Here is a 56928-nt window from a genome sequence, read left to right as displayed (position 1 = left end):
GTGTCTGATTCTGGGCCAAGCATCGACCGCGCTGTGGAGTGGACATCCCTCGAAACCTTCGGAGAAATAGCCGTGAGCAAGCGTACCTACCAGCCGAACAACCGTCGCCGTCACAAGGTGCACGGCTTCCGTCTGCGCATGCGGACCCGCGCCGGCCGCTCGATCCTGTCCAGCCGCCGCCGCAAGGGCCGCAAGAGCCTGGCGGTCTGACGGTCCGAGTCCACGGCTCCCGCCGTGCTCCCCGCTGTCCATCGCCTCGCCGACAGTGACGACTTCCGTCGCACTGTCCGCGGGGGCCGTCGTGCCGGTTGCGCGACCCTGGTCGTCCACCTCTGGGTGGACGCCGACGCGCCCGCGGCACCGACGCAGGTGGGGTTCACGGTCAGCAAGGCCGTGGGCAACGCCGCCACACGCAACCGCGTGAAGAGACGACTCCGGCACCTGACCCGGGAGCGCCTTCCGGACCTGGAAGGGCTCCCGGGTCGTGCTGCTCTCGTGGTGCGTGCGCTCCCGGCGGCCGCTGAGGCGTCCTACGCGTCGCTCGGTGCCGACCTGGGCCGTACGCTCGACCGGGTGAGCGGCACATGAAGCACCTCCTGATCGGGTTCATCCGCGCGTGGCGGTTCGCGATCAGCCCGCTCTACGGCCAGGTCTGCCGCTACCACCCGAGCTGCTCGGCGTACGCCCTCGAGGCGGTCACCGAGCACGGGGCAGTACGCGGCACCTGGCTCTCCGTACGCCGTATCGGTCGCTGCCACCCGTGGTCCGACGGCGGCTACGACCCGGTTCCGCCCCGTGTCCCCTCCCGCGCCCCTGTCGCGGGCTCCACCACCCCGAGCCAGGGAGCTTGAGTGATCGACTTCTTCGTGTCCATCGGCAGCGCCATCATGACGCCGCTCTACTACGTGATCTCGTTCGTGCTGGTGGGCTTCCACAACGTCTTCGGGGACCTGTTCGGGCCGACGTCCGGCCTGGCGTGGGTGCTGTCGATCATCGGACTGACGCTCGTGGTCCGTGCGGCGCTGATCCCGCTGTTCGTGAAGCAGATCAAGTCCAGCCGCAACATGCAGCTCATCCAGCCCAAGGTGCGTGAGCTGCAGAAGAAGTACGGCCACGACCGGGAGCGTCTCGCGCAGGAGACGATGAAGCTCTACAAGGATTCGGGCACGAACCCGTTCGCGTCCTGCCTGCCGATCCTGTTGCAGATGCCGATCTTCCTGGCGCTCTTCCGCATCCTCGACCAGGCGGCACGCAACCCGGAGACCAAGCGCGGCCTGATGACCCCTGAGCTCAACGAGCAGCTCAGCGCGGCCGTCTTCGCCGGCGGCAAGATCTCGGACACGTTCCTGAACGCCGACGGCGTCGAGGTCCGGGTGCTGGCCGCCGTGCTGGTGCTGGCGATGACGCTCACCACGTTCCTCACGCAGCGCCAGCTGATGAGCAAGAACATGCCGGCCGACGCACTGTCCGGCCCCTACGCCCAGCAGCAGAAGATGCTGCTCTACGTCCTCCCCGTGGTATTCGCGGTCGGCGGTATCGCGTTCCCGGTCGGTGTCCTCTTCTACTGGACCACCTCGAACCTGTGGACGATGGCGCAGCAGTTCTACGTCATCCGCAACAACCCCGCGCCCGGCACCCCGGCCTTCAAGGCCAAGGAGGACCGCGACCGCGCGAAGGCGGCGAAGAAGGGCATCGCCATCGAGCCCGAGGCCACCGAGGCCCCTGTCGTCACCGAGGTGAAGCAGCCGCGCCAGCAGCCGCAGCGGCAGACCAAGGCACAGCGCAACCAGAAGAAGAAGCGCTGACCCACAGTTCTCTGCGAGCCCGATGAGGCGTCGCACCCCGAAGGAAGCAGGAGACACACGTGAGTGAGCAGATGACCGACGCGGACGCCGCAGGAACCGAGGTCCCCGAGGACTCGGGCACCGAGGAGTCCAGGACCGACGAGTCCGGCACCGACGAGTCCGGGACGCCCCGCCTGACCAAGGTCCAGCGCCTCGAGCACGAGGGCGACATCGCCGCCGACTACCTGGAGGAGCTGCTCGACATCGCGGACCTCGACGGCGACCTCGACATGGACGTCGAGGGTGACCGTGCCAGCGTGCAGATCGGCGGAGCGGACCTGAGCCTGCTGGTGGGCCGCAACGGCGAGGTGCTGGAAGCACTCCAGGAGCTGACCCGCCTGGCCGTCTACCGCGAGACCGGCGAGCGCTCGCGCTTGATGCTGGACGTCGGCGGCCACCGTGCCCAGCAGCGGACCCGTCTCGTCGCCCTGGCCGAGAAGTCCATCGCCGAGGTGAAGGAGTCCGGCGAGGCGATGTCGCTGGAGCCGATGAGTGCCTTCGAGCGCAAGGTCGTCCACGACGTGGTGGCTGCGGCCGGCCTGACGTCGGAGTCCGAGGGCGCCGAGCCGAAGCGCCACGTGGTGATCCTTCCCGCGTGAGCGACGACGTTTCACGTGAAACAGCACCCTCTGCGCCCGATGTGGCGCGGAGGGTGTTCGCGTCCGAGCGACTCCCCCTGGCCGAGAGGTACACCGAGCTGCTCGCCACCGAAGGTGTGCTCTGGGGACTGATCGGTCCCCGTGAGGCACCGCGGCTGTGGGATCGGCACGTGCTCAACTCCGCGGTCCTCGCTGAGGCGATCCCCGAGGGATCGACCGTGTGTGACGTCGGGACCGGCGCGGGACTGCCTGGGCTCGTGCTGGCGATCGCGCGCCCAGACCTGGAGGTGATGCTCGTGGAGCCGTTGCTCAGGCGTACGACGTTCCTGGACGAGGTGGTCGAGGAGCTCGGCCTCTCCCACGTCACCGTGCGTCGTGGGCGGGCCGAGGACCTCCATGGCGAGCACGTGTTCGACGTGGTGACCTCACGCGCGGTCGCTCCGCTGGAGAAGCTGCTGGAATGGTCCATGCCGTTGGTCGCGGCGACAGGCGCGACGGTGGCCATGAAGGGACGGACCGTGCAGGATGAGATCGACTCAGCGGCCGCGTTCCTCGTGAAGTGGAAGTGCGGTGCTCCTGAGGTGTCCGAAGTGGGCGTCGGCATCGTTGATCCACCGACGACCGTGGTCCGGGTTCCGTGGGCCGACCCGGCGCAGATAGGTTGGCCCCTTGCCCGCGACGCCAAGCGTCGCCGTACCAAGCGCAGCCCGCGCGCACCGAAGTGAGAGGTGGCCCGAGTGCCGGACCGTCCCAGCGACACCACGAGCGCGGACCCGAGCTCCGAGGCGCGCACAGAGTTTTCCACCGGCCGCGGTGCGCCTGCTGAGCGGGGCTATCCACAGGCCGGACCTACTTCTCCACAGGGAGGTACGGACGCCGGCGTGCCGGACGACGTTTCACGTGAAACCGCAGCGGACGGTGTTTCACGTGAAACACGACCCGCGTGGCACGTCCGTACCGCCGCCGACATCGCCGCCCAGGACAACGACTTCCCCGACCACGGCACCCCCCTCGCCCAGGCGGCCCAGCACTCCGTCCTGGCGCGGTCGGGCGGGTTGCGGCGGCAGGGCGTCCCGCGTCCGGAGGCCACGCGGGTGATGGTCGTCGCCAACCAGAAGGGCGGCGTCGGCAAGACGACCTCGACGGTCAACGTCGCTGCCGGGCTGGCGCAGCTCGGCCAGAAGGTCCTCGTGATCGACCTCGATCCCCAGGGCAACGCGTCCACCGCCCTGGGTGTGGAGCACCACCGGGGCACCCCGTCGACGTACGACATGCTCGTCGAGGGCGAGCCCCTCGCCGACGTGATGACCGAGTGCACCGACCTGCCGGGGCTCTGGGCCGTGCCGGCGACGATCGACCTCGCCGGAGCAGAGATCGAGCTCGTGAGCGTCGTGGCCCGCGAGCAGCGCCTCGTCCGCGCGATCAACGCCCATCCCTTGGTCGGTACCGCCGCCGACGTCGGGGAGGAGCGGTTCGACTACGTCTTCGTCGACTGCCCGCCCTCGCTCGGCCTGCTCACCCTGAACGCGCTCGTGGCCGGGCGGGAGATGTTCATCCCGATCCAGGCGGAGTACTACGCGCTCGAGGGCCTCGGCCAGCTGCTCGAGACGGTCGAGATGGTGCGCCAGCACCTGAACCCCCAGCTCGTCGTGTCCACGATCCTGCTGACGATGTACGACGCCCGCACCCGACTCGCTGCCGGCGTCGCGGAGGAGGTGCGCAGCCACTTCGGCGACCAGGTCCTCAAGACGGCGGTCCCGCGCTCGGTCCGGGTGTCCGAGGCGCCGTCGTACGGGCAGACGGTGATGACCTACGATCCTGCGTCGGCGGGTGCGCTGTCCTACCTGGAGGCTGCCCGCGAGATCGCCAGCAAGGGAGCCCCCGCATGAACACCACCCCCCCGCGGCGCGGCCTCGGCCGTGGCCTGGGCTCGCTGATCCCCACCTCCCCCAGTGCGCCGCCCGCATCTGCCTCCGGGTCAGGGGATGGGGGCGGAGCCGCGAACGGCGCACCTGTGGCCGGTTCCACGTCGAACAACGGCTCGGGCGGGCCGGACCAGGTCAGCGACGGCTCCGTCGCTGGTGCCTACTTCGCCGAGCTGCCGATCACCCAGGTGCGCCCGAACGCGCGCCAGCCCCGTCAGGTCTTCGAGGAGGAGGCGCTGGCCGAGCTGGTGCACTCCATCCGCGAGGTCGGCCTGCTCCAGCCGGTCGTCGTCCGGAAGAGCGGCGAGGACTCCTACGAGCTGATCATGGGAGAGCGTCGCTGGCGAGCCTCCCAGGAGGCCGGTCGCGACACGATCCCCGCGATCGTGCGGGAGACCGACGACAACGACATGCTGCGCGACGCGTTGCTGGAGAACCTGCACCGCTCCCAGCTGAATCCCCTCGAGGAGGCGGCTGCCTACGGCCAGCTGCTCGAGGACTTCGGCTGCACCCATGATGAGCTCGCCCAGCGCATCGGGCGCTCGCGTCCGCAGATCTCCAACACCCTGCGCCTGCTCAAGCTCTCCCCGGCCGTGCAGCGACGCGTGGCAGCCGGAGTGCTGTCCGCGGGCCACGCCCGTGCGTTGCTGAGCGTCGACGACCCGGGCCTGCAGGACCGGCTGGCCGGACGGGTCACCGCAGAGGGGATCTCCGTGCGCGGCCTCGAGGAGATCGTGTCCGTCGGCGTCTCCGAGGACGACTCCCCCCGTGTGGTGCGCCGCAAGCCGACCGCCCCCGGGCTCGCCGACCTCGCGGACCGGCTCTCCGACCGGTTCGAGACCCGGGTGAAGGTCGACCTGGGCAAGGCCAAGGGCAAGATCACCGTCGAGTTCGCCAGCCTCGACGACCTGCGTCGCATCGTCGACGTCATGGACCCGCGCAACCGCGACGACCGCCCGATCTGAGACGAGCAGCGACGACCGAGGAACGAGGTCGGCGCGTGCGCTCGGCCAGATCGAGTAGGCCCCGCGCCTGAGGAACAAGGCGCGTCGAGGCCATATCGAGATCTCACGTGGAACCCGAGTCTCGACACGCCGGCTCGTTCCTCGCCGGCTACTCGACCACCGACAGCGGGGCGATAAGTCGACAAAACCACAAAGCGACAGATAGATCTGTCGACAGGTCTACTTGTTGCCTTGTCGCTTCGTCCGCTTCTCGGCACGCTTGCGGGCGCGCTCCCGCTTCTCCGAGGCGTCGAGGACGGCCGCCTCCTCGAGCGTGGGAGCGCTGCCGCCCTTCGACGCGGGCAGCCACCAGGAGCCGGGAGGCTGCTCGGCCGAGGGGTACTCGGCGATGACCTCGTCGAGGAGCCTCGACATCCGGGCGTGCAGCTCTGCGGTCTCGCCCACGGGGTCGGCGCCGGTCACGTGCATCGGCTCACCGACCTTGATGGCGATCGTCTTGCCACGGGAGAAGTCGCGCGGGTGGTCCTTGGTAATCATCCGCTGGGTGCCCCACATGATGACCGGCACGAGAGGTACGCCGGCCGCCGCCGCGATGCGTACGGCTCCGGTCTTGAACTCCTTGAGCTCCATCGCCCGCGAGATCGTGGCCTCGGGAAAGATCCCGACCGCCTCGCCCCGGCGCAGGTGGTCGACCGCGGTGTGGAAGCTGGCCACGCCCTCGCCGCGATCGACCTCGATGTGGTGCAGCGAGCGCATGAGCGGCCCGACCCAGCGGTGGTCGAAGAGCTCGCGCTTGGCCATGAAGCGCACGAGGCGGCCCGAGGGGTTGGCGGCGAGACCGCCGTAGACGAAGTCGACGTAGCCGATGTGGTTGTAGGCCAGCAGCACCCCGCCGGTGCGCGGGACGTTGTCGGTGCCCGTCATCTGGAAGCGCTGGCCGAGCGCCCGGAAGGCGGTCTTGGCGGTCACGATGATCGGGGGGTAGGTCACGTCGCGCATGGGCCGAAGCCTAGGGTCAGCGCCGCGGCGCGGCGAGCGTTCGTGACAGGCGACTCACGCGTCGTCCCGCGCGCTCAACGGCGGGTCGCGAGGAAGTCCGCGATCCGCCCGATCGCCTCCTCCAGCACGCTCGCCTCCGGCAGCGTCACCAGCCGGAAGTGGTCGGGGGTGGGCCAGTTGAAGCCGGTGCCGTGCGTGACGAGGATCTTCTTGGCCCGAAGCAGGTCGATGACGAACTCCTGGTCGTCCTCGATGGCGTAGACATCGGGGTCGAGCCGGGGGAAGCAGTAGAGCGCGCCACGCGGCTTGACGTTGGAGACGCCGGGGATCTCGTTGAGCAGCCGGTGAGCGAGCATCGACTGCTCGTAGAAGCGTCCTCCCGGCCCGATCAGCTCCTCGATCGACTGGTAGCCCCCCAGCGCGGTCTGGATCGCGTGCTGTGCGGGCACGTTGGCGCACATGCGCATGTTGGCGATCAGCGTGAGGCCCTCGAGGAAGTCGGTCGCGATCTCCTTCGGCCCCGAGATCATGACCCAGCCGGCGCGGTAGCCGCAGACGCGGTAGGCCTTCGAGAGCCCGGAGAACGTCAGGCACAGCACGTCGTTGCCGCCGTACGTCGCCGCGTGGTGGTGCTGGGCGTCCTCGAAGAGGATCTTCTCGTAGATCTCGTCGGCCATGACCACCAGCTGGTGCCGCCGCGCGATGTCGACGAGCCCCTTGACCGTCTCCTCGCTGTAGACGGCCCCGGTGGGGTTGTTCGGGTTGATGATCACCAGCGCGTGCGTGTTCTCGGTGATCTTGGCCTCGATGTCGGCCAGGTCCGGGTTCCAGTCGTCGTCCTCGTCGCAGCGGTAGTGCACGGGAATGCCGCCGGCGAGGGTGACGGCGCCCGTCCACAGCGGGTAGTCCGGGGCCGGCACGAGGATCTCGTTGCCGTCGTCGACGAAGGCCTGGAGCACCATCGAGATCAGCTCGGAGACACCGTTGCCGATGAAGATGTCCTCCACGCCGACGTCGCGCAGTCCGTGGGACTGGTAGTAGTGCATGACGGCGGTGCGCGCCGACCAGATGCCCTGCGAGTCGGCGTACCCCTGGGCGTCGGGCAGGTGGTGGATCATGTCGGCGAGGATCTGCTCGGGGGCCTCGAAGCCGAACGGCGCGGTGTTGCCGATGTTGAGCTTGAGGATGCGGTGGCCCTCGGCCTCGAGGCGCTGGGCCTCGACCAGGATCGGGCCGCGGACGTCGTAGCGGACACCTTGCAGCTTCTTGCTCTGTCGGATCGGGCGCACGACTCATCCTCTCAGGCGCCCCGCGGGGCTAGCATCGGTGTCGTGTCCCGCAAGACCGCACGCCTCACGGTCGACCACCTCGCGGAGCTGGCCGACCCGGTGCGCGCGTGCCTGTTCTGGGAGCTCACGCCGGTGGACCGCTCCCGGCTCGACGAGCACGAGCGGATCGCGGAGAAGGAGAGCTGGGTCTCCGGCGTCTTGCGGGACTGGGGCTCGTGTGGGCGGGTCGTACGCGTCGACGGGCGCACCGTCGGGCTCATCATCTACGCCCCCGCACCCCGGTTCCCGGGCGCTGCGTCGCTGCCCACCGCGCCGTCCTCGCCGGACGCCGTGGTCGCGGCCACGGCGTGGATCGAGCCCGAGCTGAGGGGCGGTGGGCTCGGACGGCTGCTGGTGCAGGCGATGGCGGCCGACCTGGTGGAGCGCGGCCACACGGCCGTGGAGGCGTACGGCGACACACGGGGGCGACCGGACGGCTGCGTGCTGCCCGCGGACTTCCTCGGCAGCGTGGGCTTCAAGACCCAGCGAGCGCACCCGACGACGCCGCGGATGCGGATGGAGCTGCGCACCGCGCTGAGCTGGAAGGACGAGGTGGAGCTGGCGCTCGAGCGCATGTGGGGCGTCGTGCGCCCCACGCACAAGGCGGCCCGCCCGATCGGATCGGTGCGGACCGCCTCCGGCGACTGGGGACGTCTCAGATGATGCCTTCGAGCTCCTTGAGGAGCGCGGCCTTGGGCTTGGCGCCGACGATGGACTTCACGACCTCGCCGCCCTGGTAGACGTTGATGGTCGGGATGCCGGTGACGCGGTAGGACGAGGGGGTCACCGGGTTCTCGTCGACGTTCATCTTGAGGAAGGTGAGCTTCTCACCGTGCTCGGCGTTCAGCTCGTCGAGGATCGGGGCGACCTGGCGGCACGGACCGCACCACTCCGCCCAGAAGTCCACGAGGACGGGCTTGTCGGACTTGAGGACCTGCGCCTCGAACTCGGCGTCGGTCACAGCGGCGATGTTGGCCACGGGTGTGCCCCTTTCATCGGGATAGGTCGGTGGGGTGTCGATCAATCCAACACCACCCCCCGGACAGTTGTTCCCGCCCTCGCCCAGTCCCGGTAGTCCACCGGCTTCTGGCTGCGCAGGGGCCCTCGGGACAGCCACTTCCCGGTGGACTACACGCCACTTCACGGTGGACTACCGCGCACCAGTGGTGCACCACCTACATCATGAAGTAGATTCACTACATGACCACGCCCACCGACGTCCTCGACCGGGTCCTGCACCTGGCCACCCTTGTGCAGGCCGACCTGGCCCGCTTCGAGCGCGAGCAGGGCCTCACGACCTCGCGCGTGCACGTGCTGTGGGTGGTCGGTGCGGGCGGACCGAGCACCCAGCAGGCGCTGGCGCAGGCGCTCGGCGTCACCCCTCGCAACGTCACAGGCCTGGTGGACGGACTCGTCGCCAGCGGGCACGTGACGCGGGAGGACCACCCCACGGACCGTCGGGCGACCCTCGTCACGCTGACGGAGCTGGGCACGCGCACCGTGGACGACCTCGTGGCGTCCCACACCGACCTGGCAGGACGGTTGTTCGGGGACGTCCCGCCGGAGCGCCTCGCGGTCTTCAGCGAGGTGCTCGACGACACGACCGGCCGGTTCGCCCGGCTGATGGAGGAGGCGTGATGGACGCCGTACGCCGCGGCCTGGCCCTGGCCTGGAAGGCGCTGAGGCTGGAGATCACGCTCTACCGGGCGCTGGGGCGCTGGCTCGTACGCCGACCCGACGTGCCGGCCGGCGCGACACCCATCGGCTACTCGCGGCTCGTCGCCCCGATGCTCTGGTTGTGGATCTTCGGCTCCGCCGTCGAGGTCGTGGTGCTCGACGTGGTGCTCAGCCGGTGGTGGACGCCGCTGCGGATCCCGCTGCTGGTGCTCGGCGTCTGGGGCCTGGTGTGGATGCTGGGGATGCTCGCGGCCTACCGCGTGCGCCCGCACCTGCTGGGCGAGGCGATGCTGCAGGTGCGCGACGGCATCCACGCCCGCGTCGACGTACCCCTGGAGCGCATCGCCGGCGTGCGCACCGTCGACCACGAGCTCCCGGGCCTGCTGAGGTCCGTGCACGTCCAGGGCGAGGGCGAGGGCGCGATGCTGCTGATCGGTGTCGGCAGCCGCACGAACCTCGAGCTGGTGCTCACCGGACCGACGACGCTCCGGACGCCGCACGGCTCGTCGACCGTGACCCGGGTGGGTCTGTGGGTCGACGAGCCGCGCGAGGTGGCTGAGGTGCTCAGGCGCCGGCGGTCTGCACCTCTTCGGCGATCGCCTCGACGGTAGCCGCCGCGTCACCCGCGGTGGACGCCTCGTGGTCGAGGGCTGCGATGAAGCGCTCGGCGTCGAGGGCGGCCGCGCAGCCGGTGCCGGCAGCGGTGATCGCCTGGCGGTAGTGGTGGTCGACGAGGTCACCCGCGGCGAAGACGCCCGGCAGGTTGGTCTTGGTCGAGGGGTGCTCGACGAGGACGTAGCCGTCGTCGTCGAGGTCGACCTGGCCGGTCAGCAGTTCCGAGCGGGGGTCGTGCCCGATCGCGATGAAGAGGCCCGTGACGTCGAGCCGGCGCTCCTCGCCCGTCACGGTGTCGCGCAGGTCGATCGACTCGAGCTTGTCGGCGCCGTTGATCGCGGCGACCTCGGAGTTCCACACCATCTCGAGCTTCGGGTCGGCGAAGGCACGCTCCTGCATGATCTTGGAGGCACGCAGCTCGTCGCGGCGGTGGATGAGGTAGACCTTCGAGGCGAAGCGGGTGAGGAAGGTCGCCTCCTCGATGGCCGAGTCGCCGCCACCGACGACGGCGATGGCCTGCTCCCGGAAGAAGAAGCCGTCGCACGTCGCGCACCACGACACACCGCGACCGGACAGCTCGTCCTCGCGAGGCAGGCCGAGCTTGCGGTAGCCCGAGCCCGTGGACAGGATCACCGAGCGCGCGGTGTAGGTGTCGGTGGCGGTCCTGACGACCTTCACGTCACCGGTCAGGTCGACCTCGACCACGTCGTCGGAGACCAGCTCGGCGCCGAAGCGCTCGGCCTGCGCACGCATCTCGTCCATCAGTGCGGGGCCCATGATGCCGTCACGGAAGCCGGGGAAGTTCTCCACCTCGGTGGTGTTCATCAGCGCACCGCCGGCGGTGACCGATCCCTCGAACACCAGCGGCTCCAGCGCTGCACGGGCCGCGTAGACAGCGGCGGTGTAGCCCGAGGGCCCCGAGCCGATGATGATCACGTTGCGCGTGCCGGTGGTCTCGCTCATGGGGCTGTGTCACTCCTGCTGGGTCGGGTGTCTTCCTACGTGCTCAACCGATCGTAGGCCAGCGTTCTTCCCGCGCCGGGGGTGATGCGGACCCCACCCCGGCGACGAGCTCCTCAGGGAGCGGGGAGCGTGAGCGTACGCACGGGCTCGGCCACGCCGCAGACGTAGACCGCGACCTGCTGGGCCGCGCCGTCCGGGCGCTGGAAGACCAGTGCCCCGGCCTGGCCGTCGACCTGCGCTGCGAGGCGACGTACGGAGCCGGTCGCGGGCAGCTCGCACCGCCCGAGCGCGTCGGTCGAGCCGAGCTGGAAGCGCGCGAGGTCCTCACGGAGGTCCTGCACCTGCTGGTCGAGCGACGGGTCGGCCGACGACAGCGTCGGGAGGCCGGCGTCAGGGGCGACCATCGTGCTCTTCAAGGACTCGGGCGCGGTCTCGGCGGACCCGGCGGAGCTGTCGTCCTCGGCGTCCGGCTGGGCCGACTCGGCGAGCGAGCTCTCGCGGTCGGCGGTGGCGGCGTCACCACCGGCGGCGGTGTCGTCACCCGAGCGCGGCAGCGCCTGGCCGAGGGCGACGCCCGCGACCACCACGGCGGCCGCTGCGAGCAGCCCGACGCCCGCCAGGCGTCGGCGGCGGGCACCGAGGTCGGTCACCGGTGCGGGCACGGGCTCCTCGGACGCCAGGGGTGCGGCGCCGCGCTCGGCCACCAGGGACGCGAGCGTGTCGTCGAGGCGGGCGACGACCTCCGGAGGAGTGGGCCCGTCGTGGCGCGACTCGGCCAGGAGGCGGCGTACGGCCTCCTGCTCGGGGCTCGGGCGGGGGGAATCGGTCATCGGGTCACCTCCTCGAGGATCGGCGGTCGGGCGGGTGAGTGGGCTCAGGCGCGTGGTGGCCCGCGGGGCCGCACGGTGGGTTGGACGGGCCCGTCGGGGGGCGGGTTCCCGTGAGGCGGGTCACCGGCCGGGTGGTGCAGGTCGGCCAGGAGGCCGGCCAGGCGCGTACGACCCCGCGAGCAGCGCGACTTCACGGTGCCCTCGGCGCAGTCGAGCATCAGCGCCACCTCCGCGACCGGGTAGCCCTCCATGTCGACCAGCACCAGCGCCGCGCGCTGGTCGGCCGGGAGCGTCGCGAGGGCGGCCAGCACGCGCCGGCGCCGCTCGTTGTCCTCGGCCGCCTCCTCGGGGCGGTCGTCGTGCACCGCGGTCGCGACGAGCGTGCCCCGGTCCTCGACGTCGTCGGGCAGCGCCTCGAGCCGGCGGATCTTCGACGCGCGGATCCGGTCGAGGCAGGCATTGACCACGACGCGGTGCAGCCAGGTGGTCACGGCGGCCTCTCCCCGGAAGGAGCCGGCGCGGCGGAACGCAGCGACCATCGCGTCCTGCAAGCCGTCAGCGGCGTCCTCGGGGTTGCCCATGGTGCGCAGCGCGACCGCCCACAGCCGGTCGCGGTGGCGGGCGAAGAGCTCGCCGAAGGCGTCGGCGTCCCCGTCGACGTGCGCCTGGAGGAGCGCCTGGTCGGACCGGTCGCTCACCGGAGCGGTCATCCGAGCACCTGCACCTCGGAGATCGTGCCGCGGAACCCGCCGTCGACCGCCGGGATCAGGGTCAGCCAGACGGTGACGTAGCGGCCCGAGACCGCCTCGTCGAGCTCGATCGTGACCGGGCCGTCGGCGGAGGCGGTGTCGACCGGGGTGAGGCCCGCGACGCCCGTGGGCGCCTCGGAGGTGACGTACGCCGCCAGGGCGGTCTGGCCGCCCGAGGTGGTCACGACCACCCGGCGCACCGCGCGGGTGGTGCCGAGGTCGATGACGACGCCGACGCCGCTCTTGAGCCCGCCGGGACCGAAGTTCTGCTCGTAGGTCGACGTGGTCCACGCGGTCGCGGGATCGCCGTCGACGACGTTGGGGACCTGCTCGGGGTTCTCCTCGCGCGGCGGCGCGCCCTGCGGGTCGAAGTCGTCGGCGACGAGGTCGGTGAAGGGCGTCGGCTCGGTCGCGGTCGGGCTCGCGCTCGTGGTCGGTTCGTCCGTGGAGTCGCCGGGGATGGGCGGCTTCAGCCCGAGCTGGTAGGCCGCGACGGCCGCGACACCCACCAGCAGGCAGATGCCCACGATCATCGCGAGCCGGATCCAGCTGCGTCCCGGGACCTGCTCGCCGGTGTCGTCGAGCCCGTCGCCGGTGCCCCAGCGGTCGCCCGCCCACGACCCCGACGACCACGAACCCGTGTCACGACCGGGCGGCGGCCGGACGCCGGAGTCCTGGCTGACCGAGGAGTCCTGGGAGACGTCCCAGGGCCAGTAGCCCTGGCCGCCGTTGGCCGCGCGGCTGCCGGGACGCGGACGGCGTACGGGCTCCCCGTCGGGCGGGTCGGGGGCGAAGAGCGGCTTCGGGGTCGGGTCGTCGAGCGGCGGCGGGGGAGCGGGCTTGTCGGCGCGCGCGCGGAGCCAGTCGACCTCGTCGTCGTCGTGGAAGACCGGCATCCCCGCCTGGGTGGGGAGGTCGACGACGGGCGTCGGGGCCGGCTCGGGCTGCGGGTCGGGCTCAGGGTCGGGTGCGGCCTCGGGCTCGGGTGCGGGCTCCGGGTCCGGCTCGATCGCGTCGGCGTCGACGACGTCGCCGTCCGGGACGGTCGGTGTCGGGGTGGGCGTGGTGACCAGCGGGACCCCGGGCGCCACGGGCAGGGGCGTCCCGGCGACGTCGCCGACGTAGTCGTGGAGCAGGTCGCGGAGCCGGCGCGCGGTGTAGTCGGAGCCGGCCTCGCCCGGCGCGTGCTCGGGGTTGAGGACCTGGTCGCACAGCGCGTCGAGCATCCGCGGGATGCCGGCCCGGACGCGACGCGGGCGCAGCACGTCGCCGTGCACCTCGGGAGCCGCGGGGACCCCCGACTCCGACACGCCGGCCCACTTGCCGGTGAGCGCGCAGTAGAGCAGCCCGGCGAGGTCGATCTCGTCGACGCTGATCCGCCCGGCGGGCAGTCCGCGCAGGGCCGCCTCCACCCCGAAGCCGATGATCCGCACCTGCCCGTGCTGGTCGATCAGCACGTTCTCCGGGGTCAGGCAGCCGTGGGCGAGGCCGGCGTCGTGGGCCTCGGCCATGCTGTCGGCCACCTCCCCGACGAGCCAGGCCGCGCGCCGGGGCGCCAGCGGACCTTCGCGGGTGAGCAGGATGTCGAGCGACTCGCCCTGGCCCCACTCGTTGACGACGTAGCACCGGCCGTCGGCGACCTCCGCGTCGAGCACGCGGAGCAGGCGACGGTTGACCACCGGACCGCTGCGCCGGGCGGCCTCGAGCAGCGCCGGCGCGCGCTCGTCGTCGCCGGGCAGCAGGTGCACCGAGACCGCGCGGTGCAGCACCTGGTCGTGGGCGCGCCAGAACCGCCCGCCGGCGCTCTCGGCGAGCAGGTCGTCGAGCCGATAGCGCCCGGCGAGGACGTCACCGGCCTGCATCGACGTCGGCATCGCTCACCTCGCTCCCCACCGGTCCGGCGTCTGTCGTCTTGCTCGGACCCACTCTAGGGAGTCTCACCCGCGCCGCAGGCGCGCCGCGACGGTGTCGACGAGGGTGGTCACCTCGCGGACCCGCATCAGCTTCGCCCCGACGAGCAGCACGACGCCCCCCACGAGGGCGCTGGTCCCGCCGCGCAGCAGCGCCAGGAGCGGGCCGGGGCGCTCGCCGAGGCCGGCCATCGACAGCTGGACCAGCCAAGCGGCAGCGCCCGCGGCGGCCAGGACGACGACCATGCGGACGAGGAAGCGCACGAGCTGCGGTGCCTCGAGCCCGCCCACGGTGCGCTGGAGGACGGCGAAGCTGAGTGCCGCGCCGACGGCGTACGACGACAGGTAGGCGACGACGAGCATCGGCGCCGTCGCCTCCGGGGGAGTGTTCGGCACCAGCACCACGGCGACAGCGATGTTGGTGAGCGAGACGGCGACCTGGATGAGGAAGACCAGGCGGGTCATCTCCATGGCGTAGAAGCCGCGAAGCATGAAGTAGTGGATGGTGAAGAAGACCAGCGCCGGGCCGAAGAGCGCCAGCGTCGGGGTGAACCTCTCGGCCGTCTCGGGACCTGCCCACCCGAAGGCCACCGACGCCACGTCGCCGGCGACGACGGGCAGCACGACGGCGAAGGGGAGCACGAGCGCCAGCGCGGTGCGCAGCGTCGAGCCAACGGTGCTGCCGAGCTCGGCGAGCCGGTCCTCGTGGGCGTACGCGGACAGCCGCGGCAGGATCGCGGTCGTCAGCGACACCGTGACGATCGAGTGCGGCACCATCATGATCAGCAGGCTGCTGCTGTAGACGGTGATCCCCGTGCCCTCACCGGCGCCGGCGGTGCCGCTCGAGGCGAGCCGGACGACCACGAGGTACGCCGCCTGGGTGACGATCACGAAGAGCACGGTCCAGATGCCCAGGGACAGCGTGTGGCGCAGCTCGGGGTCGCGGAAGTCGAAGCGCGGGCGGTAGGTGAAGCCCGACGCCCGCAGGTAGGGCACGAGCACCAGGCACTGGGCAACGATGCCAAGGGTCGACCCGACTCCGAGCACGACCTCCTGGGCGGTGCTGAGCGCCTCGTACTTCTCGGGCCCCTCGGCGATCGAGCCCCACACCACGAGGTAGCCGACGAGCATCACCACGGCGATGAGGTTGTTGGCGATCGGCGCCCACATCATCGGGCCGAACCGGCCGCGCGCGTTGAGCACCTGACCCACCAGGACGTACATGCCGTAGAAGAAGACCTGCGGCAGGCACCACCGCGTGAGGTCGACGATCGTCTCGAGCTGTGCGACACGGTCGGGCTCGAGCATGCGGTCGTCGAGGTAGGCCCGCAGCAGCAGCGGAGCGAGCACGACCAGCAGCGCCGTGACGACCCCGAGGAAGAGCGCCGACAGGGTGATGACGCGGCTCGCGTAGGCGTCGCCGCCGTCGGGGTCGGCCTTGATCCGTCGCACCAGCTGCGGCACGAGCACGGCGTTGAAGATGCCGCCCGCCAGCAGGATGTAGACCATGTTGGGCAACGTGTTGGCGATGGTGAACAGGTCGGCGCGCAGCGCCGCGCCGAGCGCCGCGACGAGCAGCGCGCTGCGGATGAACCCGGAGGCCCGCGAGAAGACGGTGCCCGCGGCCATCACGGCCGAGGAGGCCAGGATCCGCTGCTCGGTCATGCGTGCTCCGGGGCCGGGTCGGCCCCAGCGGTGGTGGGTTGCCCGTCGGCGGGCTGCTCGGCAGCGGCCTCGGCGGCCGCGAGCTCGGCCCGCCGCTGGCGGATCTGGCCCGGCAGGCGGTAGCCGATCATGCCGAACAGGACCAGGGCCCCGACGGCCATCACGATCCAGATCAGCGCGCTGACCCGTGCGGCGCGGACCGGCAGCAGGTCGCTGGACCCGAGGGGCTCCCCGTCGACGCTGGTGACCACGAGCCGGACGCTGTGCACGCCCGCCCGGGCGGCCGTGGCCTCGTAGCGGATCACGCTCCGCGCCTGGGGGCCCAGATCGCGCACGCCGTCGCCGGTGACCGTGAGCTCGCCGTCCGTCGTCGCCCGGACCTGCACCGTGACCGGCTGGTCCAGCCCGTTGACCACGGTGGTGGGGAAGGGGCCGGCGTCGCTGGACAGCGTGACCGCGGTCGGGGCCTCGACGGTGATCCTGGCAAGGTCGTCCTCGAGAGCCTCCTCGACCCGGCCGGCTGCGCGCAGCGCGAGCCGGGGTCGCGGGCGATGCTGCTCCGACAGTGTCACCAACACCTCGTCGCGGACCTGCTGCTCGATCGTGGTCTGCAGGGTGAGCACCCGCTCGAGCAGGGTGGCGGCGTCGGTCACGCGCTCGGCCGCGGCGAAGGCCACCGTGTCCAGCTCGGCCTCCCGGTCGACCTCGGTGTAGGAGAGGCTGGAAGCCTTCACCCCGACCGCTCCGCGCTCCGCGACCTCGGCGACCGGCACGAGGTCCAGCCAGGGGCGGTCGAGCCCGGCGAAGAACGACTCGGCGTCCTCCCCGCGCCACACCGTCGGCAGGGTCACCACCAGGGGAGCGGTGTCGTCGGCGACCAGGCGCAGCGCGGCCTCGCTCAGCAGCCGCTGGCGCAGCGCGAGCGGATCGGTGGCGGCGGTCGGCGCGGGGCCGCCGCTCTCGGCGCCGGTGCTGGTGACCACCACCTTGTGGCCCAGGAGCCGGACGACCGAGTTCGGTGTGGTCGGAGGGAGGAGGAAGGCGTTGTCGCCGAGCAGCACGACCGTGTCGGTGGAGGTCCGTGCGATCGCCTCGGGGCTCAACCGGTCGGCTGCCGGCGCCACGGCGGGCTGCGTGGGCAGGCCGAGTGCGGTCATCACCTCGGCACTGCGCGCGACCGCCTGGTCGTACCTCGTGGCGTCGTTGCGCACCGCTGCCGAGACGTCCAGGTCCCCGAAGGGCAGGGTGAGCACCGGCTGCGCGCCCACCAGGTCGCGGAAGCGGTCGAGCCACGCGGTGGCGGCGGCGGCGAGGAGCGCCTCGTCCTCGGTGGGTTCGGGACCCTCTCCGGTCGAGGGCGGGGTCAGGGTCTCCTCGGACTCGGGCGTGGACTCCGGAGTCTCGCTCCCGTCCTCCTCGGCCGGCGTCTCGGTGGGCGTCGGCTCCTGCCCGGGCACGTTCTCGTCCGGCGCGATGCTGCGCGTCGGGTTGCCGAAGGAGAGCCGGCGCAGGGCCACGAGCACGGCGGGGTCCACGAGCCAGCTGTACGGCGCGTCCCCGGCCGAGTCGGCCATGTCGAGGGCCGCGTCGAGGCTGCCGCCCTCCTCCAGCCGCCGAGCCCAGCGCTCGACCCCGCTGATCCTGCCGTCCTCGTCGTACCAGACCCGTCCGCGCACCGACAGGATCACCGACGCCTCCTTGGAGGCCCCGCCGGAGGGCTTGCGCGGGATGAAGGTCCGCGCGCGGCCGTCGGCCACGGTGTCACGAGGGACCGAGCTGTCGCCGAGGGCGTGGATGCCGATCCAGTAGACGCCTTCCTCGTCGGGCACCTCGAGCAGCTCGACGGGGACGGTGTCGGTGAAGGAGGCGGTGTCGCCGGGCGCGAGCTCGTCGACGGTGTCGAAGGTGCCCGGCACGGTCACACGCTGGCCGACGTACTCCGCCGGGTCGATGGTGACCGACTCCGCGAGCGCCGTGGTGGTGGGGATCGGCGCCTGCGAGGCGAAGGCGTGCAGGTTGATCCGGGTGAAGGTCTCGTCGCTGACGTTGGTGACGGTGCCGGTGATCTCCACGTCACCGGTGCGCGGCAGCTCGGGGCTGATCGTGTCGATGTGCACCACGAGCGGGTCGGACTCCTCGGCCGGGGCGGCGTACGCCGGTGCCAACGCGCCGCTCGTGGCCGCGCCGAGGGTCAGCAGCCCCGCCAGGGCAGCGCGGAACGATGACGGGCGGGGCACGCACCGATGTTAGATGTTAGGTGGTTCCTGACCGGCACGTAGAGTGCCCTGTCGTGTCCGACGCCGTCCTTGAGCCCCTCACCATCGTCGAGATCCAGCGCCGCGTCGGCGCGGAGCTCGAGCGCATCGGCTCCGTCATCGACGAGCTCGGCGCGCTGTTCGACGGCGCCGGCGAGGAGCTCGCGCTGGTCGGCGGCCCGGTGCGCGACGCGATGATCGGTCGCCTCCAGAACGACCTCGACTTCACCACCTCCGCCCGCCCCGAGGTCACCGAGCGGCTCGTGGCCGGGTGGGCAGACGCGGTGTGGGACATGGGGCGCGAGTTCGGCACGATCGGGTGCCGCAAGGGCGAGTGGCAGGTGGAGATCACCACCTACCGCTCGGAGACCTACGACCCGGCCTCGCGCAACCCCGACGTCTCGTTCGGCGACTCCCTGGCCGGGGACCTCGGCCGGCGCGACTTCTCGGTCAACTCGATGGCGGTGCGGGTGCCGAGCCGCGAGTTCGTCGACCCGCACGGCGGCATCGTCGACCTCGCCGAGCGGGTGCTGCGCACGCCCGGCACGCCGGAGCAGTCCTTCTCCGACGACCCGCTGCGGATGATGCGTGCCGCGCGCTTCGCCGCCCAGCTCGGCTTCACCGTCGCCCCCGAGGTGGTCGAGGCGATGACCGCGATGGCCGCGCGGATCGAGATCATCTCCGCCGAGCGCGTGCGCGACGAGCTGGTCAAGCTGGTCTGCGCCCCGCACCCGCGGCTCGGCCTCACGCTGCTCGTCGAGACCGGCCTGGCCGAGCACGTGCTGCCCGAGCTGCCCGCGCTGGCGCTCGAGCGCGACGAGCACCACCGCCACAAGGACGTCTACGAGCACACGCTCACCGTCCTCGAGCAGTCGATCGACCTCGAGCACCGCCTCGGCGGCGGCCCCGACTTCGTCGCCCGCTTCGCCGCGCTCATGCACGACGTCGGCAAGCCGCGGACCCGTCGCTTCGAGGCCGGCGGCATCGTCACCTTCCACCACCATGACGTGGTGGGCGCCAAGCTCACCCGCAGGCGGATGAAGGCGCTGCGCTTCTCCAACTCCGACATCGACGCGGTGTCGACGCTGGTCGAGCTGCACCTGCGCTTCCACGGCTACGGCTCGGGGGAGTGGACCGACAGCGCCGTACGCCGCTACGTCCGCGACGCCGGCGACCAGCTCGAGCGGCTGCACATCCTCACCCGCGCCGACTGCACCACCCGCAACCAGCGCAAGGCCGACCGGCTGCGCCGCACCTACGACTCGCTGGAGGAGCGCATCGCGCGGCTCGGTGAGGAGGAGGAGCTGGCCTCCGTCCGGCCCGACCTCGACGGCAACCAGATCATGGGGATCCTGGGCATCGGCCCCGGCCGCGAGGTCGGCCAGGCCTACGCCTTCCTCCTCGAGCTCCGCATGGAGGAGGGCCCGAAGTCGCCTGAGGAGGCCGAGGCCGCGCTCCGCGCGTGGTGGGCCGAGCGCGGCTGAAGCTGCCGCCACCCGATCTGTGAGTCGTCAACGGGGACGATCGTCGTGACATGTCGGGCACGAAGTTCCCCGCTGTCGCACCCGGTGCCTCGGGGTGTGGCGGGCGCGAGCGTCAGGCGTCGCGGGCGAGGACCGCGGTGTCGAGCCAGTCCGGGAACTCCAGCAGGTCGTCGAGGACCACGTCGGTGCCCGCCGCCACGAGCTCCTCGCGGGTGCAGCCACCGGTCAGCACCGACACGCTGAGCACGTCGGCGGCCCGGGCCCCCTCGACGTCGTGGACGTGGTCGCCGACGTAGGCGAGCGCACCTTCGCGGCGCAGCACGTCGGCCTTGCCCACGCCCCACACCCATCCCTCGAGGTGGTCGGAGGAGAGGCCCAGGTGGTCGAGGTGGAGCTGGGCGTTGGGGGTGTACTTGCCGGTGACCACGAGCACCCGCCCGCCGTGGGCGCGCACCGCCTCGAACGCCTCGTGCGCACCGGGAAGCGCGGGGACCGTGGTGATCGCGTGGTCGGGGTAGAGCGCCCGGAACCGGTCCCCGGCCGGTGCGACCTGCTCGGGCAGGAGGTAGGGCGCGAGCAGGTGGTCGAGCGGCGGGCCCAGCCGGGCGGTCATCTCCTCCAGCGGGAACTCCACGCCCAGCTCGGCACCCAGCACCTCCAGGACCTGCCGGAACCCGGCCGCGGTGTCGATCAGGGTGAGGTCGAGGTCGAATCCGACGACGAGCGGGGCGCGAGCGGTCACGCCGGCGAGCGTACGGGCCGACGGTCGTCGGGGAGCACGAAGGCCCCGCCCCCCGCGAGGGGGACGGGGCCTGCGTCAGTGCTGGCGTCGGGTGACGCGTCGGGTCACTCGCCGGCGATGAACTTCTCGAGCTCGGCGCGGCCGACCTCGTCGGCCATCTGCACGGGCGGGGACTTCATCAGGTAGGCCGAGGCCGGCAGGATCGGGCCGCCGATGCCGCGGTCCTTGGCGATCTTGGCGGCGCGGACGGCGTCGATGATGATGCCGGCCGAGTTCGGGGAGTCCCAGACCTCGAGCTTGTACTCGAGGTTGAGCGGGACGTCACCGAAGGCGCGACCCTCGAGGCGGACGTAGGCCCACTTGCGGTCGTCGAGCCACGCGACGTAGTCGGACGGGCCGATGTGCACGTTGCGGCTGTCGATCTTGTCGGCCAGCTCGCCGGTCAGGTTCGACGTCACGGCCTGGGTCTTGGAGACCTTCTTGGACTCCAGGCGCTCACGCTCGAGCATGTTCTTGAAGTCCATGTTGCCGCCGACGTTGAGCTGGTAGGTGCGGTCCAGCGCGACGCCGCGGTCCTCGAACAGCTTCGCCATCACGCGGTGGGTGATGGTGGCACCGACCTGGCTCTTGATGTCGTCGCCGACGATCGGGACGCCGGCGTCCTCGAACTTCTTGGCCCAGACCGGGTCGGAGGCGATGAAGACGGGCAGCGCGTTGACGAAGCCGACGCCGGCGTCGATGGCGCACTGGGCGTAGAACTTGTCGGCCTCCTCCGAGCCCACCGGGAGGTAGGACACGAGGACGTCGACCTCGGCGTCCTTGAGCGCCTGGACGACGTCGACCGGCTCGGCCGCGGACTCCTCGATGGTCTGGCGGTAGTACTTGCCGAGGCCGTCGAGGGTCGGGCCGCGCTTGACCTCGACGCCCAGCGTCGGGACGTCGGCGATCTTGATGGTGTTGTTCTCCGAGGCGTTGATGGCCTCCGACAGGTCCTTGCCGACCTTCTTGTCGTCGACGTCGAAGGCGACGACGAACTCGACGTCCTTGACGTGGTAGTCGCCGAAGACGACGTGCATGAGCCCCGGAACGGTCCCGGCCGGGTCCGCGTCCTTGTAGTACTCAACGCCCTGGATGAGGGAGGTCGCGCAGTTGCCGACTCCCACGATCCCTACTCGTACCGAACCCATGGGGCTCTCCTTCTCTCTGCGTGTCTCGCTGGCTGGTGATCAGTCGTTGCTGGACGGGACGCCGCCGGCGGCCCGTGGGGTGGTGGATGGTGCAGGTGGCGGCAGGCTCGGCGGGGTCGCTGCCCCGTCGCCGCGCTCGGCACGGATCAGGTCCGAGAGCCACCGGACCTCGCGCTCGACCGACTCCACGCCGTGGCGCTGGAGCTCGGCGGCGTAGCGGTCGACCTCCGCCTGGGTGCGCTCGAGCTCGCCCTGCACGCGGGCGAGCCGCTCCTGCAGGCGCGAGCGCCGACCCTCCAGGACGCGGAGACGGATCTCCATGTCGGTGGAGGAGAAGAACGCGAACCGGATGTCGAAGTTGTCGTCCTCCCACGCGGTCGGACCGACCTCCGTCATGAGCCGCTGGAAGTGCTCGTTGCCGGCCGCGGTGACCTCGTAGGTGATCCGCGGACGGCGGCTGGTCGGCGTGGTGGTGGCGGCGACCTCGGTGATGAGGTTCGCGCGCAGCATCTTCTTGAGTGCGGGGTAGAGGGAGCCGTAGGACAGCACCCGACCCCATCCGAGCATCAGGTTGAGCCGCTTGCGCAGCTCGTAGCCGTGCATGGGTCCCTCGTGCAGCAGTCCGAGGACTGCGAGCTCGATGGTGTCCCCGCGGCGTGCCATGCGACCTATCGTAGCGATATATCCGTCGGTGACGAATCAAGGATGGTCCACCGGTCCCCGTACGCTTGTGCGGTGACTCAGAAGAAGCGGAGAGCCACCGGACCGGCACAGACCCGACGGCCCCAGGCACGGCGTACGCCGAAGCAGCGCGCGGCCAAGGTCGCCAAGGTCCTCGCGGTCCTCGGCGTGGTCGGGGCGCTCGTCCTGGGCGGCGTGGTCGTGGTGCTCTACCAGGCCATCAGCATCCCCACGCCCAACTCGGCGTTCCAGGCGCAGACGACCTTCGTCTACTACACCGACGGCAAGCAGCAGCTCGGCACCTACTACGAGGACCAGAACCGCGAGTCGATCCCGCTCGCCGAGATGCCGCAGACGATGCAGGACGCCGTGGTCGCCGCCGAGAACCGCACCTTCTGGACCGACAAGGGCATCGACCCCAAGGGCATCCTCCGCGCCTTCTTCTCCAATGCCAGCGGCAACGACCGCCAGGGCGCGTCGACGATCACCCAGCAGTACGTGAAGATCCTCTACCTGACCAGCGAGCAGAGCTACAAGCGCAAGATCCGTGAAGCGGTCGTCTCGCTCAAGATCCAGCAGCAGCTCAGCAAGTCCGAGGTCCTCGAGGGCTACCTCAACACCATCTACTTCGGCCGCGGTGCCTACGGCATCCAGGCGGCCTCGAAGGCGTTCTTCGACCACCCGGCCAGCGAGCTCACCCTCCGCGAGGCCGCGGTCCTGGCCACGGTGCTCAACAACCCGACGAGGTACGACCCGGCCAACGGCAAGGAGGCCAAGGACGACCTCAAGGTCCGCTACGAGTACGTCCTCGACAGCATGGCCGAGATGGGCTCCATCACCACCGAGGAGCGCGACAAGGCGCTCAAGCGGCTGCCGAAGTTCCCCAAGGTCGCGGCGCAGAGCCAGTTCGGCGGCCAGAAGGGCCACGTGCTGGCGCTGGTGAAGAAGGAGATCCTCGCCCGCGGCATCGCCTCGGAGGAGGAGATCGACGGTGGCGGCCTGCGCATCACCACCACCTTCGACCCGCAGGTGATGGCCGACGTCGAGGAGGCCGTCACCGAGCAGCGTCCCGACGCCGGGATGCCCGGCCCGGCCGGCGACAAGGACCTCCACGTCGGCGCTGCGACCGTCGACACCAGCACCGGTGAGCTGCTCGGCTTCTACGGCGGCCAGGACTACCTCGAGTCCCAGATCAACTGGGCCGAGGCCGGCGGCATGTCCGGGTCGACGTTGAAGGCCGCGACCAACGTGGCCGCGATCCGCGACGGCTTCTCGCTCAACGACACCTTCGAGGGCAACAGCCCCATCGACATCGCCGGCACGGAGTTCGGCAACCAGGGCGACACCGACTACGGCTCGGCCGTGTCGATGCTCGACGCCACCGAGAACTCGATCAACACCGCCTACGTCGACATGGTCGACGCGATGGACGACGGACCGCAGAAGGTCATCCAGGCCGCCGAGGACCTCGGTATCCCGGGCAACGAGACCCAGAAGTGGGGCATCCCGCGCCGCTCCATCGACTTCCAGGAGAACGTCGGCGTCACCCTCGGCACCGCCCAGGTCAGCCCGATCAACATGGCCAACGCCTACGCCACGCTCGCCAACGGGGGCGTGCGCAACGAGGTCCACGTCGTGAAGAAGGTCGTCGACAAGAACGGCGAGGTCCTCTACGAGGCGAAGAAGCGCAGCAAGGAGACCGTCGACCCCGACATCGCGGCCGACGTGACCTACTCCCTCCAGCAGGTGGTGCAGTCCGGCTCGGGCACCGAGGCCCTCGCCCTCGGACGTCCGGCCGCCGGCAAGACCGGCACCGCGACCAACGGCGACGACGACGTGTCCTCGTCGTGGTTCGTCGGCATGACGCCCCAGATGTCCACCGCGGTGATGTACGTCCGGGGCAAGGGCCGCGCCGCACTCGACGTGCCCCGCCCCGACGGCGCCGACCTGTGGCTGCCGACCAGCTCGGACGGCAAGTCGGGCTACTTCGGCGGCAACTACCCCGCCAAGACCTGGACCGCGATCATGCAGCGCGTGATGGAGGGCATGGAGGTCGAGGACTTCCCGGAGCCGGTGTACGTCGACGGTGACGCGCCGTCCGAGGGCCACGAGTACACCCCGCCGCCGCCGCCCCCGTCGACGCCGCAGCCCACCAAGTCGCCGACCAAGACGCCCACGGTCGAGATCCCGACCGAGGAGCCGACCGAGGAGCCGACCGAGACGCCCACCGAGACGCCGGTCCCCACCGAGACGCCGGTCCCCACCGAGACGCCGGTCCCGACGGAGACGCCGGTCCCGACGCCGGTGCCGCCCACGACCCCGGCGCCCCAGCCGACGGAGACGCCGACGCCGGTCGGACGTGTCCAGCAGCGCTCGGCCCTGATCGACACCAGGCCCTGAGGCCGGCGGTGCACGCCGGGGACCGCGACCGCTTCCGGGACCGCGACGCGCCCAGTCGCACCGACCCGGTCGTCGCGACCATGTCGGAGGCGGTCGGCGGGCCCGTCGGTGACCACGCCGCCGGTCACCGGTGGTGGGACGCCCCGCGGGTCCTGCTCGGCGCCACCGGCTTCGTCCTGGCGGCCGGCATGCTCAGCAAGGCCGCGTGCGTGCCGTCGGGATGGAGCAAGGCCGACCAGCCCTTCGCCCAGCTCTGCTGGAGCGACCTGGCCGGCGCACCGGTCGACGCCTCCACCCCGCCGCGGGTCGCCACGTGGCTCGAGCGCCTGGCTGCCCTCGGTCCCGGCGCCGGGACCGTCGCGACCACCGCCGCGCTCGCCGTGCTGCTGGCGGCGCTGGCCCTCCTGACGACCGCGCTCCTGACCCGGGTCGACCCCCGTCGTCCGTGGGCCGCGGCCGGCTGGGCCCTGGGCCCGGTCCTCCTCGTGCAGTGGCTCTCGTGGGAGCTCGTCGCGGCCGTCGCCGTCGCCGTGCTCCTGTGGGGCTGGACCACCGGCCGCGCCTGGGTGGCCGGGGTCGGCGCCGGTATCGGTGCGGCGTTCGCGCTCCCGGTCGCCGTGGCCTTCGTCGGCGTGGTCGCCGTCGGGAGGCGGTGGCGCGACCGGGTCGACGCCCTCGTCGCGGCAGCGGCGGCGTACGTCGTGGTCACGCTGCCGGGTCGCGGCACCACCGAGGACCCGGACCTCGGCTCGATCTGGCTCCTGCTGGAGCAGTCGGGCGTCGGGGAGTCCCGCGCCACACGTGCGGTCGTGCAGCTGCTGGTGCTCGCGCTCGCTGCAGGGGCGGTCTGGCGCCTCGTGCGCCGTGCCGGTCCGGGCCCGGTCACCGCCGCCCGCGCCGGTCTGGTGCTGCTCGCCGCGGCGCTCGTCGTGGCGCCGTCGGCTCCTCCGGAGTCAGCGCTGCTGGTGCTGCCGCTGGCCGCGATCGCCGTACGCCGCTGGCGCGACCTGCTGGTGTGGCAGGCCCTGCACCTGCTCAGCTGGGTCATCACCGGGTGGTACGTCGGGCAGGCGCTCGTGCCGACGATCGCCGACGACGCGCGGGCCTACTGGCTGGCGGTCGTGCTGCGCGTGGCCGGACTGGTGTGGCTGGTGGTCGCCGTGCTGCGCGACGCCTCAGCTGATGACGACGCGGTCGAAGTCGGTCGCGGTGAAGCGGACCCGCACCTCGATGTCCTCGCCGATGCGCGGCACCCGCGCCCCTGAGGGCACGAAGAGCATCGAGGCCTGCATGTGCGGCGGCTCGGCGAAGAGCCGCTGCTTGCCGTCGATGGAGAACGGCGAGCGCACGAAGCCGACCGCGTCGAGGCCGCCGCGGGCCAGGGTCGCCGCCCGCGCCTTGAGCGACTGGTCGCCGGTCGGCGCCTCGAGGCCGATGCCGTGCGCGGTGCCGCCGCTGACCACCACGATGTGGCCGTGCTTGGGCGCGCTGCGGCCGCGGTAGCCGAAGGTGTCGCCACGCTCGACCTCGTGCACGTCGAGCACGGTGGCCCCTACCTTCAGCGCACCGCGGTCGCCGAGCCAGAGGTCGGTGCCGATGCGGGGCCGGACGGTGAAGTCGGGATAGGTGGCGGCCAGCTGGGCGTGCTCGGCGTGGGTGAGGTGGGAGACGAAGACCGTGCGCGTGGGCAGGCCCGAGGCGACGATGTCGTTGATCAGCCGGCTCACCTCACCGAGGTGGGAGGTCGTGTTGAGGGGCAGGTGCATGGCCACGCCCCGCAGCCCGCTCGAGTGCCCGTGGTCGCCGACGGCCTCGGCGGCGGCCGCGAGCTCGCGGCGCGTCATGCCGTGGCGTCGCATCGAGGTGAGCTGCTCGAGCAGGAAGCGCGCGCGGGGGTGGTGCGCGCGGAGGGCGGCCAGGTCCTCGGGCCGGCTCACGGTGTGCACGACCCGCGAGGCGATCCGGGGGTCGAGGGCGAGCGCGGCGCCGAAGGGACGCCAGGGGGTCAGCACCAGGATGTCACCGTCGTAGCGGCTGGTGGCCTGCTCGACCTCGTCGTAGGTGCCGACCGCGAGCAGGTCGAGGGGGGCGCCGGTCTGCTCGGCGTGGTCGGCGAGCCACTGGGCGCGGCGCGCCAGACGGCCCAGCGTCATGCCGTAGCCGTTGCCCTTGGCCACCGGGACGATGCCGGGGTTCTTGGTCGCGGTCGCGAGGAGGTGGGCGCGCCACCGCTCCCCGTCGACGGTCAGGGTGAGGCTCATCGGCTCCTCACCCTCTCCGGGCGAGGTAGAGCTGGAAGGCCTTGTAGATCGCCCGGTTGATCGGCAGGTCCCACTCGCCGGCGTACTCCACGGCCTCGCCGCCCGTGCCGACCTTGAACTGGATCAGTCCGACGTGCGGGTCGTCGGCGTCGAGGGTCTCGGTGATGCCGCGCAGGTCGTAGACGTGGGCGCCGGCGGCCAGCGCGTGGCGGATCATCGCCCACTGCACGCCGTTAGAGCCGCGGACGTCGCGCTTCTCGGTCGACGAGGCGCCGTAGGAGTACCAGGCGTGGGTGCCGACGCGGATCGCGATCGTCGCCGCGACCAGGTCGCCCTCGTGGCGGGCCAGCCAGAGCTGGATCCGGTCGGGGTCCTCGGCGGCCAGGGCGTCGTACATCGTCTCGAAGTAGGACAGCGGGCGCGGGGTGAAGTGGTCGCGCTCCGCGGTGTGGGCGTAGAGGTCGTGGAAGGCCTTGAGGTCGGCGCGCTCGCCCAGGGCGACCTCGACGCCGGCCTTGTCGGCCTTCTTGATGTTGCGGCGCCACAGCTGGTTCATGCCCGAGAGGACGTCGGCCTCGGTCCGCGGCGCGCCCTCGGCGTCGACCAGCGGGATCTGGAAGTTGAACTGCGGCTGCCCGGCGGAGAAGCCGCCCTCGGTGCCCTGCTGCTGCCAGCCGAGCTCGTGGAGCTGGGCGATCACGCACGCGCCGTCCTGGGACCGCTCGAGGGGAGGCGCGTCACCGAGGCGGCGTACGGACTCGTCGGCGATGCCGGCCTTGACCTGCTCGGCCGACCAGCGGCGCGTCACCACCGGCGGACCCATCCGGACCGCGAAGGCACCCTGCGCCTTGAGGTGCGCGACGAGCGGGGTGAGCCAGGACTCGAGGTCGTCGCCCGACCAGTCGATCACCGGCCCCTCGGGCAGGTAGGCGAGGTAGCGCCTGACCTTGGGCAGCTGGCGGTAGAGGACGAGGCCGACGCCGACCAGCTCGCCGCCGCGCGACCAGCCCACCGACTCCGAGCGCCACTCGGACTTCACGCTCGCCCAGGCGGGCGTCTGGAGGAAGCTGGCGGACGACCGGCCAGCGATGAACTCGCGGTGCTCGTGCGCGGAGATCGGGCGCAGCGTCAGGGGGGTCGTCACCCCGAGAAGGCTACAAGGGGCCAGGCACGACCCCCGTACGTGTCTGGCCCCTTCGTGACTACAGACGCGCGAGGGACGCATTCGGTTGCACGTCGGGCGGAAATTCTGTCAAGAAGTTCTTGCGCGCCCTTGGTGCGGTCCTCAGAGGTGCTCGCGCAGCCAGGCGAAGTCGGCGACGTGCTCGGCCGCGCCGCCCGGCGTCTCGCAGATCACCGGAGCGCCGGCCTCGCGGACCACGCCGGCGAACTCGTCGGCGGGCAGGCGGCCCTGGCCGAAGTTGGCATGGCGGTCGGCACCGGAGTCGAAGTCGTCGCGGGAGTCGTTGGCGTGCACCAGGTCGATGCGCCCGGTGATCGCACGGATCCGCTCGACCGCGTCGCCGAGAGCGATGCCTCCGGCCCAGGCGTGGCAGGTGTCGAGGCAGAACCCGACCTGCTCGGACCCCTCGGCCGAGGAGATCGCGTCCCAGACCCCGGCGATGCGGTCGAGGTGGCGGGCCATCGCGTTGTCGCCACCGGCGGTGTTCTCGATGAGGAGGGGGACCTTGAGGTCGGTGGCCTCGATCGCCTTGCGCCAGTTGTCGAAGCCGACGGCCGGGTCGTCAGACTTGTTGACGTGGCCGCCGTGGACGATGAGCCCCTTCGCGCCGATCGCGGCTGCGGCGTCCATGTGCTGCTGGAGCAGCTTGCGGCTCGGGATCCGGATCCGGTTGTTGGTCGTGGCGACGTTGACGATGTAGGGGGCGTGGACGTAGAGGTCGACGCCCGCCTCCTCCGCCGCCGCGCGCAGCCCCTCGGGACCACCCTCGAATCGCACCTCGGGACCCTTGTAGCCCTGCGGGTCGCCGAGGAAGAACTGCACCAGCGACGTCCCCCGGGCGACCGCCTCGGCGACCGGGTCGGTCTGGTCGACGTGGGCCCCGACGGGGAGTGCGGACTGCTGGGTGCTCATGGTGTCCAGCCTAGGAGGACGCACAGACAGCCGACGACCACACCGACCAGGCCGGCAACTGCGGCCCAGCCCGCCCAGTCGACGTCCGCGCGGGCCGACGGCGTACGCCGCCGACGCGGGGCCGGCCCGAGCCGGTCGGGGACCGGCGGCGGGTCCGCGTCCGGCACCGGCAGCCGGCGCAGCAGCCGCAGCGCCGCCTCCGCGCTGGCCAGGCGCTGCTCGGGGTCGGGCACCAGCAGCCGCTCGACGAGCGGGCGGAGCGGGTGGGACGGGACGTCGCCCTGGTGGGCCGGCGGCAGGCCGGTGATCAGCTCGAGGGCCACCCGGCCCACGGCGTAGAGGTCCTGCGTGGGCTCGGGCGGCGCGCCGCGCGCCTGCTCGGGGGCCATGTAGCCGTCGGTGCCGATCGCCCCGGGGACCGTGGTGAAGCGGCGGTCGGCGATCGGGGCCGCCACGCCGAAGTCGCCGAGCCGCAGGTGCAGCTCGTCGTCACCGGTCGCCTCGAGGAGCAGGTTGGCGGGCTTGACGTCGCGGTGCACCAGTCCGGCGGCGTGCACGGCGGCCAGGCCGGTGAGCAGCTGCTCGAGCAGGAGCGCGACCGTGCCGGTGTCGAGCGGACCGTGCTCGCGCAGCAGGTCGGCGACGGAGCCTCCCGCCACCAGGTCCATGGCCAGCACCACCAGGTCGTCCTCGGCCGCCCAGCCCTGGGGCGCGACCACGTGCGGATGGCGTACGCGCACCGCCTGCTCGCGCACGAAGCGCGCCAGGAGCGCCGAGCTGTGCCGGCCGAGCACCTTCACCGCGACGTGGCAGTGCGTGCGCTCGTCGTACGCCCTCCAGACCGAGCCCATCCCGCCGGTGCCGACCTGGTCGAGCAGGACGTAGCGCCCCGCCACGACGGCGGAGGCGCGGGACGGTGCTGGTGCTGGCACCGTTCGACGCTAGCGCCTCGCCGGCCCGCTCCGCCGGGCTCGTCCACAGGCCTTGCGGGCGGTCTCCCCAGCGATTCCGACGGGTGGCCCGCCCGCTGGTATCTTTCTCCGGTTGCCTCCGGGCGACACAGCACCACCAGCACCGACCCGCAACAAACGTGGCGCCACGACCCAACGTCGTACCTGCGCCGCGAACGCACAGTCCCTCCTGCCACGGAAAGCCCGTGGCCGCTCTAGCCCAGAGGAGGTGGAGACCGCTATGCGTGCCTATGAAGTGATGGTCATCCTCGACCCGAGTCTCGACGAGCGCACCATCGAGCCGTCGCTCGACAAGTACCTCAACGTGATCCGCAAGGACGGCGGCTCGGTCGAGTCCGTCGACGTGTGGGGTCGTCGCCGGATGGCGTACGAGATCAAGAAGAACGCCGAGGGCATCTACGCCGTCGTCCAGCTGACGGCCGAGCCCGCGACGGTCAAGGAGTTCGACCGCCAGCTCACGCTGAACGAGTCGATCCTGCGCACGAAGGTCATGCGTCCCGACGCCCACTGATCGCCTCACGGCATCTGTGGAAAGACACTTCCCGCTGTCGGTCGCTGCCTGTTTGATGGGCAGCGCACCGGGAGCACCCCCGGACCCACCGGCACAGCAGGACATTCTGAGGAGACCTGACATGGCAGGCGAGACCACGATCACCGTCGTCGGCAACCTGGTCGACGACCCGGAGCTGCGGTTCACCCCCTCGGGGGCACCCGTCGCCAACTTCCGGATCGCGTCGACCCCGCGCACCTTCGACCGCCAGAGCAACGAGTGGAAGGACGGCGACACGCTGTTCCTCTCCTGCGCTGTGTGGCGGCAGGCCGCGGAGAACGTCGCCGAGTCCCTCCAGAGGGGCATGCGCGTGATCGTCCAGGGTCGCCTGAAGTCGCGTCAGTACGAGACCCGCGAGGGTGAGAAGCGCACCGTCTTCGAGATCGACGTCGAGGAGGTCGGCCCGTCGCTGCGCTCCGCATCGGCCAAGGTCACCAAGACGACCCGGTCCGGCGGCGGTGGCGGCGGCTACTCGGGTGGCGGCGGCGGTGGCGGTCAGTCCGCGCCGGCCGGCAACGACCCGTGGGCCAGCCCTGCGCCCTCGCAGTCCGGTGGCGGCGGCGGCAACTGGGGCGGCCAGCCCCAGGGCGGCCAGCCCCAGGGTGGCGGCCAGTCCGCCCCGCCGAACGACCCGTGGGCCACGCCCGGGGTCTCCGGCGGGAACGACGAGCCTCCGTTCTGATGAGCGACCCACTGCCGAGCGAAGCGAGGCAGTGACAAGTCGCCAGGTCGAGTAGCCCGCACGGCTGAGCTTGCGAAGCCGTGAATGGGCGTATCGAGACCCCTCAGCCCAGGTTCCCCGGGGGGACCGAGCAAGACATCCATCACCATTCCGTCCCTGACTTGCCTCAGGGCCGGGCTCACTGAAAGGGAGCACCACAATGGCCAAGGCAATTCTGCGCAAGCCCAAGAAGAAGGTTTGCCAGTTCTGCAAGGAGAAGGCGACCGGTGTCGACTACAAGGACACCACCCTGCTCCGCAAGTTCATCTCCGACCGCGGCAAGATCCGCGCCCGTCGCGTGACCGGCAACTGCGTCCAGCACCAGCGCGACGTGGCCATCGCCGTCAAGAACGCGCGCGAGCTCGCCCTGCTGCCCTACACGTCCACCGGTCGCTGAGAGGAGCACGAGACATGAAGCTCATCCTGACGCAGGAAGTCGACGGCCTCGGCGCCCCCGGCGACGTGGTCGAGGTCAAGGACGGCTACGGCCGCAACTACCTCGTTCCCCGTGGCCTGGGCATCCGCTGGAGCCGCGGCGGCGAGAAGACCATCGAGTCGATCAAGGCTGCCCGCACCGCCCGTGCGGTCCGCGACGCGGACCACGCCAAGGAGGTCAAGACCAAGCTCGAGGCCAACGCGGTCAACGTGAAGGTCCGTGCCGGCGAGGGCGGTCGCCTGTTCGGCGCCGTCACCACCTCGGAGATCGCCGACGCGATCACCGAGGTCTCCGGCGAGAAGGTCGACCGCCGCACGATCGTCGTGACGAACCCGATCAAGACGCTCGGCGCCCACGAGGTGTCGGTCAAGCTGCACGACGAGGTGTCCGCCACGGTGGCCCTCAACGTCGTCCCGGCCTGACCTCCGACTGACGCACGCACGCCGGCCCGCCACCTCCTCGGAGGTGGCGGGCCGTCGTGCGTCTGCTACTCGGTGGGCTCGTCGCAGAGCGTGGGCGGCTGGCTCCCGCCCGAGTGGTACTCGTAGGCCTGCCCGGCCACGCGGAGCGTGATCCGGAGGCCGTCGACGAGGGCCTGGGTGTACATCTCGTCCGGCTTCGCGCAGCCGCGGCTGCCGTCGCGCCAGGTGACCTCCTCGGTGGTGACCACCTCCACCTCCTCGGGGGCCACGCCGAGGGTGGTGGACAGGTCCTCGACTGCGCGCACGACATCGGGCGGCGCGCTCGACGGCGGGGACGACGACGGGCTGGTGTCCACGGCTGTCTCCTCGCCGTTCGGGGGTGGGGTGGTGCCGCCACAGGCGGCCACCAGCACGGGGACGACCAGGAGCAGGCCGAGTCGGCGCAGGTGCATCACCCCAGTCTGACGCGCCCCCTCCCGCAGGCGTTCCGCGGACGACGAAGGGGCCGGCGGTAGGTGCTACTGCGCGGCGGGGAACCTGTTCGGCCGCGCCACCACCGCGTCGACCACGACCGGCTTGTTGCTCAGCGACTCGATGACGACCTTGCCCTTGCGCACGCCGGAGTAGCGGTCGAGGACGGTGATCTCCTTCATCGCGGCGGGCTTGCCGGCGAGGTTGACCACGTGCCAGTCGCGCTTCCCGACGCGGAGCCGCACCTTGCCGAAGCCGCGACCGGTCGAGGCGAGCAGCCGCAGCTCGCCGACCGTGGCCCGGGGGAGCACCAGGCGCGCCCCGCGGCGGGTGGCCCGCAGCGCGTCGCCGCGGACGTAGTCGTCGCCGCGGACCGTCCGCCATCCGCGCTGCCGGCGGAGCTCGGTCGGGACGTAGAACTCGACCGGCTCCGACCATGCGCTGGCGTTGCCGGCGCGGTCCACCGAGCGCGCGCTGAAGCGGTGCCGCCCCGCAGCTGGCGTCGCCAGCTCGAAGCGGCCGCCGGTGCACGGGACCGCCCGGTCGTTGTCGCGGCACTCGAAGGACGAGCCGCGCTCGCTGCTGTTGATCCGGATCGGCACCGTGCTGGAGGTGACCACCGGCTGGGTCGGTGTCTGCTCGTCGTACGCCGTGCTCGTGACGAAGACGAAGGGCGTCGACGTGTCCTGGGTCCAGGCGAGCGTCGCGGGCGTCGGGTCCAGGTCGGGGGTGTCGGCCACGGTGCCCAGTGCCAGCGGGCTGTCGGGGTCGCGGGCGGCGTCGCCGAGGTCGACGGCGCGGGCCTGGAAGGCGTACGAGCCGTCCGGCAGGCCGGCGTACGTCACGGGGCTGGTGCACGCGCGCCAGTCGTGGGCCTGCGCCGGGCCGGCCAGGGTGCACTCGAGACCGAAGGGACCGGTGTCGCCGTCGGAGACCTGCGCGCCGACCGTGAAGGTCATCGTGGACGCGGCCAGGAAGCCGGCGGCGTTGGGCGTGGTCGAGGCGGCGAGCGTCGTCCCGGGTGGGGTGGAGTCGTCGCAGCCGTCGGAGAGCGGCAGCCCCGGGATCGGTCCCGGCGGCGGTGTCTCGTCGAGGCAGCCCGGGGTCGCGGCGGCCGGGGCGGCGGCCAGCGGCACGAGTGCTCCCGTCAGCAGCGTGAGCAGGGCCAGTCGGACGGCGGTGCGGTGTCGGTGCATGGGTCCCCCCCAGGTCATCGGTCCTCGGTCTAACGAGGCACGGGCGTCCCGGTCACGAGCCAGTGGTCCCCGCGGGCGCGCCACGACAGCAGCACCCCGCGGGCGCCCATGAAGACGACGGTCATCGCGACCCACACGGCGACCAGGCCGTGCGGGAGCGTGGCCGCCCAGAGCGCGGCAGGGGCGTACGCCGCCAGGACGACGAGGCCGGCCCATGCGAGGAAGGCACCGTCGCCGGCGCCGATGAGCACCCCGTCGAGGACGAAGACGACCCCGGCCAGGGGCTGGCCGAGGGCGGCGACGAGCAGCACCGGGACGAGCAGCGCGCGCACCTCGGGGTCGCTGGTGAAGAGCGCGCCGACGAAGGGTGACACCGCGGCCAGCAGCAGGCCCGCGACGATGCCGCTGCCCCACCCCCATCGGATCATCCGGCGGGTCAGCTGCCGCGTGCCGTCGACGTCGCCGCTGCCAAGCGCGCGCCCGGTGAGCGCCTGTGCGGCGATCGCGATGGCGTCGAGGGCGAAGGCGAGGAAGGTCCACAGCGTGATGGCGATCTGGTGGGTCGCGATGCTGACGTCAGCACCCTGGGTGCCGACCCGGGTGACGGCGTACGTCCCGACGAGCAGGCAGGCGCGCAGCGCGAGGGTGCGCACCACCAGTGCGATCGCGGCGTGCGCGGAGGCGAGGATCCCCGCGCGGTCCGGGCTGAGCGGGGCGTCGTGCTCGCGGGCGGCGCGCACCACCACGGCCACCAGCCAGGCGGCGGAGAGGACCTGGGCGATCACCGAACCGATCGCCGAGCCGGCGATGCCGAGGTCGAGGCCGTAGACGAGGAACACGTTGAGGACGATGTTGAGCGCGTTGCCGGCGACGGCCACCTTCAGCGGCGTACGCGTGTCCTGCAGCCCGCGCAGCACGCCGGTCGTGGCCAGCATGACCAGCAGCGGGGTGGTGCCGAGGAACGCGATGGCCAGGTAGGTCTCGGCGTGGCCGGCCACCTCTCCGCCGGTGTCGAAGGCGCCGACGAGCGCCGGGGTGAGGAGCACGCCGCCGACCGTGGCGACGGTCCCGATGAGGACGGCCAGCCAGACCCCGTCGACGCCCTGGGCGAGGGCGGCGCGCAGGTCGCCGGCGCCGAGGTGGCGCGCGACGCTCGCAGTGGTGCCGTAGGCGAGGAAGACGCAGAGGCCGACCACGGTCTGGAGGATCACCGCCGCGACCCCGAGGCCGGCGAGCTCGGGGGTGCCGAGGTGGCCGACGACAGCTGCGTCGGAGAGCAGGAAGAGCGGCTCGGCGACGAGGGCGAGGAACGCCGGAACGGCCAGGCGCAGGATCTCCCGGTCGACGGCCTTCACGCAGCACAGGGTAGGTGCGCACCGGAGCGGGCGCCCGAACGGTCCGCACCCTCCCGGGGGTGGAAATACCCATCCGGATGGGGAGTGACCCCGAACACACCTCACCCCGGCCCCGTCTGGAGCCTGGGCTGCCCGGGTGGAGCACCTTCCGAAGGCCCCGGGTCGACATCAAGGAGTTATCGCTCATGACACGACCCACCAAGCGGCACGGGGCTGTGGCCCTGGCGTGCGCCGGAGGCCTGCTGACCACGGTCGGCCTCGCCGGCGTAGGCCCGCTGGGCGCCAGCGCGTCCAGCCACCGCGAGGCGCCGCTCATCTCGGGCACCCCGCAGTACGACGGCACGGACCTGTACGCCTTCCGCAGCCCGGAGAAGCAGAACAGCGTCACGCTGGTCGCCAACTGGCTGCCCTTCGAGGAGCCGGCCGGCGGTCCGAACTTCTACAGCTTCGCGACCGACGCGCAGTACGACATCCACGTCGACAACAACGCCGATGCCAAGCCTGACGTGACCTTCCGGTGGACGTTCAAGGACCACTACGTCACCAAGGACACGTTCCTCGCCGCCACCGGCCCGGTCACGTCCCTGGCCGACAAGGACCTGAACTACTACCAGACCTACCGCCTGGTCCGGATCAACAAGTCCGGCAAGACGAAGGTCATCGTCAAGAAGAAGCGGGTCGCCCCGTCGAACATCGGCAAGGCGTCCATGCCCGACTACGAGGCGCTGCGCGAGCAGGCCACCACGAGCCCGGTGAAGAACGTCAAGTCCTTCGCCGGCCAGGCCGAGGACCCGTTCTTCCTCGACCTGCGGGTCTTCGACCTGCTCTACGGCGGTGACCTCTCCGAGTCCGGTGACGACACGCTCGCCGGCTTCAACGTCCAGTCGGTCGCGCTCCAGGTGCCCCAGAGGTGGATCGCGAAGAACCAGGACGCGAAGAAGAACCCGGTCATCGGCACCTGGACCACGACGCAGAAGAAGGGCGCCAACGGCAGGTTCCAGCAGGTCTCGCGCCTGGGCAACCCGCTGGTCAACGAGGTCGTCATCCCACTGAAGCTCAAGGACGCGTTCAACGCCTCCAAGCCCACGCAGGACGGCGCCGCGCTGAAGTACGTCACCAACCCCGAGCTGCCCAAGCTCGTCGAGGCCGTCTACGGCATCGACGCGCCGGCGACCCCGCGCAACGACCTCGTGTCGGTGTTCCTCACGGGCGTCAAGGGCCTCAACAAGGCCAAGGGCAAGGTCACGCCCAGTGAGCAGCTGCGCCTGAACATGTCGACCCCGGTCACCGCGGAGCCCAACCGGCTCGGCGTGATCGGTGGCGACACGCAGGGCTTCCCCAACGGCCGCCGGCTCGGTGACGACGTCATCGACATCGCGCTCCAGGTCGTCGAGGGCGAGCTCGTGGGCTCGGCGAACGACCTCGGTGACGGCGTCGACGCCAACGACGCCGCGTTCAGCGGGACGTTCCCCTACCTGGCCCTCCCGGCCAGCGGCAGCAACGCCGACCCGCACCCGTCCGCGGGCGGCTCGGCGAACAAGCAGTCCTCGACCGAGGGCCTGCTGCAGAGCGTCGTCCCGGGTCGCAAGAGCTCCGTCGCGTTCATCGGTGTGGGCCTCCTGGCCCTCATCGGTGGCATCGGCGGCGCTGCGCGACGCACCCGCAAGGACTGACCGCACCACCGGCTCGGCCGCGCGGCGACTCGTCGCGCGGCCGGGCCGCACCACCGCTCCCACCGAAAGGACGTCCCCGTGCGCAGGAGCCTGATCGTCATCGGCGTCGGACTCGTCCTGGGTGTCTCGGGCGGCATCGGCGTGGCCACCACGTCGTCGCCGTCGACCGCCCCGCCGGCAGCGGCCGTCCCGCGCGTGGTCCCCGACTCCGGCCAGGACCTCGAGGCCAGCATCGCCGCGCTGCAGGACACCCTGCGCCGGGTGCCGGCCGACCACGTCTCGTGGGCCAACCTCGCCGTGGCGTACGTCGAGCAGGCCCGCGTGTCCGGCAACGCCACCTTCTACGACAAGGCCGACGAGGCCGTCGCACGCTCCTTCGAGCTCGAGCCGGACGAGAACTTCACCGCCCTGGCTGCCAGCGCCGCGATCTCCGCTGCCCGCCACGACTTCACCGACGCGCTGGCCAGCGCCGACGAGGCGCTCGCGGTCAACCCGCGCGACCTCGGCGCCCTCGCCGTGCGCGTCGACGCCCTCAACGAGCTCGGCAGGTACGACGAGCAGATGCAGGCGCTGCGCACCGCCGACCGGCTCCAGCCCAGCACGGCCGTCTCGGCCCGCTACTCCTACGCCTTCGAGCTGCGCGGCGACCTCGACCGGGCCGGCGCGCTGCTGCGGCGTACGGCCCAGGTCGGCTCGCGTGCCGACCAGGCCTACACGCTCACCCTCTACGCCGACATCCTGCGCAAGCAGGGCCGCCTCGCCGAGGCCTCTCGTCGTCTCGCCGTCGCGCAGGAGGCCGTGCCGGACCACCTGCCCGCCCTCGTCTCGACCGCCCGCCTCCAGGTCGCGCAGGGAGACCTGGAGGCTGCCGTCGCGACCTGGCAGGAGGTGGCCGCGCGCCAGCCGCTGCCGGAGTACCTCACCGAGCTCGGCGAGCTCCTGCTCCACCTGGGCCGCACCGACGAGGCCGACGCGCAGTTCGCGGTCGTCCGCACCACCATCGACCTGCTCTCCGCGAGCGGCGTGGGCACCGACCTGGAGACCGCGCTCTTCGAGGCCGACCACGGGTCCGCCGAGCGGGCGCTGACCCAGGCGCAGGCGGAGTGGGACCAGCGCCGAAGCGTCCACGTCGCCGACGCCCTGGCCTGGGCGCTGCACCGCAGCGGCCGCGACCGCGAGGCACTCCCGATCGCCCGGCAGGCCACCCGGCTCGGCTCGCCCGAGGCGCGGTTCTGGATCCACCGCGGCACGATCGAGGCCGGCCTCGGGATGACTGCCGACGCCCGCACCCATCTGCGCCGCGGGCTGGACCTCGACCCGGGCCTGTCCCCGTGGCAGCGCGCGGAGGCCGAGTCGGTGCTGGCCGGTCTGGACCCGGGACCGGAGCCGCGCCGATGAGGACGCTCGTACGTGTGCTGCTGGCCCTGGGCGCGCTCCTCGCGTGCCTGGTCGTCACCGCGGCGCCGGCCTCGGCCCACCCGCTGGGCAACTTCACCGTCAACCGCTACACCGGCATCCTCGTCTCACCCGACGGCGTCGAGGTGGATCACGTGGTCGACCTCGCCGAGATCCCGACGGCCCAGCTCGGCGACGCGATCGACGACCTGCCGGCGCTGGCCGCACGCGAGTGCGCCACGACCACCGACGGGCTGGCCGTCACGGCCGGCGGCGACGGCGTACGCCTCGAGGTGGAGGACGTGACCGCGTCGGTCTCCGACGGCGAGGGCGGGCTGCCGGTCACCCGCATCACCTGCCGCTACTCCGGCGCCGCCGACATCGGCGCCGGCGAGGTCACCTTCGAGGACTCGACCGCCCCGGGCTCCGTGGGCTGGCGCGAGGTCACCGCGGTCGGTGACCGGATGACGCTCACGAGCGCGGACGTCCCGTCGGTCAGCGCCAGCGAACGCCTCACGTCCTACCCCGAGGACCTGCTCGAGTCCCCGCTGGACGTCACCTCCGCGACGCTCGTCGTCGCCACCGGCGGTCCCGCGGGCGAGCTGCCCGGCACCGGGGACGACGGGCCGGGTGCCTCCGACGGCTCCTGGCTGTCGTCGCGGGCCACCGGCCTGCTCGGTGACAACGGATGGTTGGCCGCGGGCCTGGCCGTCCTCGCGGCGCTCGCCCTGGGTGCGACGCACGCGCTCTCGCCCGGGCACGGGAAGACCGTCATGGCGTTCTACCTCACCCAGCGCGGGGACTCCTCGGTCCGCTCGGCGCTCGCGGTGGGCAGCGCGGTGACGGTGGCGCACACCGGCTCGGTGCTGCTGCTGGGCCTGCTGGTCTCGCTCAGCAGTGCGTTCGTGCCGGCGCGGATCTATCCCTGGCTCACCCTCGCCACCGGCCTGCTGATCGTGGGCCTCGGGCTCTACCTGCTGGCCCAGCTGCGCTCGGGCGGGGGCCACGGCCACGGGCACGGGCACGGGCACGGGCACGGGCACGGGCACGGACACGGCCACGGGCACGGCCACGGGCACGGGCACGACGAGCACGCGCCGGCCGCTCCCGCCGGGACGACGACCGCCACCGCGACGGTCGTCGAGGCCCCGGCCGCGGTGGAGCCCGAGGCCACGCCCGGCCGCGGGGGCGTGTGGGTGATGGGCCTGGTCGGCGGTCTCGTCCCGAGCCCCTCGGCCCTGCTGCTGCTCCTGGCCGCCGTCGCCCTGGGGCGTCCGTGGTTCGGGTTCGTGCTGGTGCTGGCCTTCGGGGTCGGCATGGCCGTCGCGCTCGCCGCGGTCGGTCTGCTCGCCCGCGACCTGGTGCTGCGGCTCGAGGGCCTGGCCCTGCGCCGCGGCTTCCTCGGCGGCCAGGTGCGCACCTACCTGAGGTACGGCGCCGCGCTGGGTATCTGCGCGGTCGGCCTCGGCGTCGTGGTCCGCACGCTGCTGCAGCTCTGAGGCCCATACGATCGAGTGCCACCGCGTGTACATAGCTCGTTCGGGCTACCTGTGAATGGCGGTGTGGATGAGGGCGTCGTGGTTCTGCGTCACGGCGCCGTGTCGACAAAGCAACAGGCGTCTCCCAGATGGCGGACAGGTGAACACACAGGTCGGGCAGATTGTTTTCCTGCACAGCGTGTGCACGACGTCTTCGCAGGTCAGAGCGCTGGTGAGGATCGGCGGGCCGACTTTCTCCACAGGCCTGTCCACGGTCTGTGCACCGCGGTCGGCGTGTCCTCCACGTCTGTGCCCATGTTCTCCACAGAGCCTGTGGACAACGGGCCTCCGTCGGCTTCCCCCGGACGCCCGGCACGACGTACGGTCTCGCGCGACCAGTGATTCGAGCTGGGGTCCCGCACGTGCGTCGTCGACCGTGGATGTCGGTGGTCGCGCCTAGCGTCGTGGGCAGTCACAGCTGAGGGGAGCACCGGTGAGCATCACCTTCGAGGGCGACACCGACGAGGCCTGGGGCGACGGCCCGGCGGCCTACGAGCCCGGCGACGCGCCGCGCTCCGCCGGCGACCGCACGCCCCCGCAGGACAACGCCGCCGAGCAGAGCGTGCTCGGCTCGATGCTGCTCTCCAAGGACGCGATCGCCGACGTCGTCGACGTCATCAAGGGCGTGGACTACTACCGCCCCGCCCACGAGATCATCCACGACGCGATCATCGACCTCTACGGCCGCGGTGAGCCGGCCGACCCGATCACCGTGGCTGCGGAGCTGACCAAGCGCGGCGAGCTCCAGCGCATCGGTGGCGCCCCCTACCTCCACACGCTGTCGGCCAACGTGCCGATCGCGGCCAACGCCGGCTACTACGCCGAGATCGTGCGCGACAAGGCGATCCTGCGCCGCCTCGTCGAGGCCGGCACCCGCATCGCCGCCCTCGGCTACGCCGGCGAGGGCCAGATCGACGACGTGGTCGACCACGCCCAGGCCGAGGTCTACAAGGTCACCGACCGGCGTGCAGCCGTCGACTACGCGCCGCTGAGCGACATCATGAGCGGCGTCCTCGACGAGATCGAGGCGATCGGCAACCGCGAGGCCGGCCTCTACGGCGTGCCCACCGGCTTCGCCGACCTCGACGACCTGACCAACGGCCTGCACTCGGGGCAGATGATCATCGTCGCGGCGCGTCCTGCCATGGGGAAGGCGCTGGCGCTCGACACGCCCCTCCCGACGCCGACCGGCTGGACCACCATGGGCGAGGTCCGGGTCGGCGACCAGCTCTACGACGCAGACGGTCGTCCCACCCGGGTCGTGGCCGCGACCGACGTCATGCTCGATCGACCGTGCTACGAGGTCACCTTCTCCGACGGCTCGGTGATCGTCGCCGACGGCGAGCACCAGTGGCTGACCGAGACGCGCGCGGCCAGGAAGTCACGCTGGGCGGCGGACCACCACTACAACCGGTCGAAGAATCAGCGCATCCACGCCTCCGTGGTGACCACGGAGGAGATCGCCCGCACGGTGCGAGTCGGGGCGGAGCAGCGCGCCAACCACGCCGTGCTCAACGCGGGTGCCCTGACGGGCCACGACGGCCGTCTCCCGATCGACCCCTACGTCCTCGGGGCATGGCTGGGTGATGGTCACAGCGCCGGCGGCCGCATCACCTGCGAGACCCCCGAGATCCCGATGCGGATCGAGGGCCGCGGCTACGTCGTCACGTCGCAGGGCAACATGCTCTACAGCATCCGGACGTCTCGGTCCGCAGCTCCGGAGCCAGGCGTGTGCCCCGACTGCAGCGGTGTCATGCACGGGACCTATCTCTGCAGCCCGTGCCAGCAGGACCACGGGTCCTTCACTGCTCTCCTGCGCACGGTCGGCGTGCTGAACGACAAGCACGTTCCAAGCGTCTACCTGCGCGCCTCCGAGGAGGCCCGCCGGGACCTGCTCGCCGGGCTGCTCGACACCGACGGCACCGTGGTCAAGGGGGTGGGTTCCGTGCAGTTCGCGGTGACCAGCGAGCGGCTGGCCGACACCGTCCACGAGCTCGTCGTGAGCCTGGGCTACCGGTGCGGACGTACGACGAAGCGGGTGAAGGGGCGCTCGGAAGAGTCCTCCACGTGTCACATCCTCAACTTCTCGACGGTCGATGACGTGTTCAAGCTGGAGCGCAAGGCCCTGCTCCACAAGGAGGAGCGTCCGACGTCCACCGTCCGCATCGGCAAGCGCTACATCACATCCGTGCAGCGCATCGAGTCCGTGCCCGTCCGGTGCGTGCAGGTCGACAACGAGGATCACCTCTACCTCGCCGGGCGATCGATGATCCCCACGCACAACTCGACCCTGGCTCTGGACTTCTGCCGCGCGGCGTCGATCCACAACAACCTCACCAGCTGCTTCTTCAGCCTCGAGATGACGCGCTCGGAGATCATGATGCGCCTGCTCTCGGCCGAGGCGAAGGTGCCGCTCAACCACATCCGCAACGGCACGATGCGCGACGACGACTGGGAGAAGCTGGCCCGCAAGATGGGCCAGGTGTCGGGGGCGCCGATGTTCATCGACGACAGCCCCAACATGACGATGATGGAGATCCGGGCCAAGGCGCGCCGGCTCAAGCAGCGCCACGACCTCAAGCTCATCGTCATCGACTACATGCAGCTGATGAGCTCGGGCAAGAAGGTCGAGTCCCGCCAGCTCGAGGTCTCGGAGTTCTCCCGCAACATCAAGCTCCTCGCCAAGGAGCTCGAGCTGCCGATCATCGCGCTCTCCCAGCTCAACCGTGGTCCCGAGCAGCGCGGCGACAAGCGCCCGATGATGAGCGACCTGCGTGAGTCCGGGTCGCTGGAGCAGGACGCCGACATGGTGATCCTGCTGCACCGCGACGACGTCTACGAGAAGGAGTCGACCCGCCCGGGCGAGGCCGACCTGATCGTGGCCAAGCACCGCAACGGCCCGACCCGCGACCTCACCGTCGCCTTCCAGGGCCACTACTCGCGCTTCGTGGACATGGCTCAGGGCTGACTGCGACACACGTTCCACAACGTTGCACTCTCATCATGCATCGAACCGGTGCGCGACCTGGGTCTTCGACACCCATCCGCTTCCTCACTTCTGCATTGACCGCACTCCCAGCAGAACTCGTGCTCCGGCACGATGACCCGGTGGAGACCTTCAAACGGACGCCCATGCAACTGTTCAACCTTCCGCAGCACTTCGTCATCTCCCTGTTCCAGCGCCCATGCGTGTGGATGGAAGACGAGCAGTGGGACTTTGCGGAAGGACATCCGCCGGGTCGATGACCTCCGGATCGGAGAGCCCCACCTGTACCCCCAACACTTCCTGGGGCCGATGGTTCTCCAAGCACACGACGCGGGCAGCAACCGTGTCACCACAGGGCGAGAGTCGGCTAGAGGTGTGACACCTCAACAACGACCATGAGGCGTTCGACGAAGTTATGGGCGCTGAGTCCCCGGTTGACTGCTCGACTCTCGAGCACCACGAGTCCCGGGTCGTGGAGCCGTCGTCCGTCGTCTTCCACCACGCTCGCGCTCGAAGTTTCGTAGTCTGCAGGCCGGACACGCTTGATGGAGGAAACATGACAAGGCAGAGCCGCTGGTCGGCTGCTATCACGTTGTTCATGATGGCGGCATTCGGGGTCGGCGGCTCCGTTCCCGCTCAGGCCGCAACCCCCGGCAGCATTTCTGGAGTGCTGACGGCGGTGGACGGATCCCCTGCGGCGGGGGTGACGGTGGAGGCTCTGCGTTTCGTTCCCATGACAAGTTCGTGGAACCGGGTTCAGACCGTTCTGTCCGATGCGCAAGGCAACTACACGGTGCCTGGCCTGGAAGCGGACTCCTACCGCCTCCACTTCCAGGAGAAGTGCCCGACTGTGCGCGGCGAGTACTTCGGTGGTGGAACCTACGAATCGTCGCCGGTCGTCGCAGTGGCTGATGGAGAAGCCGTGAGCGGCAAGGACGTGCGCTTCAAAGGGTGCAGCTTCACCAACTTGACGCCGCCGACCATCAGCGGCACGGCTGTCGTAGGGGGCGTGCTCATGGCACATCCCGGCACCTGGGAACCGAGCACCACGTACAACGTGTCCTACGACTGGCTGGTCGATGGTGTGGCCGTCCGCCTGGGCTCGAACAGTGCTTTCGAACCTGCCAAGGAGCACGTTGGCAAGAACATTTCCGTCCGCGTGCGTGTCTTCACCTCGGCTCCGGGCTGGAGCAATGGCGAAGCAACCTCAGCGGCTGTTGGGCCGGTCCTGGCGGCCGCCGTTGGGCCGACGTCGCCGGTCAACTCGACCCGTCCCAAGATCCGCGGAAAGGCTCAGGTCGGTCGCACGTTGAAAGTCTCGAAAGGCACTTGGTCACCCGCATCGGGCGTGACCTTGAAGTACCAGTGGCTTGCCAACGGCAAGAAGATCAGGAGGGCCACGAAGCCCACGTTCACAGTCTCCCGAGTGGTGAAGGGCAAGCGACTCCAAGTACGCGTGACCGCGACGGTGCCCGGTGCTCCGCCGCGGACCGTCATGACCCGTGCCACGCCCAAGGTAGTTGCCTGACGAAAGCGGTTGCGAAGCACAGCGCCTGAGCGACGGCTGGATTGCACGTTGGCTCATCGTCTGCAGACGTCTGTGTGCGGGAGATCCTCGCTGCCCGCATGGTCGAACAGGTGTTCTATTCTTGACCGGTGCCCCGACAGCCCCCGTTCCACGTGTGGGTGGACCTGACCGGTCGGTGGTCTGTGCCAGCGCCTGGCGTACTGCTTGCCTGGAGGCACTCTGATCGCCGAGGTTGGGAGGCGTGGGTGGTGCGCGTCGAGTCGTACTCGACCGGCACGGGGTCCGAGGTGCTCCTGTCGCAGTCGTGGGTGTCGGCCGCCCTGGTGCGCCCCGCGGACTGCCACCGTGCGGGATGAACGCGATCGACACCCGCGGTTCCGTCGTGCTCGGCCTACCTCTCGGTCGTGTCAGCTCAGTCGAACCTGACGAAGGCCCGCAGCGACCCGTGGTCGAGGTCGCGGACCTCCGCGAAGCCGAGCGACTCGTAGAACGCGCGCTGACCAGGCTCGTCGTCGGTCAGCAGCACCTTCTGGCGCACCTGCTCGAAGGGCGCCATCACCTCGGTCACCAGGCGCTTGCCCAGGCCACCGCCCTGCTCCTCGGGGTGGACCAGCACGTCCTGGAGGTAGGCGATCGTCGCCCCGTCGCTGACCACGCGGGCGAGCCCGACGAGCCGGCCCTCGCGTCGGGCGGTGACCACGTGTGCGGAGCCTCGCACCGCCCGCTCGAGGGTGTCGAGGTCGCGGGTGTAGGCCGCCCACCCGACGGCGTCGTACAGGCCGGCGAGCTCGTCGCGGCCGGGGATCTGCGCTGTGGAGGTCTCGATCGTCACGGCCGGATCCTCGACGGCGTGGGCCTGCCTCCGGAACCAGGTTGTCCCGGGTGTCGCGCTCCGAGCTCGAGGACGGTCGTGATGTTCGCTCCGTGGGGCCCGGGCTCCTGCCGCTCGACCTCGGTGAAGCCGAGCTTCGAGAGCACGCGGCGCGATGCGGCGTTCCAGTCCCACACGTCGGCCCACAGTCGGGGGTAGCCGTTCTCGCGGGCCCAGTCGACGACGGCTTGGGCCGCCTCGGTGGCGTAGCCCCGCCCGTGAGCGGCGGCGAGGAGCTCGTAGGCGAGCTCGGGCTCGTCCGGGGGTCGGCCGTGGACGGCGAAGAGCCCGCAGTAGCCGACGACCTCTCCGGTCCCGCGGACCTCGACGGCGAGGACGGTGAGGCCGGCTGCAAGGGCCTCGTCGCGCAGCTGTGCGGCGATGTCCTCGACGGTCGGGCGGTCGTCGGCGTCGACGCGCCGGCGGGCCGGGACGCGTGGGTCGCGCTCGACCCACAGCTGGCGATAGACCGACGCCTCGCCCTCCAACCGGGGCCGGAGGACGAGGCGTGCGGTCTCGAGGTGGCGGAGCACCGGAAGTCCGGTCATGCCCGCCAGTGTGTCAGCGGTTCGGCGAGGCCGGGGGAGGCATGTGCTGCGTGGCCTCGGGGTCGTACGACGAACCGGTGGTGTTGGCCGTGGACGTCGACGTCCAGTCAGTGCCGGTGCTGCTGCCGGTGCTGCTGGTGCTGTAGCCGTTGCCCGTGCCGGAGCCGGTGTGCTGGCCGACCTCGTCGCGGGCACGGTCGGCGCCCACACGAGCGTCCTGCTTGGCCTGGCTCGCGGCGTTCGAACCCTTGTCGCGGGCCTGGCGCAGCAGGTCGGCGGCGATGTCGCGACCACCGAGGCCGAAGGCCAGGGCGAGGCCCAGGGCCAGGGCGAACATGATGGCGGTGAAGGCGATCCGCACGATCTCGGGAGCGATCTGGAGCTGCTCGAGGATCATGAAGAACGCGATCGTCATGATGACCGCCGGAGCGACGGCGCCGACCACCTTGCCGGTGGGGGTGTCACCCATGAAGCGGGCGACGGCGCCGGCGATCGCGCCGGAGAGCAGCGCGGCGACGATGAAGATCACGATGGCCACGATGACGTTGGGCAGGTAGGCCAGGACGTCGTTCATGAAGCCGGTGGCGGCCGGGATGCCGAGCGCCCCGATCGCGGTCGTGATGAAGAAGATGAAGATGAGCCAGAAGACGACGCGGGCGATGCCGTTGGCCGCGGAGGCGCCCGGCAGGACCGCGTCGACGTAGCGGTTGGCGGAGCTCTCGTGGAGTCGCCGGTCGATGCCGACCTTCTCCAGGAGCTTGCCGACCACGCCGGCGACGACCTTCGCCACGATGTAGCCGACCAGCAGGATGACGACGAATCCCAGCAGGTTGGGCAGGAAGTCGAAGAACCCGTCGGTCGCGTTCTGGAAGCTGTCACCGATGTCCATGGGGGGTGTCCTTTCGTTCGGTACCTCCGACTTTGGTCGCAGGCCAGCCCTCCCAACACCTCCCGACGGACGACATATCTGGCGCACTTCGGGGTAGGACCACCCTCAGGGAGGACGTCGAGGACGAGCTCGCACCCGCCACGACCACCGGTGCAGGCGTCCTACGCCGGCACCGCCACCTCGCCGTAGAGCGTCGTGCGCTGGCGCAGCGGACGCCCGGCCTCGCGGGCGATCGCGGCCAGGTCGTCGGGCGTCAGCCCCTGGCCGTGGCTCGCGCCCGCGGCGCGGCTGATGTTCTCGTCCATGAGCGTCCCCCCGAGGTCGTCCACGCCCGCGGTCAGCAGCTGCCCGGCGCCGACCGGACCGAGCTTGACCCACGACGCCTGCACGTGGTCGATGTCGTCGGCGTACGCGATGCGGGCCACCGCGTGCACGAGGACGGTCTCGCGCCACGTCGGACCGCGACGAGCACCGCGCTTGAGGTAGATCGGGGCCGCCATGTGCACGAAGGGCAGCCCGACGAACTCGGTGAAGCCGCCGGTCTCGCGCTGGAGCGCCCGGGTGCGGAGCAGGTGGCGCACCCAGTGGCGCGGGTGCTCGACCGAGCCGAACATCATCGTCACGTTGCTGCGCAGCCCCACGGAGTGGGCGACGCGGTGCACGTCGAGCCACTCCTCGGTGGTGACCTTGTCGGGGCACAGCACCGCACGGATCTCGTCGTCGAGGATCTCTGCGGCGGTGCCCGGCAGTGACCGCAGGCCCGCGTCCTTGAGCCGGAGCAGGTAGCTCTCGAGCGGCTCCTCGAGGCGCCGCGAGCCCTCGAGGACCTCCAGCGCGGTGAAGCCGTGGATGTGGATGTCGGGGACCCGCTCGTGCACGGCGCGGGTGACGTCGACGTAGAAGTTGCCGTCGAAGCTCGGGTGGATGCCGCCCTGGAGGCACACCTCCGTCGCGCCGAGCGCCGCCGCCTCCTCGCTGCGGTCGGCGACGTCGTCGAGGGTGAGGAGGTAGGGCTTGCCGCGCAGGTTCAGCGACAGCGGTCCCTTGGAGAAGCCGCAGAACGTGCACTTGTAGGTGCAGACGTTGGTGTAGTTGATGTTGCGGTTGACGACGTAGGTCACCTCGTCGCCGACCACGCGCCGGCGGACCTCGTCGGCGAGCTCCGCGACGGCGCCGACCTCGCGCCCGCGCGCGGCGAAGAGCACCTCGAGCTCCTCGGCACCCGGGTCCTGCCCGAGGCGTACGCCGTCCAGCACCTCGCGCACCCGGCCGGTCACCGCGCTACCACGCGCGGGCACGAGCGTGGCGGGGTCGACGCCGGCGCCGGAGAACCACGTCGTGGAGCGCCGGCCGACCTGCACGACCTCGGCTCCGGTGCCGACGTTGGCGGCGTCGCGGTGGCGCTCGGGCCACAGCGCGCCGGGGTCGTCGCGCGCCAGCAGCTCGGCGTCGGCGCGGTCGAGCACCGGGAAGCGCACGGCCTGGTCGAGCCAGCGCTCGGGCTCCGCGGCGTGCTCGGGGTAGATCGTGAGCCGCGGTGCGAGCTCGTGGCCCGCCGCCTCGGTGGCCGCCCCCAGCGTCTCGAGCGAAGGCCAGGGGCGCTCGGGGTTGACGTGGTCGGCCGTCACCGGCGAGACCCCGCCCCAGTCGTCGATGCCGGCGGCGAGCAGTCCCGCGAGCTCCTCGGGCGCGGAGAGGTTGGGCGGCGCCTGGAGGTGCACGTCGTCGGGCAGCACCAGGCGGGCCAGCGCGATCGCGCGGATGTGGTCCTCGTGCGGGCACGGGGCGGCGTCGCGCATCGCCGTGCCCGGCTTGGGCAGGAAGTTCTGCACGATCACCTCCTGCACGTGCCCGTGCTCCAGGTGCGCGGCGGCAATGGCCTCCAGCGCCTCGACGCGGTCGGCCTCGGTCTCGCCGATCCCGACCAGGATGCCGGTGGTGAAGGGGATCGCCAGGCGTCCGGCGAGGTCGAGGGTGGCGAGGCGGCGGGCCGGCTCCTTGTCGGGCGCGCCGCGGTGGGCGGCCAGGTCGGGCCGCAGGCTCTCAACCATCATCCCCTGCGACGCGCACGACGTACGCAGTGCGGCGAGGTCGTCGCGACCGATCGCCCCGGCGTTGGCGTGCGGCAGGAGGCCGGTCTCGGCGAGCACCAGGGCGCTCGCCTCGGCGAGGTAGGACACCGTGGACGCGTGGCCGTGGGCGGCGAGCCACTCGGCAGCCGCGGGGTAGCGCAGCTCGGGCGCCTCGCCGAGGGTGAAGAGCGCCTCGTGGCAGCCCGCGGCGGCGCCCTGGCGGGCGATCGCCAGCACCTCGTCGAGCGAGAGGTAGGGCGCGGTGGCGGTGCGGGGGGACTCGGCGAAGGTGCAGTAGCCGCAGCGGTCGCGGCACAGCTTCGTCAGCGGGATGAAGACCTTCGGCGAGTAGGTGACGCGGGTGCCGAAGAGCGCGTCGCGGCGCTGCGAGGCACGGTCGAGGAGCTCGGCGGTCGAGAGCTCGGTCAGCGCGGTCATGCGGTCTCCCCGGGGTGCATGCACCCAGTGTGGGGGTGGGCCCTCACTGAGCGGCCAACGGATTCTCAACAGGGCCACAACGAGTCGTCACGGACCCGTGACCTGCGCAGGCCCGTGTGGTGTCCTTCACACATGAGCCAGCCCGCTGCCGAGCGCGTCGTCGACGCGAAGGCGCCGGTCGTGCTCGTGGTCGACGACGACGAGGCGATCCGCACCGTGGTGCGCTGGCAGCTCGACGACGCCGGCTTCCAGGTGGTGGAGGCCGACGACGGCCCGACGGCGCTGCGTCGCATCCGCGACGACCACCCGACCCTCGTCGTGCTCGACCTCTCGCTGCCCGGCCTCGGCGGCCTCGACGTGCTGCGCTCGGTGCGTGGTGGGAAGACCGGCCGCTCGGACACCCCGATCATCGTGCTGTCGGGCCGCAACGGCGAGACCGACCGCATCGTCGGCCTCGACCTCGGTGCCGACGACTACCTCGTCAAGCCGTTCTCGCCCGGCGAGCTCGCGGCCCGGGTGCGGTCGGTGCTGCGTCGCGCCTCGCCGGAGCTCGCCGACGAGGCGATCACCGTCGGCGAGCTGCGCATCGAGCCCGCGAGCCGTCGCGTCGTGCTCGGGGACACCGACGTCGACCTCACGCCCAAGGAGTTCGACCTGCTCGCCTTCCTGGCCACCCACCCGCGCCACGTGTTCACCCGCGGCCAGCTCCTCGACCGGGTCTGGAACTCCTCCTCGGAGTGGCTCGGTGAGGCGACGGTGACCGAGCACGTCCACCGGCTCAGGCTCAAGCTCGAGGCCGACCCGTCACACCCCCGGCTCCTGCGCACGGTGCGCGGGGTGGGCTACCAGCTCGTGGACGAGCCGTGATCGCGCTCGAGCCGGGACCGCCGTACGCCGAGCTAAGGCCCGAGGACGTGCGCGAGCTGATGGACCGCCAGACCGCGGTGCTCGAGCTCATCGCCCGCGCGGCCCCCCTGGCCGAGGTGCTCACCGGCATCCTGACCTCGCTGGAGGACCTGATGCCGGGCGCCCGCTGCTCGGTGCTCCTGCTCGACCACGAGCACGGCACCCTGCACCACGGAGCCGCGCCGAGCCTCCCGCCCGCCTACGTCGCTGCGATCGACGGGATCGCCATCGGCGAGGGAGCCGGATCCTGCGGGACCGCCGCGGCCCTCAACGCGCCGGTCGTGGCCACCGACGTGCTCACCGACGTGCGGTGGGTCCGCTATCGCGACATCGCCGTCGCCGCGGGCCTGCGCAGCTGCTGGTCCACGCCCATCGACGGCGGCGACGGGCGACCGGTCGGCACGTTCGCGGTCTACCACAGCCGCCCACACGGTCCCTCGAGCCGGGAGCAGCTCCTCGTGGACCGCTTCACCCATCTCGCCTCGATCGCGATCGGCCACGCCCACCTGCTCGAGGACGGCCGCGCACGGCTGGAGGCCGAGACGGCCCGCCGCACGGCCGAGGAGCTCTCGCACGCGAAGTCCGAGCTGCTCGCTGCCGTCGGCCACGAGGCGCGTACGCCGATCCAGGCCATCGTCGGCTTCGCCGAGCTGCTCGGCACGATGGACCTCGACGAGGCCCGCCGTCGTGAGGCGTTGGCCCACATCGGCGCCGCAGCCGGGCACGTCATGGACCTGTTGTCCGACGTCCTCGACATGAGTCGTCTCGAGGCCAACGCGCTGCCGCTGGGCCGTGAGCCGGTGCTGGTCCGCGACGTCGTCGTCGAGGTCCTCGGCCTGCTGTCCACCAAGGCCGCGCAACGCCGGGTCACCCTCGAGCACCACCTCGGCGACGAGGTTGTGCTGGCCGACCGTCGGCGTCTGCGCCAGGTCGTGCTCAACCTCGTCGCCAACGCGATCCGCCACGGCCACACCGGTGGTCGCGTCGAGGTGCGGGTCGGCCCGTCCGACGCCGACGCCGTCGTGGTCCTCGTCGACGACGACGGCCCGGGCATCCCGTCCGACCTCCTCGGCTGGATCTTCACGCCGTTCGCCCGCGGCGCCGCGCCACGGTGTACGCCGACCGCTGCCGCGGACGAGGGCGCCCAGGAGGAGAGCATCGGGCTCGGCCTGGGGCTGGCCCACGGGCTGGCGCGGGCGATGGGCGGCGACCTGGATGTGGCTCGGTCGGGGCCGTCGGGCACCTCGATGCGGCTGCTCCTGCCGCGGGCCGACGCGGTGGGGGCCTGAGGGTGCCGGGGACGGGACGGGGCCCGCTGCCGGTGGCGGCCGTCGTGCCGGTGAAGCCGCTGGCCCTCGCGAAGTCCCGGCTCGCCCTGCCGGCCGGGCACCGCCGTGCGCTGGCGCTGGCCTTCGCGCTCGACACGGTCGCCGCGCTCGCCGGCACCCCGGCTGTCGCCGGGGTGCTCGTGGTCACCTCCGACGCCGAGGTGGCGCGCCGCGTACGCCGTCTCGGTGCACGGGTCGCCGCGGACCGGGGTGCCGGACTCGACGCCGCCGTCCGTGACGGGGCCCGCGTCGCGTCGTCGTGGCTCCCGGGCACCGGTGTGGCGGTCGTGCCGGGAGACCTGCCGTGCCTGACCGTGGACGACGTCGGCGGGGTCCTCCGCGCGGTGGCCGCCGGGTCCGACCGGGGAGCCTTCGTGCCCGACCGTGCCGGCACGGGCACCACCTTCGTCGTGCACGCCCCGGGGACGGAGGTCCGCACCAGGTACGGCGCGGCGTCGGCGGCCCGGCACCGCGCCCTCGGGTTGCGAGCGCTCGACGACGCGCCGTGGGGTGCGCGCCACGACATCGACACCGTCGACGACCTCTCCGCCGGCTGCGACCACGGCGTCGGACCGAGGACCCGCGCCGCTGTCACGGCGGCCGGTGGTGTCCTCGGACCCCGCACCCGCGTCGGCGCGGGCTGAGCTCAGTCGTCGCTGGCGGCCCAGCCCGTCACCCGGACGATGCGGCACACCAGCACCCGGTGGAACGGCTTGTCGGCGTACTGCGGAACCGTCGTCGCGAGCCGGTCGGCGAGCGCCTCGACCAGCGCCTCGTCGGGGTCGGGGACGTGCTCGGCGTCGGTGCGCACCCACCACAGCCGCGACCACTCCTCGGCGTCCCAGTGCTCGACGAGCAGCGAGCCGCGCGGGTCCGCGTCGAGGTTGTCCTCGCGCTGCAGGCGCGAGGAGGCCTTGGGCTTCACCCGGTCGATCGGTACGCCGACGTGGCCGTCGTGAACGGCGTAGACCACCGGCTGCGGGTCGGGCCCGCGCTCGGGGTGGAGCGTGGCGAACACCCCGTGGACGTGCTCCTCGAGACGGGCTCGGGCGGCTTCCTCGGACAACCTCATCGCTGGCTCCACCTCTCGGGTGTCGGGTGCGGGACCCAGCCAGCCTCGCCGATGCGGCCCCGGCGGACCATCACGCCATTCTCAACGTTGCCGCCCGAGCCTTGACCCCCCGCCGGGTTCCCGGCGAGGTTGTCGGCATGAACCTGGCCTCCTGGGTGGAGCGCAACGGACGGCGGCTCCGTGAGCGGCCGGCGCTGGCCGCGGGCGACGAGGTACGAGCCACGTGGGGTCAGCTGGCCGCGCGGGTGGCGGGCGGTGCCGCCGGACTGCGCGGGCTCGGCCTCGAGCCCGGCGACCGCGTGGCGATCGTGATGGCCAACGCGCCGGAGTACCTCGAGGCGCAGCTCGCCGCCTGGCACGCGGGCCTGGTCGCGGTCCCGGTCAACGCGCGCCTGCACCGCGAGGAGATCGCCTTCATCCTCGACAGCTCCACGACCGGGGTCGTGCTCACCGACGACGCGCACGCCGAGGACGTCGAGTCGCTGCTCGACACCGTGGCCTGCCTGCGCCGGGTCGTGCGAGTGCCGGGCCCGGAGTGGGACGCGCTGCGGACCAGCGACCCGTTGCCGCTCACCGACCGTCACCGCGACGACCCGGCCTGGCTCTTCTACACCAGCGGCACGACCGGGCGACCCAAGGGCGCCACCCTCACCCACGGCAACCTGCTGATGGCCTCGCTCAGCTACTTCGCCGACATCGACCCGGTGGCGGCGACCGACAGCGTGCTGCACGCCGCGCCGCTGTCCCACGGCTCGGGGCTCTACGGCCTGCCGCACCTGGCACGCGGGGCGGTGAGCGTCTTCCCCTCCGGGCCCACCCTCGGTGGCGAGGAGCTGCTCGCGCTGCTCGCGCGCTGGCCCGGGATGTCGTTCTTCGCCGCGCCGATCATGATCAGGCGGCTGGCCTCCGACCCGGTCCTCGTCGCAGCGGGTCCCGGGGAGCTGGCGGGTCTCAAGACGATCATCTACGGCGGAGCGCCGATGTACCTCGCCGACCTCGAGGACGCGCTCGCGACCTTCGGTCCCCGCCTGGCCCAGATCTACGGCCAGGGCGAGACCCCGATGACCATCACCGGGCTGTCGAAGGCCGACCACGCCGACCGCGACCACCCGCGGTGGCGCGAGCGGATGCAGGGCGTCGGCTTCCCCCGCACCGACGTCGAGGTGCGCGTCGTCGACGAGGACGACCGCCCGCTCCCGGCCGGGGAGGCCGGCGAGATCGTCGTACGCGGTTCGGTGGTGATGGCCGGCTACTGGGAGCAGCCGGAGGCGACCGCGGAGACCCTGCGCGGCGGCTGGTTGCACACCGGCGATGTCGGCAGCTTCGACGACGACGGCTTCCTGACCCTGCGGGACCGGTCCAAGGACCTCATCATCAGCGGCGGGATGAACATCTATCCGCGCGAGGTCGAGGAGGCCCTCCTGGTCCACCCCCACGTCGAGGCGGCGGCCGTCGTCGGGCGACCGGACCCGGAGTGGGGGGAGTCGGTGGTGGCTTTCGTGGTCACCGACGGCACGCAGGTGCCGATCGAGGATCTCGACCGCACGTGCCTGGACCGGATCGCGCGGTTCAAGCGGCCCAAGGATTACGTCTTCCTCGACGCTTTGCCGACCAACAACTACGGCAAGGTGCTGAAGCGGGAGCTGCGCGAGCGGCTCTGACGCTCCCGCCCGCGCGCGTTGAGGAAACCATGAGCACCCGCTCCCTTGCGGAGCATCGGCGCCCGATTGTGAGATACGACACAAGGGCCCGTCCGGGACGTGACCAGCGCCGGCCGTGGGCCGAGACCGCTCCCGAGGAGATTCCCGATGAAGCTCGCCCTCTACCTGCCCACGTTCCGCAACCACGTCACGGTCCAGGAGCTCGCGGACCTGACCGACCTGGCGGAGGAGCTCGACTTCGACTCCGTCTGGACCCTCGACCGCATCATCGTCCCGGAGGCCTCGGACCGCGCCGAGATGCAGTACCCGTTCGGGATGATGGACCAGTTCCCCCTGCAGATGCCGGTGGAGTCGAAGGGCAAGTGGTTCCAGGGCTGGCCGATCCTGCCCTGGCTCGCCGCCCGCACCGAGAAGGTGCGTATCGGCATGAGCATCACCGACACCCCCTACCGCTCCCCGGGCGTCTTCGCCGCCGAGTGCGCCACCATCGACCACCTCTCCAACGGCCGCCTCAACGTCGGCGTCGGCGCCGGCTGGATGCCCGAGGAGTTCGCCGCCGCGAGCGCCACCCACCTCTTCCCGCGTCGCCACGCCCACGTCCGCGAGACCATCGAGATCTGCCTGGGCATCTGGCAGAACGAGATCTTCGAGTACCACGGCGAGTTCGCCGACTTCGAGCCCGCGGGCTTCGGCCACCAGCCGGTGCAGAAGCCGCACCCGCCGATCTACTTCAGTGGCCTCAAGGACCCCAAGCGCTCGGCCAACCGGGTCGCGAAGTACGGCCTGTCGGGCTGGATCGGCATCCAGGACTCCCCGGCCGAGCTCACCGAGTGGCGTACGGCGATCGCGCGCGAGCTCGAGGAGAAGGGCAAGTCGATCGACGACCTCGACATGTGCTCGATGATCTGGTTCACCATCACCGACACCGAGACCGACCAGACCGACAACCGCAAGGTGTCCAACCTGCTGGTGGGCACCGAGCAGCAGATCGTCGACCGGCTCAAGCAGTACCAGGAGGCCGGGCTCACGATGCCGCTGCTGTGGCCGCCCTTCTCCGACGTCCCGGTGTCGAAGACGCTCGACGACCTCAAGCGCCTGAAGTACGACATCATGCCGAAGGTGGAGGCCTCCTGAGGTGGGGCGGCGGCTGAGGCGGGGCCAGCGCGTCCAGCACACGCTCGGCCTCCGCCGTCGCTCCATCGGCGTCCACGTCCGGCGAGCCGACGCGCGGGGAGAAGTTGAGGTCCACGAGGACCTCGGTGGCCCCGTGGCTCGCCAGGTCGGCCAGGTCGCCGAGGACCTGCTGCCGCGTCCCGTGCCCCCGACGGCGACCGTGGCCGGGATCCTCGGCGACCAGGTCGACCACCGTCCGCACCAGGATGCGTACGGCGTCGGGGTCGCGGCCGGCCTCCTCGGCACCGGCCCGCACGAGTGCGACGGAGCGGGCGAGGGACTCCAGGTCGGTGCGGGTGCTGCCGATCCAGCCCTCGGCCAGGCGCCCGGCCCGGCGCAGCGCCGGCTCCGCGGCTCCACCGACGAGGACCGGCGGGTGAGGTCGCTGGACCGGGCGCGGGCCGACGTGGGAGCGCGGCACGGTGTAGAACTCGCCGTCGAACTGGACCGGGTCCTGCGTCCACACGGCCTTCAGGCAGCGGACGTACTCCTCCATGCGGGCACCACGCCGCTGGAACGGCACGCCGGCGGCGACGTACTCCTGCGGCAGCCAGCCCATCCCGATCCCGGTGGTCACGCGGCCGCCGCTGAGGTGGTCCAGGGTGGACATCGCCTTGGCCAGCACCACCGGCGGCGTGAACGGTGCACACACCGTGGCGGTGCCGAGGCCGATCGTGCTGGTGTGGGCGGCGACGAAGGCCAGTGGCAGCACGGCGTCGTGCACCGAGGCGTACGCCGGGTCGCCGACCGGTCTCGTGCCCGGGTTGTGCGCGGCGTCGGGCTCGCCGTCGAGCGGCTGGAGCAGACGCTGGAAGGTCCACAGCGACGCCCAGCCCAGCTCCTCGGCCCTGCGGGCGAGGTGGATCATCGTGGTGGGGGTCGCCCAGCTGCCCGACACCGGCAGACCGAACCCCAGCAGGGGAAGATCGCTCACACCTCGCACGATGCCACTCCCGGCGGCTCCCGCGCCGTCGCCGCCACCCGACGCAAGGACAACATCTCCTCATGACGACCTCGCCGCTCACCATCGGTTACAAGGCCTCGGCCGAGCAGTTCGGCCCCCGCGAGCTCGTCGGGCTCGGCACCCGCGCCGAGGAGGTCGGCCTCGACAGCGTGTGGCTCAGCGACCACCTCCAGCCCTGGCGCCACGAGGGCGGCCACGCCCCCAACGCGCTCGCGGTGCTCGCGGCCCTCGGTGAGCGCACGGACCGCGTGGTGCTCGGCACCAGCGTGCTCACCCCGACCTTCCGCTACAACCCGGCCGTCCTGGCTCAGCAGTTCGCCACCCTCGCGCTGCTCGACCCCGGCCGGGTGGTGCTCGGTGTCGGCACGGGCGAGGCGCTCAACGAGGTCTCCGTCGGGCTCGGGGAGTGGCCGGACTTCAAGGAGCGCTGGGCGCGCCTGCGCGAGTCGGTGCGGCTGATGCGCGAGCTCTGGGCCGGTGAGCGGGTCACCTTCGACGGCGACTACTACCGCACCGTCGACGCCACGATCTACGACCGCCCCCACGGCGGCGTGCCGATCTACGTCGCGGCCGGCGGCCCGCAGATGGCG

Annotated in this window: 53 protein-coding genes and 1 pseudogene (1 of these 54 cut by a window edge); 29 read left to right on the top strand and 25 right to left on the bottom strand. The window is 71.6% G+C overall.

The window, feature by feature from the left end; all coding sequences use genetic code 11:
* The first annotated feature begins 72 nt into the window (after nt 1-72).
* The 8 genes and pseudogenes from rpmH (at nt 73) to CFI00_RS23370 (ending at nt 5333) form a co-directional block, all read left to right on the top strand.
* Nucleotides 73-210, top strand: a complete 138-nt coding sequence (gene rpmH, locus CFI00_RS23405; protein ID WP_056156542.1) for a 50S ribosomal protein L34 — start codon at nt 73-75, stop codon at nt 208-210.
* A gap of 24 nt (nt 211-234) precedes the next feature.
* A complete protein-coding gene (gene rnpA / locus CFI00_RS23400; protein ID WP_207083320.1) occupies nt 235-588 on the top strand; it encodes a ribonuclease P protein component in 354 nt (117 codons plus the stop codon).
* Nucleotides 585-791 (top strand): annotated as a pseudogene (gene yidD, locus CFI00_RS23395) (membrane protein insertion efficiency factor YidD); the annotation flags it as partial. The gene rnpA and the pseudogene yidD, both read left to right, overlap by 4 nt.
* 60 nt (nt 792-851) lie before the next feature.
* Entirely contained in the window at nt 852-1805 is a 954-nt protein-coding gene (gene yidC / locus CFI00_RS23390; RefSeq protein WP_207083318.1) for a membrane protein insertase YidC, read from the top strand.
* Between the two features lie 59 nt (nt 1806-1864).
* Complete coding sequence (locus CFI00_RS23385; protein WP_242532603.1) at nt 1865-2443, top strand: R3H domain-containing nucleic acid-binding protein; 579 nt, start codon at nt 1865-1867, stop codon at nt 2441-2443.
* Nucleotides 2444-2496: 53 nt separating this feature from the next.
* Nucleotides 2497-3168, top strand: coding sequence for a 16S rRNA (guanine(527)-N(7))-methyltransferase RsmG (gene rsmG, locus CFI00_RS23380; RefSeq protein WP_242532602.1), 672 nt, complete (start codon nt 2497-2499; stop codon nt 3166-3168).
* Between the two features lie 156 nt (nt 3169-3324).
* Nucleotides 3325-4332 (top strand): ParA family protein, encoded by a 1008-nt coding sequence (locus CFI00_RS23375; RefSeq protein WP_277988336.1) that lies wholly within the window; start codon nt 3325-3327, stop codon nt 4330-4332.
* Nucleotides 4329-5333, top strand: coding sequence for a ParB/RepB/Spo0J family partition protein (locus CFI00_RS23370; protein ID WP_207083316.1), 1005 nt, complete (start codon nt 4329-4331; stop codon nt 5331-5333). Before CFI00_RS23375 ends, CFI00_RS23370 begins: the two co-directional genes overlap by 4 nt.
* A gap of 219 nt (nt 5334-5552) precedes the next feature.
* On the opposite strand, the gene CFI00_RS23365 is transcribed toward CFI00_RS23370, so the two are convergent.
* Nucleotides 5553-6332: a lysophospholipid acyltransferase family protein gene (locus CFI00_RS23365; protein WP_207083315.1), complete on the bottom strand. Its 780-nt coding sequence runs from the start codon at nt 6330-6332 to the stop codon at nt 5553-5555.
* Nucleotides 6333-6406: 74 nt separating this feature from the next.
* Nucleotides 6407-7621 (bottom strand): pyridoxal phosphate-dependent aminotransferase, encoded by a 1215-nt coding sequence (locus CFI00_RS23360; protein ID WP_207083314.1) that lies wholly within the window; start codon nt 7619-7621, stop codon nt 6407-6409.
* A 42-nt stretch (nt 7622-7663) separates the two neighbouring features.
* Between CFI00_RS23360 and CFI00_RS23355 the strand changes: the two genes are divergently transcribed.
* Nucleotides 7664-8323, top strand: a complete 660-nt coding sequence (locus tag CFI00_RS23355) for a GNAT family N-acetyltransferase (protein ID WP_207083313.1) — start codon at nt 7664-7666, stop codon at nt 8321-8323.
* Here CFI00_RS23355 and trxA read toward each other — a convergent pair.
* On the bottom strand, nt 8316-8639 hold the full coding sequence (gene trxA, locus CFI00_RS23350; RefSeq protein WP_056603764.1) for a thioredoxin: 324 nt from the start codon (nt 8637-8639) through the stop codon (nt 8316-8318). The two genes, CFI00_RS23355 and trxA, sit on opposite strands and share 8 nt — an antisense overlap.
* Before the next feature lie 221 nt (nt 8640-8860).
* Here trxA and CFI00_RS23345 point away from each other — a divergent pair, with 221 nt between their 5' ends.
* Together CFI00_RS23345 and CFI00_RS23340 are read left to right on the top strand one after the other, a co-directional pair.
* Nucleotides 8861-9298, top strand: a complete 438-nt coding sequence (locus CFI00_RS23345; protein ID WP_207083312.1) for a MarR family transcriptional regulator — start codon at nt 8861-8863, stop codon at nt 9296-9298.
* Complete coding sequence (locus CFI00_RS23340) at nt 9298-9948, top strand: hypothetical protein (RefSeq protein ID WP_207083311.1); 651 nt, start codon at nt 9298-9300, stop codon at nt 9946-9948. Before CFI00_RS23345 ends, CFI00_RS23340 begins: the two co-directional genes overlap by 1 nt.
* Here the strand turns inward: CFI00_RS23340 and trxB are convergent.
* The 6 genes from trxB to CFI00_RS23310 all read right to left on the bottom strand — a co-directional run bounded on the left by trxB (nt 9902) and on the right by CFI00_RS23310 (nt 18306).
* Nucleotides 9902-10915: a thioredoxin-disulfide reductase gene (trxB, locus tag CFI00_RS23335; protein ID WP_207083310.1), complete on the bottom strand. Its 1014-nt coding sequence runs from the start codon at nt 10913-10915 to the stop codon at nt 9902-9904. The two genes, CFI00_RS23340 and trxB, sit on opposite strands and share 47 nt — an antisense overlap.
* Nucleotides 10916-11028: 113 nt before the next feature.
* Nucleotides 11029-11745, bottom strand: coding sequence for a hypothetical protein (locus CFI00_RS23330; protein ID WP_207083309.1), 717 nt, complete (start codon nt 11743-11745; stop codon nt 11029-11031).
* A 44-nt stretch (nt 11746-11789) separates the two neighbouring features.
* Nucleotides 11790-12455, bottom strand: coding sequence for an RNA polymerase sigma factor SigM (gene sigM, locus CFI00_RS23325; RefSeq protein ID WP_207083308.1), 666 nt, complete (start codon nt 12453-12455; stop codon nt 11790-11792).
* Nucleotides 12452-14368: a protein kinase family protein gene (locus tag CFI00_RS23320; RefSeq protein ID WP_207083307.1), complete on the bottom strand. Its 1917-nt coding sequence runs from the start codon at nt 14366-14368 to the stop codon at nt 12452-12454. Before CFI00_RS23320 ends, sigM begins: the two co-directional genes overlap by 4 nt.
* Before the next feature lie 63 nt (nt 14369-14431).
* Entirely contained in the window at nt 14432-16069 is a 1638-nt protein-coding gene (gene murJ / locus CFI00_RS23315) for a murein biosynthesis integral membrane protein MurJ (protein WP_207083306.1), read from the bottom strand.
* Complete coding sequence (locus CFI00_RS23310) at nt 16066-18306, bottom strand: DUF6049 family protein (protein WP_207083305.1); 2241 nt, start codon at nt 18304-18306, stop codon at nt 16066-16068. The genes murJ and CFI00_RS23310 overlap by 4 nt, the downstream gene beginning before the upstream one ends.
* 53 nt (nt 18307-18359) lie before the next feature.
* On the opposite strand from CFI00_RS23310, the gene CFI00_RS23305 reads away from it, so the two are divergent.
* Nucleotides 18360-19808 (top strand): CCA tRNA nucleotidyltransferase, encoded by a 1449-nt coding sequence (locus CFI00_RS23305; protein ID WP_207083304.1) that lies wholly within the window; start codon nt 18360-18362, stop codon nt 19806-19808.
* A gap of 112 nt (nt 19809-19920) precedes the next feature.
* Here CFI00_RS23305 and CFI00_RS23300 read toward each other — a convergent pair whose 3' ends face one another.
* From CFI00_RS23300 to CFI00_RS23290, 3 genes are all read right to left on the bottom strand, one after another.
* Nucleotides 19921-20550 (bottom strand): HAD family hydrolase, encoded by a 630-nt coding sequence (locus tag CFI00_RS23300; RefSeq protein ID WP_207083303.1) that lies wholly within the window; start codon nt 20548-20550, stop codon nt 19921-19923.
* 104 nt (nt 20551-20654) lie between these two features.
* On the bottom strand, nt 20655-21737 hold the full coding sequence (locus CFI00_RS23295) for an inositol-3-phosphate synthase (protein ID WP_207083302.1): 1083 nt from the start codon (nt 21735-21737) through the stop codon (nt 20655-20657).
* A 39-nt stretch (nt 21738-21776) separates the two neighbouring features.
* Entirely contained in the window at nt 21777-22400 is a 624-nt protein-coding gene (locus CFI00_RS23290; protein ID WP_207083301.1) for a PadR family transcriptional regulator, read from the bottom strand.
* Between the two features lie 72 nt (nt 22401-22472).
* Here CFI00_RS23290 and CFI00_RS23285 point away from each other — a divergent pair, with 72 nt between their 5' ends.
* Nucleotides 22473-24818: a transglycosylase domain-containing protein gene (locus tag CFI00_RS23285; RefSeq protein WP_242532601.1), complete on the top strand. Its 2346-nt coding sequence runs from the start codon at nt 22473-22475 to the stop codon at nt 24816-24818.
* Between the two features lie 8 nt (nt 24819-24826).
* On the top strand, nt 24827-26083 hold the full coding sequence (locus tag CFI00_RS23280) for a hypothetical protein (RefSeq protein WP_207083299.1): 1257 nt from the start codon (nt 24827-24829) through the stop codon (nt 26081-26083).
* Here CFI00_RS23280 and CFI00_RS23275 read toward each other — a convergent pair.
* The 4 genes from CFI00_RS23275 to CFI00_RS23260 all read right to left on the bottom strand — a co-directional run bounded on the left by CFI00_RS23275 (nt 25994) and on the right by CFI00_RS23260 (nt 30106).
* Nucleotides 25994-27079 (bottom strand): alanine racemase, encoded by a 1086-nt coding sequence (locus CFI00_RS23275; protein WP_207083298.1) that lies wholly within the window; start codon nt 27077-27079, stop codon nt 25994-25996. The two genes, CFI00_RS23280 and CFI00_RS23275, sit on opposite strands and share 90 nt — an antisense overlap.
* Before the next feature lie 7 nt (nt 27080-27086).
* Complete coding sequence (locus CFI00_RS23270) at nt 27087-28223, bottom strand: peptidoglycan bridge formation glycyltransferase FemA/FemB family protein (RefSeq protein ID WP_242532600.1); 1137 nt, start codon at nt 28221-28223, stop codon at nt 27087-27089.
* Between the two features lie 141 nt (nt 28224-28364).
* Nucleotides 28365-29174, bottom strand: coding sequence for a deoxyribonuclease IV (locus CFI00_RS23265; protein ID WP_207083296.1), 810 nt, complete (start codon nt 29172-29174; stop codon nt 28365-28367).
* Nucleotides 29171-30106, bottom strand: a complete 936-nt coding sequence (locus CFI00_RS23260; RefSeq protein ID WP_242532599.1) for a serine/threonine-protein kinase — start codon at nt 30104-30106, stop codon at nt 29171-29173. The genes CFI00_RS23265 and CFI00_RS23260 overlap by 4 nt, the downstream gene beginning before the upstream one ends.
* 259 nt (nt 30107-30365) lie before the next feature.
* On the opposite strand from CFI00_RS23260, the gene rpsF reads away from it, so the two are divergent.
* The 4 genes from rpsF (at nt 30366) to rplI (ending at nt 32274) form a co-directional block, all read left to right on the top strand.
* On the top strand, nt 30366-30656 hold the full coding sequence (rpsF, locus tag CFI00_RS23255; protein ID WP_129479120.1) for a 30S ribosomal protein S6: 291 nt from the start codon (nt 30366-30368) through the stop codon (nt 30654-30656).
* Nucleotides 30657-30777: 121 nt separating this feature from the next.
* Nucleotides 30778-31377, top strand: a complete 600-nt coding sequence (locus tag CFI00_RS23250; protein WP_207083295.1) for a single-stranded DNA-binding protein — start codon at nt 30778-30780, stop codon at nt 31375-31377.
* A 199-nt stretch (nt 31378-31576) separates the two neighbouring features.
* The gene (gene rpsR, locus CFI00_RS23245) at nt 31577-31813 is read left to right on the top strand and encodes a 30S ribosomal protein S18 (RefSeq protein WP_056603689.1); all 237 of its coding nucleotides are present in this window, start codon (nt 31577-31579) and stop codon (nt 31811-31813) included.
* A gap of 14 nt (nt 31814-31827) precedes the next feature.
* Nucleotides 31828-32274 (top strand): 50S ribosomal protein L9, encoded by a 447-nt coding sequence (rplI, locus tag CFI00_RS23240; RefSeq protein ID WP_207083294.1) that lies wholly within the window; start codon nt 31828-31830, stop codon nt 32272-32274.
* A gap of 65 nt (nt 32275-32339) precedes the next feature.
* On the opposite strand, the gene CFI00_RS23235 is transcribed toward rplI, so the two are convergent.
* The 3 genes from CFI00_RS23235 to CFI00_RS23225 form a co-directional block, all read right to left on the bottom strand.
* On the bottom strand, nt 32340-32726 hold the full coding sequence (locus CFI00_RS23235) for a hypothetical protein (protein ID WP_207083293.1): 387 nt from the start codon (nt 32724-32726) through the stop codon (nt 32340-32342).
* Between the two features lie 66 nt (nt 32727-32792).
* Nucleotides 32793-33941: a hypothetical protein gene (locus CFI00_RS23230; protein WP_207083292.1), complete on the bottom strand. Its 1149-nt coding sequence runs from the start codon at nt 33939-33941 to the stop codon at nt 32793-32795.
* A 29-nt stretch (nt 33942-33970) separates the two neighbouring features.
* Nucleotides 33971-35296, bottom strand: a complete 1326-nt coding sequence (locus tag CFI00_RS23225) for an MATE family efflux transporter (protein WP_207083291.1) — start codon at nt 35294-35296, stop codon at nt 33971-33973.
* Between the two features lie 185 nt (nt 35297-35481).
* On the opposite strand from CFI00_RS23225, the gene CFI00_RS23220 reads away from it, so the two are divergent.
* The 5 genes from CFI00_RS23220 (at nt 35482) to CFI00_RS23200 (ending at nt 44416) form a co-directional block, all read left to right on the top strand.
* Nucleotides 35482-36969 carry a DUF4331 domain-containing protein gene (locus CFI00_RS23220; protein ID WP_207083290.1) on the top strand — a complete coding sequence of 496 codons (1488 nt, stop codon included), beginning with the start codon at nt 35482-35484 and terminating at the stop codon, nt 36967-36969.
* Between the two features lie 78 nt (nt 36970-37047).
* Nucleotides 37048-38367: a tetratricopeptide repeat protein gene (locus CFI00_RS23215; protein WP_207083289.1), complete on the top strand. Its 1320-nt coding sequence runs from the start codon at nt 37048-37050 to the stop codon at nt 38365-38367.
* Nucleotides 38364-39863 carry a hypothetical protein gene (locus tag CFI00_RS23210; protein ID WP_207083288.1) on the top strand — a complete coding sequence of 500 codons (1500 nt, stop codon included), beginning with the start codon at nt 38364-38366 and terminating at the stop codon, nt 39861-39863. The genes CFI00_RS23215 and CFI00_RS23210 overlap by 4 nt, the downstream gene beginning before the upstream one ends.
* A 478-nt stretch (nt 39864-40341) precedes the next feature.
* Complete coding sequence (dnaB, locus tag CFI00_RS23205) at nt 40342-42870, top strand: replicative DNA helicase (RefSeq protein WP_347401907.1); 2529 nt, start codon at nt 40342-40344, stop codon at nt 42868-42870.
* 574 nt (nt 42871-43444) lie between these two features.
* Nucleotides 43445-44416 carry a carboxypeptidase regulatory-like domain-containing protein gene (locus tag CFI00_RS23200; RefSeq protein ID WP_207083287.1) on the top strand — a complete coding sequence of 324 codons (972 nt, stop codon included), beginning with the start codon at nt 43445-43447 and terminating at the stop codon, nt 44414-44416.
* Nucleotides 44417-44828: 412 nt separating this feature from the next.
* On the opposite strand, the gene CFI00_RS23195 is transcribed toward CFI00_RS23200, so the two are convergent.
* The 4 genes from CFI00_RS23195 to cofH all read right to left on the bottom strand — a co-directional run bounded on the left by CFI00_RS23195 (nt 44829) and on the right by cofH (nt 49234).
* Entirely contained in the window at nt 44829-45248 is a 420-nt protein-coding gene (locus CFI00_RS23195; RefSeq protein WP_242532598.1) for a GNAT family N-acetyltransferase, read from the bottom strand.
* Complete coding sequence (locus CFI00_RS23190) at nt 45245-45835, bottom strand: GNAT family N-acetyltransferase (protein ID WP_207083286.1); 591 nt, start codon at nt 45833-45835, stop codon at nt 45245-45247. The genes CFI00_RS23195 and CFI00_RS23190 overlap by 4 nt, the downstream gene beginning before the upstream one ends.
* A gap of 13 nt (nt 45836-45848) precedes the next feature.
* On the bottom strand, nt 45849-46724 hold the full coding sequence (locus tag CFI00_RS23185) for a hypothetical protein (RefSeq protein WP_207083285.1): 876 nt from the start codon (nt 46722-46724) through the stop codon (nt 45849-45851).
* A 161-nt stretch (nt 46725-46885) separates the two neighbouring features.
* On the bottom strand, nt 46886-49234 hold the full coding sequence (gene cofH / locus CFI00_RS23180; protein WP_207083284.1) for a 5-amino-6-(D-ribitylamino)uracil--L-tyrosine 4-hydroxyphenyl transferase CofH: 2349 nt from the start codon (nt 49232-49234) through the stop codon (nt 46886-46888).
* A 132-nt stretch (nt 49235-49366) separates the two neighbouring features.
* Between cofH and CFI00_RS23175 the strand changes: the two genes are divergently transcribed.
* From CFI00_RS23175 to cofC, 3 genes are read left to right on the top strand one after another with little or no spacing between them, the layout of a single operon-like run.
* The gene (locus CFI00_RS23175) at nt 49367-50101 is read left to right on the top strand and encodes a response regulator (protein WP_207083283.1); all 735 of its coding nucleotides are present in this window, start codon (nt 49367-49369) and stop codon (nt 50099-50101) included.
* Nucleotides 50098-51429 (top strand): GAF domain-containing sensor histidine kinase, encoded by a 1332-nt coding sequence (locus CFI00_RS23170; RefSeq protein ID WP_207083282.1) that lies wholly within the window; start codon nt 50098-50100, stop codon nt 51427-51429. Before CFI00_RS23175 ends, CFI00_RS23170 begins: the two co-directional genes overlap by 4 nt.
* 2 nt (nt 51430-51431) lie before the next feature.
* Nucleotides 51432-52112 carry a 2-phospho-L-lactate guanylyltransferase gene (gene cofC, locus CFI00_RS23165; RefSeq protein WP_207083281.1) on the top strand — a complete coding sequence of 227 codons (681 nt, stop codon included), beginning with the start codon at nt 51432-51434 and terminating at the stop codon, nt 52110-52112.
* Nucleotides 52113-52114: 2 nt separating this feature from the next.
* Here cofC and CFI00_RS23160 read toward each other — a convergent pair whose 3' ends face one another.
* Entirely contained in the window at nt 52115-52540 is a 426-nt protein-coding gene (locus tag CFI00_RS23160; protein ID WP_207083280.1) for a pyridoxamine 5'-phosphate oxidase family protein, read from the bottom strand.
* 137 nt (nt 52541-52677) lie between these two features.
* On the opposite strand from CFI00_RS23160, the gene CFI00_RS23155 reads away from it, so the two are divergent.
* Nucleotides 52678-54201: an AMP-binding protein gene (locus CFI00_RS23155; protein WP_207083279.1), complete on the top strand. Its 1524-nt coding sequence runs from the start codon at nt 52678-52680 to the stop codon at nt 54199-54201.
* A 147-nt stretch (nt 54202-54348) separates the two neighbouring features.
* Nucleotides 54349-55335, top strand: coding sequence for an LLM class flavin-dependent oxidoreductase (locus CFI00_RS23150; RefSeq protein ID WP_207083278.1), 987 nt, complete (start codon nt 54349-54351; stop codon nt 55333-55335).
* On the opposite strand, the gene CFI00_RS23145 is transcribed toward CFI00_RS23150, so the two are convergent.
* Nucleotides 55310-56308, bottom strand: a complete 999-nt coding sequence (locus CFI00_RS23145; protein WP_207083277.1) for a TIGR03619 family F420-dependent LLM class oxidoreductase — start codon at nt 56306-56308, stop codon at nt 55310-55312. The genes CFI00_RS23150 and CFI00_RS23145 overlap by 26 nt on opposite strands.
* 71 nt (nt 56309-56379) lie before the next feature.
* On the opposite strand from CFI00_RS23145, the gene fgd reads away from it, so the two are divergent.
* Nucleotides 56380-56928 carry the 5' portion of a glucose-6-phosphate dehydrogenase (coenzyme-F420) gene (gene fgd, locus CFI00_RS23140; protein ID WP_207083276.1) on the top strand. Its footprint extends 468 nt past the window's final position, so the window shows 549 of its 1017 coding nt (coding positions 1-549); it begins with the start codon at nt 56380-56382; the stop codon falls past the right edge of the window.

The sequence above is a fragment of the Nocardioides sp. S5 genome (genome assembly GCF_017310035.1).
Lineage (GTDB): Bacteria > Actinomycetota > Actinomycetes > Propionibacteriales > Nocardioidaceae > Nocardioides.
Note: the sequence above shows the minus strand (reverse complement) of the source record. Positions and strands in the feature narration are given on the sequence as shown.

Bases quoted from the DNA above. Each gene is read 5' to 3' on its own strand.
- CFI00_RS23150 (WP_207083278.1), top strand. From the start codon at position 54,349: ATGAAGCTCGCCCTCTACCTGCCCACGTTCCGCAACCACGTCACGGTC.
- CFI00_RS23295 (WP_207083302.1), bottom strand. From the start codon at position 21,737: ATGGGTTCGGTACGAGTAGGGATCGTGGGAGTCGGCAACTGCGCGACC.
- CFI00_RS23210 (WP_207083288.1), top strand. From the start codon at position 38,364: ATGAGGACGCTCGTACGTGTGCTGCTGGCCCTGGGCGCGCTCCTCGCG.
- CFI00_RS23370 (WP_207083316.1), top strand. From the start codon at position 4,329: ATGAACACCACCCCCCCGCGGCGCGGCCTCGGCCGTGGCCTGGGCTCG.
- rplI (WP_207083294.1), top strand. From the start codon at position 31,828: ATGAAGCTCATCCTGACGCAGGAAGTCGACGGCCTCGGCGCCCCCGGC.
- CFI00_RS23160 (WP_207083280.1), bottom strand. From the start codon at position 52,540: ATGAGGTTGTCCGAGGAAGCCGCCCGAGCCCGTCTCGAGGAGCACGTC.
- CFI00_RS23275 (WP_207083298.1), bottom strand. From the start codon at position 27,079: ATGAGCCTCACCCTGACCGTCGACGGGGAGCGGTGGCGCGCCCACCTC.
- CFI00_RS23200 (WP_207083287.1), top strand. From the start codon at position 43,445: ATGACAAGGCAGAGCCGCTGGTCGGCTGCTATCACGTTGTTCATGATG.
- CFI00_RS23345 (WP_207083312.1), top strand. From the start codon at position 8,861: ATGACCACGCCCACCGACGTCCTCGACCGGGTCCTGCACCTGGCCACC.
- CFI00_RS23155 (WP_207083279.1), top strand. From the start codon at position 52,678: ATGAACCTGGCCTCCTGGGTGGAGCGCAACGGACGGCGGCTCCGTGAG.
- murJ (WP_207083306.1), bottom strand. From the start codon at position 16,069: ATGACCGAGCAGCGGATCCTGGCCTCCTCGGCCGTGATGGCCGCGGGC.
- CFI00_RS23265 (WP_207083296.1), bottom strand. From the start codon at position 29,174: ATGAGCACCCAGCAGTCCGCACTCCCCGTCGGGGCCCACGTCGACCAG.
- CFI00_RS23175 (WP_207083283.1), top strand. From the start codon at position 49,367: ATGAGCCAGCCCGCTGCCGAGCGCGTCGTCGACGCGAAGGCGCCGGTC.
- CFI00_RS23290 (WP_207083301.1), bottom strand. From the start codon at position 22,400: ATGGCACGCCGCGGGGACACCATCGAGCTCGCAGTCCTCGGACTGCTG.
- CFI00_RS23220 (WP_207083290.1), top strand. From the start codon at position 35,482: ATGACACGACCCACCAAGCGGCACGGGGCTGTGGCCCTGGCGTGCGCC.
- CFI00_RS23235 (WP_207083293.1), bottom strand. From the start codon at position 32,726: ATGCACCTGCGCCGACTCGGCCTGCTCCTGGTCGTCCCCGTGCTGGTG.
- CFI00_RS23190 (WP_207083286.1), bottom strand. From the start codon at position 45,835: ATGACCGGACTTCCGGTGCTCCGCCACCTCGAGACCGCACGCCTCGTC.
- CFI00_RS23185 (WP_207083285.1), bottom strand. From the start codon at position 46,724: ATGGACATCGGTGACAGCTTCCAGAACGCGACCGACGGGTTCTTCGAC.
- rpsR (WP_056603689.1), top strand. From the start codon at position 31,577: ATGGCCAAGGCAATTCTGCGCAAGCCCAAGAAGAAGGTTTGCCAGTTC.
- trxB (WP_207083310.1), bottom strand. From the start codon at position 10,915: ATGAGCGAGACCACCGGCACGCGCAACGTGATCATCATCGGCTCGGGG.
- CFI00_RS23250 (WP_207083295.1), top strand. From the start codon at position 30,778: ATGGCAGGCGAGACCACGATCACCGTCGTCGGCAACCTGGTCGACGAC.
- CFI00_RS23340 (WP_207083311.1), top strand. From the start codon at position 9,298: ATGGACGCCGTACGCCGCGGCCTGGCCCTGGCCTGGAAGGCGCTGAGG.
- CFI00_RS23320 (WP_207083307.1), bottom strand. From the start codon at position 14,368: ATGCCGACGTCGATGCAGGCCGGTGACGTCCTCGCCGGGCGCTATCGG.
- rpsF (WP_129479120.1), top strand. From the start codon at position 30,366: ATGCGTGCCTATGAAGTGATGGTCATCCTCGACCCGAGTCTCGACGAG.
- CFI00_RS23230 (WP_207083292.1), bottom strand. From the start codon at position 33,941: ATGCACCGACACCGCACCGCCGTCCGACTGGCCCTGCTCACGCTGCTG.
- CFI00_RS23330 (WP_207083309.1), bottom strand. From the start codon at position 11,745: ATGACCGATTCCCCCCGCCCGAGCCCCGAGCAGGAGGCCGTACGCCGC.
- cofH (WP_207083284.1), bottom strand. From the start codon at position 49,234: ATGACCGCGCTGACCGAGCTCTCGACCGCCGAGCTCCTCGACCGTGCC.
- sigM (WP_207083308.1), bottom strand. From the start codon at position 12,455: ATGACCGCTCCGGTGAGCGACCGGTCCGACCAGGCGCTCCTCCAGGCG.
- CFI00_RS23365 (WP_207083315.1), bottom strand. From the start codon at position 6,332: ATGCGCGACGTGACCTACCCCCCGATCATCGTGACCGCCAAGACCGCC.